The sequence below is a fragment of the Mesorhizobium sp. B263B2A genome (genome assembly GCF_020165775.1).
In the GTDB taxonomy this organism is placed as follows: domain Bacteria; phylum Pseudomonadota; class Alphaproteobacteria; order Rhizobiales; family Rhizobiaceae; genus Mesorhizobium; species Mesorhizobium opportunistum.
On sequence record NZ_JAIUIU010000026.1, the window covers coordinates 1 to 55,112 of the forward strand.

General features: G+C 63.5%; 57 protein-coding genes (1 of these 57 running past the window's edge). 38 read left to right on the forward strand and 19 right to left on the reverse strand.

Going from position 1 to position 55,112, the window contains the following annotated elements:
* The first annotated feature begins 72 nt into the window (after positions 1-72).
* The gene (locus tag LB568_RS28130; RefSeq protein ID WP_224731833.1) at positions 73-867 is read left to right on the forward strand and encodes an RlmE family RNA methyltransferase; all 795 of its coding nucleotides are present in this window, start codon (positions 73-75) and stop codon (positions 865-867) included.
* Between the two features lie 197 nt (positions 868-1,064).
* Here LB568_RS28130 and LB568_RS28135 read toward each other — a convergent pair whose 3' ends face one another.
* On the reverse strand, positions 1,065-2,486 hold the full coding sequence (locus tag LB568_RS28135; RefSeq protein WP_224731834.1) for an MFS transporter: 1,422 nt from the start codon (positions 2,484-2,486) through the stop codon (positions 1,065-1,067).
* Between the two features lie 269 nt (positions 2,487-2,755).
* Here LB568_RS28135 and LB568_RS28140 point away from each other — a divergent pair, with 269 nt between their 5' ends.
* The 5 genes from LB568_RS28140 (at position 2,756) to LB568_RS28160 (ending at position 6,126) form a co-directional block, all read left to right on the forward strand.
* Entirely contained in the window at positions 2,756-3,001 is a 246-nt protein-coding gene (locus tag LB568_RS28140) for a type II toxin-antitoxin system prevent-host-death family antitoxin (protein WP_013896039.1), read from the forward strand.
* Positions 2,998-3,453, forward strand: a complete 456-nt coding sequence (locus tag LB568_RS28145) for a PIN domain-containing protein (RefSeq protein ID WP_224731835.1) — start codon at positions 2,998-3,000, stop codon at positions 3,451-3,453. Before LB568_RS28140 ends, LB568_RS28145 begins: the two co-directional genes overlap by 4 nt.
* A gap of 134 nt (positions 3,454-3,587) precedes the next feature.
* Positions 3,588-5,090 (forward strand): IMP dehydrogenase, encoded by a 1,503-nt coding sequence (guaB, locus tag LB568_RS28150; RefSeq protein ID WP_013896037.1) that lies wholly within the window; start codon positions 3,588-3,590, stop codon positions 5,088-5,090.
* A 22-nt stretch (positions 5,091-5,112) separates the two neighbouring features.
* Positions 5,113-5,664, forward strand: coding sequence for a hypothetical protein (locus tag LB568_RS28155; RefSeq protein ID WP_224731836.1), 552 nt, complete (start codon positions 5,113-5,115; stop codon positions 5,662-5,664).
* Positions 5,665-5,706: 42 nt separating this feature from the next.
* Complete coding sequence (locus LB568_RS28160) at positions 5,707-6,126, forward strand: MAPEG family protein (RefSeq protein ID WP_224731837.1); 420 nt, start codon at positions 5,707-5,709, stop codon at positions 6,124-6,126.
* A gap of 64 nt (positions 6,127-6,190) precedes the next feature.
* On the opposite strand, the gene rnd is transcribed toward LB568_RS28160, so the two are convergent.
* From rnd to LB568_RS28175, 3 genes are all read right to left on the reverse strand, one after another.
* Positions 6,191-7,342, reverse strand: a complete 1,152-nt coding sequence (gene rnd, locus LB568_RS28165; protein WP_224731838.1) for a ribonuclease D — start codon at positions 7,340-7,342, stop codon at positions 6,191-6,193.
* Positions 7,343-7,417: 75 nt separating this feature from the next.
* Positions 7,418-8,662, reverse strand: coding sequence for an MFS transporter (locus tag LB568_RS28170; RefSeq protein WP_013896033.1), 1,245 nt, complete (start codon positions 8,660-8,662; stop codon positions 7,418-7,420).
* 95 nt (positions 8,663-8,757) lie between these two features.
* Positions 8,758-9,990 (reverse strand): MFS transporter, encoded by a 1,233-nt coding sequence (locus tag LB568_RS28175; RefSeq protein WP_224731839.1) that lies wholly within the window; start codon positions 9,988-9,990, stop codon positions 8,758-8,760.
* Positions 9,991-10,108: 118 nt separating this feature from the next.
* On the opposite strand from LB568_RS28175, the gene LB568_RS28180 reads away from it, so the two are divergent.
* Positions 10,109-10,867 carry a DeoR/GlpR family DNA-binding transcription regulator gene (locus LB568_RS28180; protein WP_013896031.1) on the forward strand — a complete coding sequence of 253 codons (759 nt, stop codon included), beginning with the start codon at positions 10,109-10,111 and terminating at the stop codon, positions 10,865-10,867.
* Between the two features lie 203 nt (positions 10,868-11,070).
* Positions 11,071-12,864: an aspartate--tRNA ligase gene (aspS, locus tag LB568_RS28185; protein WP_224731840.1), complete on the forward strand. Its 1,794-nt coding sequence runs from the start codon at positions 11,071-11,073 to the stop codon at positions 12,862-12,864.
* A 234-nt stretch (positions 12,865-13,098) separates the two neighbouring features.
* Here the strand turns inward: aspS and LB568_RS28190 are convergent, their stop codons facing one another.
* Positions 13,099-14,289, reverse strand: coding sequence for a hypothetical protein (locus LB568_RS28190; RefSeq protein WP_224731841.1), 1,191 nt, complete (start codon positions 14,287-14,289; stop codon positions 13,099-13,101).
* A gap of 338 nt (positions 14,290-14,627) precedes the next feature.
* Here LB568_RS28190 and parC point away from each other — a divergent pair, with 338 nt between their 5' ends.
* A complete protein-coding gene (gene parC / locus LB568_RS28195; protein WP_224731842.1) occupies positions 14,628-16,880 on the forward strand; it encodes a DNA topoisomerase IV subunit A in 2,253 nt (750 codons plus the stop codon).
* Positions 16,881-17,129: 249 nt separating this feature from the next.
* Positions 17,130-18,344 carry an AI-2E family transporter gene (locus LB568_RS28200; RefSeq protein ID WP_083833293.1) on the forward strand — a complete coding sequence of 405 codons (1,215 nt, stop codon included), beginning with the start codon at positions 17,130-17,132 and terminating at the stop codon, positions 18,342-18,344.
* 35 nt (positions 18,345-18,379) lie between these two features.
* On the opposite strand, the gene LB568_RS28205 is transcribed toward LB568_RS28200, so the two are convergent.
* The 3 genes from LB568_RS28205 to LB568_RS28215 all read right to left on the reverse strand — a co-directional run bounded on the left by LB568_RS28205 (position 18,380) and on the right by LB568_RS28215 (position 20,776).
* The gene (locus tag LB568_RS28205) at positions 18,380-19,276 is read right to left on the reverse strand and encodes a DMT family transporter (RefSeq protein WP_224731843.1); all 897 of its coding nucleotides are present in this window, start codon (positions 19,274-19,276) and stop codon (positions 18,380-18,382) included.
* Between the two features lie 126 nt (positions 19,277-19,402).
* Entirely contained in the window at positions 19,403-20,167 is a 765-nt protein-coding gene (locus tag LB568_RS28210; protein WP_013896025.1) for an arginyltransferase, read from the reverse strand.
* Positions 20,168-20,305: 138 nt separating this feature from the next.
* On the reverse strand, positions 20,306-20,776 hold the full coding sequence (locus tag LB568_RS28215) for an RDD family protein (RefSeq protein WP_140571419.1): 471 nt from the start codon (positions 20,774-20,776) through the stop codon (positions 20,306-20,308).
* A 210-nt stretch (positions 20,777-20,986) separates the two neighbouring features.
* On the opposite strand from LB568_RS28215, the gene sthA reads away from it, so the two are divergent.
* The gene (gene sthA, locus LB568_RS28220; RefSeq protein ID WP_224731844.1) at positions 20,987-22,375 is read left to right on the forward strand and encodes a Si-specific NAD(P)(+) transhydrogenase; all 1,389 of its coding nucleotides are present in this window, start codon (positions 20,987-20,989) and stop codon (positions 22,373-22,375) included.
* A gap of 79 nt (positions 22,376-22,454) precedes the next feature.
* Here sthA and LB568_RS28225 read toward each other — a convergent pair whose 3' ends face one another.
* On the reverse strand, positions 22,455-23,150 hold the full coding sequence (locus LB568_RS28225; RefSeq protein WP_140571415.1) for an alpha/beta hydrolase: 696 nt from the start codon (positions 23,148-23,150) through the stop codon (positions 22,455-22,457).
* A 202-nt stretch (positions 23,151-23,352) separates the two neighbouring features.
* Between LB568_RS28225 and LB568_RS28230 the strand changes: the two genes are divergently transcribed.
* A complete protein-coding gene (locus tag LB568_RS28230) occupies positions 23,353-24,531 on the forward strand; it encodes an OpgC family protein (protein WP_224731845.1) in 1,179 nt (392 codons plus the stop codon).
* A gap of 15 nt (positions 24,532-24,546) precedes the next feature.
* Here the strand turns inward: LB568_RS28230 and LB568_RS28235 are convergent, their stop codons facing one another.
* The gene (locus LB568_RS28235; protein ID WP_224731846.1) at positions 24,547-25,623 is read right to left on the reverse strand and encodes a substrate-binding domain-containing protein; all 1,077 of its coding nucleotides are present in this window, start codon (positions 25,621-25,623) and stop codon (positions 24,547-24,549) included.
* A gap of 372 nt (positions 25,624-25,995) precedes the next feature.
* Here LB568_RS28235 and LB568_RS28240 point away from each other — a divergent pair, with 372 nt between their 5' ends.
* A complete protein-coding gene (locus tag LB568_RS28240) occupies positions 25,996-26,145 on the forward strand; it encodes a hypothetical protein (protein ID WP_013896018.1) in 150 nt (49 codons plus the stop codon).
* Between the two features lie 12 nt (positions 26,146-26,157).
* Here LB568_RS28240 and LB568_RS28245 read toward each other — a convergent pair whose 3' ends face one another.
* The gene (locus tag LB568_RS28245) at positions 26,158-26,523 is read right to left on the reverse strand and encodes a DUF423 domain-containing protein (RefSeq protein WP_224731847.1); all 366 of its coding nucleotides are present in this window, start codon (positions 26,521-26,523) and stop codon (positions 26,158-26,160) included.
* On the reverse strand, positions 26,510-27,817 hold the full coding sequence (locus LB568_RS28250; RefSeq protein ID WP_224731848.1) for a multidrug efflux MFS transporter: 1,308 nt from the start codon (positions 27,815-27,817) through the stop codon (positions 26,510-26,512). Before LB568_RS28250 ends, LB568_RS28245 begins: the two co-directional genes overlap by 14 nt.
* 116 nt (positions 27,818-27,933) lie before the next feature.
* Between LB568_RS28250 and LB568_RS28255 the strand changes: the two genes are divergently transcribed.
* Together LB568_RS28255 and LB568_RS28260 are read left to right on the forward strand one after the other, a co-directional pair.
* Positions 27,934-28,599, forward strand: coding sequence for a GntR family transcriptional regulator (locus tag LB568_RS28255; protein WP_224731849.1), 666 nt, complete (start codon positions 27,934-27,936; stop codon positions 28,597-28,599).
* Positions 28,600-28,703: 104 nt separating this feature from the next.
* Positions 28,704-28,964, forward strand: coding sequence for a DUF982 domain-containing protein (locus LB568_RS28260; protein WP_013896014.1), 261 nt, complete (start codon positions 28,704-28,706; stop codon positions 28,962-28,964).
* Between the two features lie 68 nt (positions 28,965-29,032).
* On the opposite strand, the gene LB568_RS28265 is transcribed toward LB568_RS28260, so the two are convergent.
* On the reverse strand, positions 29,033-29,179 hold the full coding sequence (locus tag LB568_RS28265) for a hypothetical protein (protein ID WP_013896013.1): 147 nt from the start codon (positions 29,177-29,179) through the stop codon (positions 29,033-29,035).
* Between the two features lie 200 nt (positions 29,180-29,379).
* On the opposite strand from LB568_RS28265, the gene LB568_RS28270 reads away from it, so the two are divergent.
* Both LB568_RS28270 and LB568_RS28275 read left to right on the forward strand, forming a co-directional pair.
* A complete protein-coding gene (locus LB568_RS28270) occupies positions 29,380-30,351 on the forward strand; it encodes a glycosyl transferase family 90 (protein WP_140571408.1) in 972 nt (323 codons plus the stop codon).
* Positions 30,352-30,508: 157 nt separating this feature from the next.
* Positions 30,509-31,480 carry a glycosyl transferase family 90 gene (locus LB568_RS28275; RefSeq protein ID WP_140571406.1) on the forward strand — a complete coding sequence of 324 codons (972 nt, stop codon included), beginning with the start codon at positions 30,509-30,511 and terminating at the stop codon, positions 31,478-31,480.
* A gap of 13 nt (positions 31,481-31,493) precedes the next feature.
* On the opposite strand, the gene LB568_RS28280 is transcribed toward LB568_RS28275, so the two are convergent.
* Entirely contained in the window at positions 31,494-32,537 is a 1,044-nt protein-coding gene (locus tag LB568_RS28280; RefSeq protein WP_140571404.1) for an aldo/keto reductase, read from the reverse strand.
* 281 nt (positions 32,538-32,818) lie between these two features.
* On the opposite strand from LB568_RS28280, the gene ppk2 reads away from it, so the two are divergent.
* On the forward strand, positions 32,819-33,739 hold the full coding sequence (ppk2, locus tag LB568_RS28285) for a polyphosphate kinase 2 (RefSeq protein ID WP_013896009.1): 921 nt from the start codon (positions 32,819-32,821) through the stop codon (positions 33,737-33,739).
* Positions 33,740-33,930: 191 nt separating this feature from the next.
* Here the strand turns inward: ppk2 and LB568_RS28290 are convergent, their stop codons facing one another.
* From LB568_RS28290 to LB568_RS28300, 3 genes are all read right to left on the reverse strand, one after another.
* The gene (locus LB568_RS28290) at positions 33,931-34,578 is read right to left on the reverse strand and encodes a dihydrofolate reductase family protein (protein WP_224731850.1); all 648 of its coding nucleotides are present in this window, start codon (positions 34,576-34,578) and stop codon (positions 33,931-33,933) included.
* Positions 34,579-34,806: 228 nt separating this feature from the next.
* Positions 34,807-35,838 (reverse strand): porphobilinogen synthase, encoded by a 1,032-nt coding sequence (hemB, locus tag LB568_RS28295; protein WP_224731851.1) that lies wholly within the window; start codon positions 35,836-35,838, stop codon positions 34,807-34,809.
* An 86-nt stretch (positions 35,839-35,924) separates the two neighbouring features.
* Positions 35,925-36,782 carry a DUF2066 domain-containing protein gene (locus LB568_RS28300; protein WP_224731852.1) on the reverse strand — a complete coding sequence of 286 codons (858 nt, stop codon included), beginning with the start codon at positions 36,780-36,782 and terminating at the stop codon, positions 35,925-35,927.
* Between the two features lie 238 nt (positions 36,783-37,020).
* On the opposite strand from LB568_RS28300, the gene LB568_RS28305 reads away from it, so the two are divergent.
* The 5 genes from LB568_RS28305 to LB568_RS28325 all read left to right on the forward strand — a co-directional run bounded on the left by LB568_RS28305 (position 37,021) and on the right by LB568_RS28325 (position 41,531).
* Positions 37,021-37,473, forward strand: coding sequence for a methyltransferase family protein (locus LB568_RS28305; RefSeq protein ID WP_224731853.1), 453 nt, complete (start codon positions 37,021-37,023; stop codon positions 37,471-37,473).
* 107 nt (positions 37,474-37,580) lie between these two features.
* Positions 37,581-38,624 (forward strand): enoyl-CoA hydratase/isomerase family protein, encoded by a 1,044-nt coding sequence (locus LB568_RS28310; RefSeq protein ID WP_224731854.1) that lies wholly within the window; start codon positions 37,581-37,583, stop codon positions 38,622-38,624.
* Positions 38,621-39,043 (forward strand): DUF6163 family protein, encoded by a 423-nt coding sequence (locus LB568_RS28315; RefSeq protein ID WP_013896003.1) that lies wholly within the window; start codon positions 38,621-38,623, stop codon positions 39,041-39,043. Before LB568_RS28310 ends, LB568_RS28315 begins: the two co-directional genes overlap by 4 nt.
* 238 nt (positions 39,044-39,281) lie before the next feature.
* A complete protein-coding gene (ldtR, locus tag LB568_RS28320; RefSeq protein ID WP_013896002.1) occupies positions 39,282-39,797 on the forward strand; it encodes a transcriptional regulator LdtR in 516 nt (171 codons plus the stop codon).
* Positions 39,798-40,277: 480 nt separating this feature from the next.
* On the forward strand, positions 40,278-41,531 hold the full coding sequence (locus tag LB568_RS28325; RefSeq protein WP_013895999.1) for a L,D-transpeptidase family protein: 1,254 nt from the start codon (positions 40,278-40,280) through the stop codon (positions 41,529-41,531).
* Here the strand turns inward: LB568_RS28325 and LB568_RS28330 are convergent.
* Complete coding sequence (locus tag LB568_RS28330) at positions 41,515-41,760, reverse strand: hypothetical protein (protein ID WP_224731855.1); 246 nt, start codon at positions 41,758-41,760, stop codon at positions 41,515-41,517. The genes LB568_RS28325 and LB568_RS28330 overlap by 17 nt on opposite strands.
* Between LB568_RS28330 and LB568_RS28335 the strand changes: the two genes are divergently transcribed.
* The 11 genes from LB568_RS28335 (at position 41,741) to LB568_RS28385 (ending at position 50,934) form a co-directional block, all read left to right on the forward strand.
* Positions 41,741-43,384, forward strand: a complete 1,644-nt coding sequence (locus tag LB568_RS28335; RefSeq protein WP_224731856.1) for a Na+/H+ antiporter — start codon at positions 41,741-41,743, stop codon at positions 43,382-43,384. The two genes, LB568_RS28330 and LB568_RS28335, sit on opposite strands and share 20 nt — an antisense overlap.
* A gap of 175 nt (positions 43,385-43,559) precedes the next feature.
* On the forward strand, positions 43,560-44,873 hold the full coding sequence (gene glyA / locus LB568_RS28340) for a serine hydroxymethyltransferase (RefSeq protein ID WP_224731857.1): 1,314 nt from the start codon (positions 43,560-43,562) through the stop codon (positions 44,871-44,873).
* Between the two features lie 141 nt (positions 44,874-45,014).
* Positions 45,015-45,593, forward strand: a complete 579-nt coding sequence (locus LB568_RS28345) for a hypothetical protein (RefSeq protein ID WP_224731858.1) — start codon at positions 45,015-45,017, stop codon at positions 45,591-45,593.
* A gap of 157 nt (positions 45,594-45,750) precedes the next feature.
* The gene (gene nrdR / locus LB568_RS28350; RefSeq protein ID WP_013895995.1) at positions 45,751-46,230 is read left to right on the forward strand and encodes a transcriptional regulator NrdR; all 480 of its coding nucleotides are present in this window, start codon (positions 45,751-45,753) and stop codon (positions 46,228-46,230) included.
* 2 nt (positions 46,231-46,232) lie between these two features.
* Positions 46,233-47,363 (forward strand): bifunctional diaminohydroxyphosphoribosylaminopyrimidine deaminase/5-amino-6-(5-phosphoribosylamino)uracil reductase RibD, encoded by a 1,131-nt coding sequence (gene ribD / locus LB568_RS28355; protein ID WP_224731859.1) that lies wholly within the window; start codon positions 46,233-46,235, stop codon positions 47,361-47,363.
* A gap of 67 nt (positions 47,364-47,430) precedes the next feature.
* Positions 47,431-48,048: a riboflavin synthase gene (locus LB568_RS28360; RefSeq protein WP_224731860.1), complete on the forward strand. Its 618-nt coding sequence runs from the start codon at positions 47,431-47,433 to the stop codon at positions 48,046-48,048.
* 69 nt (positions 48,049-48,117) lie between these two features.
* Positions 48,118-48,378 carry a CopG family ribbon-helix-helix protein gene (locus LB568_RS28365; RefSeq protein WP_013895992.1) on the forward strand — a complete coding sequence of 87 codons (261 nt, stop codon included), beginning with the start codon at positions 48,118-48,120 and terminating at the stop codon, positions 48,376-48,378.
* Positions 48,378-48,653: a type II toxin-antitoxin system RelE/ParE family toxin gene (locus LB568_RS28370; protein ID WP_224731861.1), complete on the forward strand. Its 276-nt coding sequence runs from the start codon at positions 48,378-48,380 to the stop codon at positions 48,651-48,653. The genes LB568_RS28365 and LB568_RS28370 overlap by 1 nt, the downstream gene beginning before the upstream one ends.
* 81 nt (positions 48,654-48,734) lie before the next feature.
* On the forward strand, positions 48,735-49,229 hold the full coding sequence (ribH, locus tag LB568_RS28375; RefSeq protein ID WP_140571386.1) for a 6,7-dimethyl-8-ribityllumazine synthase: 495 nt from the start codon (positions 48,735-48,737) through the stop codon (positions 49,227-49,229).
* Complete coding sequence (gene nusB / locus LB568_RS28380) at positions 49,226-49,726, forward strand: transcription antitermination factor NusB (protein WP_013895989.1); 501 nt, start codon at positions 49,226-49,228, stop codon at positions 49,724-49,726. The genes ribH and nusB overlap by 4 nt, the downstream gene beginning before the upstream one ends.
* On the forward strand, positions 49,723-50,934 hold the full coding sequence (locus LB568_RS28385; protein WP_224731862.1) for an MFS transporter: 1,212 nt from the start codon (positions 49,723-49,725) through the stop codon (positions 50,932-50,934). The genes nusB and LB568_RS28385 overlap by 4 nt, the downstream gene beginning before the upstream one ends.
* Before the next feature lie 9 nt (positions 50,935-50,943).
* Here the strand turns inward: LB568_RS28385 and LB568_RS28390 are convergent, their stop codons facing one another.
* The gene (locus LB568_RS28390) at positions 50,944-51,516 is read right to left on the reverse strand and encodes an NADPH-dependent FMN reductase (protein ID WP_013895987.1); all 573 of its coding nucleotides are present in this window, start codon (positions 51,514-51,516) and stop codon (positions 50,944-50,946) included.
* A gap of 207 nt (positions 51,517-51,723) precedes the next feature.
* On the opposite strand from LB568_RS28390, the gene LB568_RS28395 reads away from it, so the two are divergent.
* From LB568_RS28395 to LB568_RS28410, 4 genes are all read left to right on the forward strand, one after another.
* Positions 51,724-52,635 carry an ABC transporter substrate-binding protein gene (locus tag LB568_RS28395; RefSeq protein WP_013895986.1) on the forward strand — a complete coding sequence of 304 codons (912 nt, stop codon included), beginning with the start codon at positions 51,724-51,726 and terminating at the stop codon, positions 52,633-52,635.
* A gap of 312 nt (positions 52,636-52,947) precedes the next feature.
* On the forward strand, positions 52,948-54,111 hold the full coding sequence (locus LB568_RS28400; RefSeq protein WP_013895985.1) for an ABC transporter permease: 1,164 nt from the start codon (positions 52,948-52,950) through the stop codon (positions 54,109-54,111).
* The gene (locus tag LB568_RS28405) at positions 54,108-55,046 is read left to right on the forward strand and encodes an ABC transporter ATP-binding protein (RefSeq protein WP_013895984.1); all 939 of its coding nucleotides are present in this window, start codon (positions 54,108-54,110) and stop codon (positions 55,044-55,046) included. The genes LB568_RS28400 and LB568_RS28405 overlap by 4 nt, the downstream gene beginning before the upstream one ends.
* Positions 55,043-55,112, forward strand: the 5' end (the start) of a protein-coding gene (locus tag LB568_RS28410) for an ABC transporter permease (RefSeq protein WP_013895983.1). Its footprint extends 680 nt past the window's final position; the window shows 70 of its 750 coding nt (coding positions 1-70); it begins with the start codon at positions 55,043-55,045; the stop codon falls past the right edge of the window. Before LB568_RS28405 ends, LB568_RS28410 begins: the two co-directional genes overlap by 4 nt.

Sequence of the window (55,112 nt, forward strand, 5' to 3'; positions counted from 1 at the left end):
GGGGGGGGTCCGCGGCGACGGAGTGGGGGAAGCCCTCCGCGAAACGCACATGCTCAAGCAAGAAATCAACCAATGACCAAGAAACCGGAAAAACCAGGTTCCGCCAGCATTCGCGTGCTGAAGACGCGAATCAAGAAGAAGAGCGGCCTGAAGGAATCGTCGCGCCGCTGGCTGCAGCGCCACATCAACGATCCCTATGTCCAGCGGTCGAAGGCCGACGGCTACCGCTCGCGCGCGGCCTACAAGCTGATCGAGATCGACGACAAGCATCACTTGCTCAAGCCCGGCATGAAGGTGATCGACCTTGGCGCCGCGCCCGGCGGCTGGTGCCAGGTGGCGGCCGCGCGGACGAAATCGACGGCAGAAAACCCGCATGTCATCGGCATCGACTATCTGGAAATGGATGCCGTGCCCGGCGCGCCGGTGCTGCTGATGGATTTTCTCGATCCGGCAGCCCCGCAGAAGCTGGCCGAGGCGCTGGGTGGTGACCCCGATGTCGTGCTGTCCGACATGGCCGCACCCACCACCGGCCACAAGCGGACCGACCATATCCGCACCATGCATCTGTGCGAGGTGGCCGCCGATTTCGCGCTATCGGTGCTGAAGCCGGGCGGACATTTCCTCGCCAAGACGTTTCAGGGCGGCGCGGAGAACGAACTGCTCTCGATGCTCAAGAAGAACTTCCGGTCGGTGCACCACGTCAAGCCACCCGCCTCGCGCGATGAGTCGGTAGAGCTTTATCTCTTGGCGAAGGATTTCAAGGGGCGAGAGGCCGGTCCGCCATCAGGCGGATCGGAACGTCCAGTGGACGTTCCGAAGGACTCGAGCGCCCGGAGCCATAGCGAAGGGCCGGGGGACGCCGAGTAGCGTCTTCCCTTCTCCCCTTGCGGGAGAAGGTGGCCTCGCGAAGCGAGGTCGGATGAGGGGTGGTCCAGCTTGGCGATATGCTTGCAAAGCCACGACTGCGCCTCTCACCAACGCTTCACTCCGCTGGAACACCCTCATCCGTCTCGGCGCTATCGCGCCGATCCACCTTCTCCCGCAAGGGGAGAAGGCAGAGGGAGCTACTCTCCCGGCGATCTCACCGGTTCCAGCGTCTTGGGCGTGGTCAGCCGGCCATGGCCGGAGACGGCGTTGCCGGCATCGGGCGTCAGGCGCATGAACGACAGCGACGCGGCGGCCGAAATCGCGGCGACGACGAAAAAGGCGAGGTGGAAATCGGCCAGCATCAGCGGTCCGCCATGGATGCTCGTCGACACTTCCAGGATGCCGCCCGCAACCGCCACGCCGAGCGCGATCGACAATTGCTGGAAGACGGCGGCGATCGGCGTCGCCTTGCTGGTATCCTCGGCCGAAACCTCCGCATAGGCGAGGGCGTTGACGCCGGTGAAGAACATCGAGCGGATGAAGCCGCCGACCAACAGCATGGCCAGCATCAGCAGATAGGGTGTGTCGGGGGTGAACAGGCCGTTGATGGCGATCGACCCCGCCGCCACCAGCGAGCCGACGATCAGCACGCGGCGGAAGCCGGCAACGCGAAAGATCAGCGCGGTGACGAATTTCATGCCGATGGCGCCGATCGCCGAGACGAAGGTGATCATGCCGGACTGGAACGGCGTCAGCCCGAAGCCGATCTGGAACATCAGCGGCAGCAGGAACGGCACCGCACCGATGCCGATGCGAAACAGCGAACCGCCAAGCACCGACGAGCGGAACACCTGGTTGCGGAACAGGTCGAGCGCCAGCAAGGGGTTTTTCGCGCGGCGCGCATGCATCAGGTAGAGCGCGCCCGACAACAGGCCGACAGTGACGGTGATGAAACCTGTCGCCGGCGGCAGATAGGGCAGGCTGACCACCGAGAGGCCGAACACGACGCCGGATGCCGCCAGCCCGCTCAGCACGAAACCGATGAAATCGAGCGGCGGCGTCTCCATCGATTCGGTTTCCGGCAGGAAGCGGGTGGCGAGCCAGATGCCGATCAGGCCGATCGGCACGTTGATCAGGAAGATCCAGTGCCAGGTGAAGTAGGTGGTGATGAAGCCGCCGACCGGCGGTCCGACCAGCGGACCGACCAATGCGGGAACGGTCAGCCACGACATGGCGGCGACGAGATCGCTCTTGGGTGTGGCGCGTACCAGCACCAGGCGCCCGACCGGCGTCATCATGGCGCCGCCAATGCCTTGCAAGAACCGCGAGACCACGAAGGCCGGCAGCGAACCGGAGAGAGCGCAGGCGATCGAGCCGGCGATGAACACCGCTATCGCGGCGCGAAAGACGTTCTTGGCGCCGAAGCGGTCGGCCATCCAGCCGCTGATCGGAATGAAGATCGCCAGCGACACCAGATAGGCCGTCAGCGCCAGCTTGAGTGCGATCGGGCTGGTGTGGATGTCGATGGCGATCGCCGGCAGCGATGTCGCGATCACGGTCGAATCCATGTTTTCCATGAAAAGAGCGACCGCCAGTATGAGCGGGATGGTGCGGTTCACGAGCGTGGCCGTTTCAGATTTCTTTCCGGCCCACTTCTTGTCTAGAAAGGGGGGCAAGCCGATACAAGGGGGCGGTTATCACGGCTGGACACCGATGTCGTGTTAATTTGCTGTCACTTTTGTGGGAACGGGCCGAGACGGCGACGGCTCTCCTGGCCTGCCCGAGAGACTGGCGGCCGCATTCCAGGGCGGTGGGCGGCGATGAGAAGCTTGCGGAAAACGGTGCGCCTCATTATTGTAGTGATAATAACTACTATATAGGCCGTATCATGGAAGAAGCCGTTTCGGCAGCCGATGCCAACCGCAAGTTCTCGCTCATCCTGCGCGGTGTTCGCGAAGGACAAAGCTACGTCGTGACCAGTCACGGACGCCCCGTGGCGCGGATCGTGCCCGCGGATCAACAAGAGGGGGTGGTCTCCCGCTCGCGCGCAGCGCTGCTGTCGCGCCTCGAACGCCAGCCTGCGACTGATGTTGGGCGCTGGACCCGCGATGAGCTTTACGAGGACGAGCGGTGAAGGTCGCGCTCGACACCAATGTCCTTGCCTATGCGGAAGGGGTCAACGGTGTAGAGAAGCGCGACACCGTTCTCGAGTTGATGCGCAAGGTCCCGCAAGAGGCCGCCATTATTCCCGTTCAGGTCCTTGGTGAATTGTACAATGTTCTCGTCCGCAAGGCCGCAAGACCGCCTGTCGAGGCCCGGGATGCCCTTCTGAGCTGGCGCGATGCGTTTGCGGTTGCCGCGACAACGCAGGACGTGATGATGATGGCGGCTGATCTGGCGACGGACCATCGCTTCAGCATTTGGGATGCGGTCATTCTCTCCGCCGCCTCGCAAGCCGGTTGCCGGCTGCTGCTTTCGGAAGATCTGCAGGACGGCTTCACATGGGGAGGGGTAACTGTCGTCAATCCTTTCGCATCGCCGCGCCATGCCTTGCTGAATGCTCTCGTGGGAGAGTCCGCCGAATAGACGCGCCGGGCGCAACGATCGGCTTTTCATCGGCGCCACGACGTGTTACCAGCCAGCGCCAATCCTGAAAGGGAATAACGAGTCGGCGCTGTCCATTCCGGTCCAGCGCCTTTCATGCATTCTAAGGACTGGCCATGGCAAAAATCATCGAAACGTCCACCGGCGCACTGGCGCTGACCTTTGACGACGTGCTTCTGCAGCCGGGTCATTCCGAGGTCATGCCTGGCGAAACCGATGTCCGCACCCGCATTGCCGGCGATATCGACCTCAATGTCCCGATCCTGTCGGCCGCGATGGACACCGTCACCGAGGCGCGTCTCGCCATCGCCATGGCCCAGGCCGGCGGCATCGGCGTCATCCATCGCAATTTCTCGCCGGCCGAGCAGGCCGAGCAGGTGCGGCAGGTGAAGAAATTCGAATCCGGCATGGTGGTCAACCCGGTCACCATCGGGCCCGATGCTACCCTTGCCGATGCGCTGTCGCTGATGCGCACCTATTCGATCTCGGGCATTCCGGTGGTCGAGAATGGCGGCACCGGCGGTCACAAGACGGGGCGGCTGGTCGGCATACTGACCAACCGCGACGTGCGCTTTGCCTCCGATCCGGCGCAGAAGGTCTACGAGTTGATGACCCGTGAGAACCTGATCACGGTCAAGGAGAATGTCGATCAGGACGAGGCCAAGCGGCTTCTGCACCAGCACCGGATCGAAAAGCTCGTCGTCGTCGACAAGTCGGGCAATTGCGTCGGGTTGATCACCGTCAAGGACATCGAGAAGTCGCAGCTCAACCCGCATGCCACCAAGGATGCGCAGGGGCGCCTGCGCGCCGCCGCCGCCACCAGCGTCGGCGACGATGGCTTCGAGCGCGCCGAACGCCTCATCGAGGCCGGCGTCGACCTCCTGGTGATCGACACCGCGCATGGCCACTCGCAGCGCGTGCTGGACGCCGTCACGCGGGCGAAGAAGCTCTCCAACTCGGTGCGCATCCTGGCCGGCAACGTCGCCACCGCGGAAGGCACGCAGGCGCTGATCGATGCCGGCGCCGACGCTGTCAAGGTCGGCATCGGCCCGGGCTCGATCTGCACCACCCGTATCGTGGCCGGCGTCGGCGTGCCGCAGCTCTCGGCCATCATGTCGGCGGTCGAGACGGCGCATAAATCGGGCGTTTCGGTGATCGCCGATGGCGGCATCAAATATTCGGGCGATCTTGCCAAGGCGCTCGCCGCCGGCGCCAGTGCCGCCATGATCGGTTCGCTGCTGGCCGGGACGGACGAGAGCCCGGGCGAGGTCTATCTGCACCAGGGCCGTTCCTTCAAGGCCTATCGCGGCATGGGTTCGGTCGGCGCCATGGCGCGCGGATCGGCCGATCGCTACTTCCAGGCCGAGGTGCGCGACACGCTGAAACTGGTGCCGGAAGGCATCGAAGGGCAGGTTCCCTACAAAGGACCTGTGTCTGGCGTGCTGCACCAGCTTGCAGGCGGGCTGAAAGCCGCTATGGGTTATGTAGGCGGCCGCGACCTTGCCGATTTCCGCGACCGCGCCACCTTTGTGCGCATATCCAACGCCGGACTTCGTGAAAGCCACGCCCATGACGTCACGATTACCCGCGAAAGCCCGAACTATCCCGGAGGAGTCTGACTCTTCCGGAACCTGGCGCAGCTTGACGGTGACGGTCCTGCGGCTGTCGCGTCATGCCGCGGCACTCTGTTTCCTGTCGGGCGCGGTTTTTATCGCCATGACCGGGTTGGAATTCTTCTATTTCCGTCAGCTGAGCGGCGGTTTGCCTTCGCTCGACATGCGCTTTTTCGGCTTCACGCCCGACGAAGGCATGGCCTGGCTGACGGCGCTCGGCCGGCGCGGTGGCGAGATCATTCTCGTCTGGCACTATCTGACCTTCGATCTGCTGTTTCCGGCGCTGCTGTCGCTGACGCTGGTCAGCCTGATCCTGGCTATCGGCCGGCGCCTGAAGAATTTCCGCGTGCTGCCGCCGCAGGTGCAGTCGATCTTCGCGCTGGTCCTGGTGCTGCCCTATACGCTTGCCGACTATGCCCAGAACATCGCCGTGGCGCGTCTCCTGTCCGATTTCCTGTCGGCCAACCCGGATTCGCTGTCTTTCGCCTCGGCTCTGATCGTCACCAAATTCGCGTTTCTCGCCATCCCGGTGATCGTCATTGCCGCTTTCTGGCTGGCGAGCCAGAAACATCAGGCTTGATGCCGGACCGGAAGCGCGCATTTACCGGGCAGGGGGCGTGTCATGAACCAGACGACGATCTTCTGGCCTGTCCTGGCCCACGTGCTGCTGATCTACATCGTCTACTGTGTCCTCGGCCGCCGCAGATATGGCGCGGTTAAGTCGGGTGAGGCCAAGGTCGGTCAATACAAGATACGCTCGACCGAGCCGGCGTCCAGCGCCACGGTCGCCGCCAATCTCAGCAACCAGTTCGAACTGCCGGTGCTGTTCTACGTGCTGTGCCTGACGCTGCATGCCACCAACGGCGTCAAATATCTGACGCTCGCGCTGATGTGGATCTTCGTCGCCTCGCGCTATGTCCACGCCTTGGTTCACCTGACCAGCAACAATCTGCTGCTGCGCAACCGCTCTTTCGTCATAGGTGCCGTGGTTGTCCTGCTGGGCTGGATCTGGTTCGCACTGCACCTGCTTGGGGTGGTTTGAACAGTCTGACCCTCCCCCTTGTGATGGAGGTCGCTCCGCAAAGCGGGGCGGGGGTACGCTATTCCTACAAATCGAAGACCGCGATCTTGCGCTTGTCGAACTTGATGCCGATCTCACCGCGCACCAGCTTCAGCGCCGCCTCGCCGAACACGGCGCGCCGCCAACCTTGCAGGGCCGGCACGTCGGCCTCCTCACCTTCGGCCGCGATGCGGTCGATATCGTCGCTGGAGGCCAGCACTTTCGAGGCCACGCCCTGCTGTTCGGCGATGATCCTGAGCAGCACTTTCAACAGTTCCGCGGCAGCGCTCGAGCCCTCGGGCGGCTGGAAACTCTTCGGCAGCTTCGGCATCTGCTCCTTGGGCAAGGCCAGCGCCGTGTTGACGGCGCCGAGCAGCGCCGTCGCCGTCGAGGACCGCTCCCAGCCCTTCGGCGTCGTGCGCAGCTTGGCAAGGGCCGCAGCATCGCGCGGCGCCTGCTGCGCCACCTCGTAGATCGCGTCGTCCTTGAGCACCCGGCCGCGCGGCACGTCGCGCTCGCGCGCCTCGCGCTCGCGCCATGCCGCCACGGCCTGCACGATCGCCAGTTCCTGCGGCTTGCGCAGCCGCATCTTCAGCCGCTTCCAGGCGTCCTCGGGATGCGGATCGTAGGTCTCGCGCGAGGTCAGCACGTCCATTTCCTCGTTCAGCCAGTGGGCGCGGTTTTCCCGCGCCAGTTCGGCGTTGAGGTGCTGATAGACCTCGATCAGATGGGTGACGTCGGCCAGCGCATAATCGAGCTGCTTGTCGGAAAGCGGCCGGTGGCGCCAGTCGGTGAAACGCGACGACTTGTCGAGCCGCGCGCCGGTGATGCGCTGCACCAGCTGATCATAGGAAACGCTGTCGCCGAAGCCGCAGACCATCGCCGCGACCTGTGTATCGAAGACGGGATGCGGAACCAGGTCGCCGAGATGGACGATGATTTCGATGTCCTGCCTGGCGGCGTGGAAGACCTTGACCACCGCCTCGTTGGCCATCAGCTTGAAGAACGGCCTCAGGTCGATGTCCGATGACAAGGGATCGATCAGCGCCGTCACGCCCGGCGCGGCCATCTGGATCAGGCACAGGATTGGCCAGAAGGTCGTCTCGCGAATGAATTCGGTGTCGACGGTGACGAAATCCGACTTTTCGAAAGCGGCGAGAGCGGTCTCGAGTTCTTTCTGGGTGGTGATGACGTGCATCAAATCGCTTTTGGCAGGAGTAGGGTCTTCCTAGATTTCAGCCGGGAAGGCTTTCGTCAAGCCGTGGCACCCTCGTCACGGCTTTTCCGGGCCGTCCGGATCGCCGTTTCTTCTGGCCAGCCGTGCGAAAACGGTGGAAGTGCGCAACAATGCGGTGAAACGGCTGCGCTTGCCCGCTGGCACGCCGGACCGTGCCTGCATGCGGTAGAGGATGACGGCGATGAAGATCGCGTAGACCATGGCGCTGAACACGAACAGCGCGCTTGGCCCGAAATATTGCATTGCGGTCGAGGCGGCGAAAGGGCCGCCGATGGCGCCGAAGGAGTAGAACAGCATCAGGGCCGCGTTGATCAGCACGAACTCGCCAGTGTCGGCGCGGTCGTTGGAATGCGCCGCCGACAGCGAATAGAGCGGCATGGCGAAACAGCCGAAGATGAAGATGATGACGAAGTTGAGCGCAGGGTTGCTGCCGGCAATGAACACCAGCGCCAAGGCCGAAAGCATCGCGCAGCAGGTGGTCATCAACAGCACCCGGCGCCGGTCCCAGCGGTCGGAGAGATACCCCAGCGGATACTGGATGATGGCGCCGCCGAAGATGCCGACGCTGACGAAGGTGACGACATCGGCGACCGACATGCCGATCTGCTCGGCATAAACAGGTGAGAGCGTGCGAAACGCGCTGTTGGTGACGCCCACGGCGATGCAGCCGAAGCAGCCCAGCGGTGAAATCCGCCAGACGCGCGCCAGGTCGAGCTTGACCCCCTCCGGTGGCGTCGGGTTGGATCGGTCGCCGAGGGAAACCGGCACCAGCGACAGCGTGATCATGATCGACATGATGGCGAAGATGGTGAAGCCGCCGGCGCCGAAGACCGGGATCAGGAACTGGGCGCCGGTCACCGAACCGGTATCGACCATCCGGTAGATCGCCAGTACGCGGGCGCGGTCGTGGTTGCTGACGCCGGAATTGAGCCAGCTTTCCACGATCGTGAACAGCCCGGCGAAGCAGAAGCCGCCGGCAAAGCGCACCGCGCACCACATCACCGGATCGAGGACCAGCACTAGCAGCAAGGTGCCGACCGAGGCGATCGCCGCTAGCGCCGAAAACGCCCTGATATGGCCGACCGCCTTCATGATGCGGGTGATGGCCAGGCAGCCGAGCAGGAAACCGGCGAAATAGAAGGTGCCCATCAGGCCGATGTCGGAGGCGGAAAACCCTTCCTGCGCACCGCGCAGCGCGATCAGCGTGCTCTGCAGCCCATTGCCGCCGAGCAGGATGCCTGCGGCGAGAAGAAGCGGGATCAAGGGGCGGATGGAAGACATGTAAAAGGACGATCACGTATCGGTGATCCCTTCTTGAACCATTGCCCTGGTCAATGCCAGCGGCAATTCCAGGTCGCCAACAGGGCGCGTGCTCCTCAGGCCTCGCCGGTCCGCGCCGGTATTTTCCGCCGCGCCAGGCCGGAGGCCTCGTTGGACGTCGCCGCTGGCTTCTCCGAGGGCGCCCGTCGGCCAAGCGCGCCGGCGGTTAGCAGGCTGAGCGCAATGAACGGAATGCCGATGCCGAAGGCCGAGCGGATGCCCCAATGGTCCGAGACGAAGCCGAGCAGCGGCGGCCCGAGCAGGAAGGCGACGAAGGAGATCTGCGACAGCGCCGCGACATTGATTGCCGCCGGCCGGTCCGTCCGCTGCGCGGCCGCAGAGATCGCCAGTGGGAAGAGCGCGCTCGTGCCGATGCCTAGAAGAGCAAAACCCAGCATGGACAACAGCGGCGAAGGCGACAGGAAGACCATGAAGACGCCGGCCGCCATGCAGGCCAGCAGCACCCGTGCCACGCCGCTCGGCGAGTGCCGATCGACGAAGCTGTCGGCGAAGAAGCGCGTGGTCGCCTGCGAAAACGCAAACAGCGCCACGGTGAAACCGGCAACGAACGGGCCGGCATCGAACACGGTGCGCATGTAGATCGCCGACCAGTCGATGCTGGCGCCCTCCATCAGCATCGCAGAAAGCGTCACCGCCACCAGGACAAGGATCGGCAGCGTTGGCCGCGCGAAGGTGGGCGCCTTGTCGCCGGTGCTGGCGAAACGGGCCGGTGCCGGCTGGTAACCGCCGAGAAACAGCGCCATGGATATCGCGACCATGGGCACGACAATAGCCAGGTGCAGTTGCGGCGACACACCGAGATGCCCAAGTGCTGCACCGAACAGGCCAGCGCCGAAGAAGCCCATGCTCCAGAACGAATGCGCCCTGTTCATGATCCGGCGTTTCAGCAGGAATTCCGTTCTGTCGGCTTCGACATTGAGCATGATCTCGACGCTGCCGATCATCAGGCCGACCGGAAAGAGCATCAGGAACAGCGCCAGCGGACCCGTCGCATGTACGGCGATGGCATAGGCAAGCGCCACCAGCGGGATCAAGGCAAGCAGCGCGCGGCGGAAGCCGACGCGCTCGAGCAGCGGCGTCGCAAGGGTCAGCGCCGTCAAGGTGCCGATCGGCGTTCCGATCAGGCTGAGGCCGAGCGTGCCGTCCTCGATGCCCATGGCGTGCTTGATGTCGGGCAGCCGCGGAAAGATGTTGCCCATGGCAAACGAATAGATCGCGAAGCCGGCATAGACCCGGTGTTGAGGGGAGAGGCTGAGGCCAAGGGTCATCGCTATGCCTTCAAGGAAAGAGGAGCCGCGGCTGGTCTGCTCGACTGCCCGATGCGTCGACTTCTTGCATAAGCATGCAGAACATGCAAGAACGTGCACAAAAATATAGGAATGTGCAATGCTGACCGATGAACGGCACCAACTCATTCGCGACCGGCTTGCATCGGAGGGCCGGGTATTGGCTGGCGAACTGGCGACTCGCTTCGGTGTATCGGACGATACGGTCCGGCGCGACCTGAGGGAGCTGGCAAAGGCCGGGCAATGCCGCCGCGTCTATGGCGGCGCGGTCGCGCCCGCACCATTCGCCGCGGCGTCCATCAACCTGCGCGGCAGCCATGCCGTCGAGGAGAAGATGCGGCTGGCGCGGACGGCGGTGGCTCTGCTCTCCAGCGGGCAGAGCCTGTTCATCGATGGCGGAACCACCAATGCCGCGATCGCCAAGGCCATTCCGCGTGACCTCGAACTCACCATAGCAACCAATTCGCTCGGCGTCGCCTCGGCCCTGTCCGATCACGCTCTGGTCGAATTGATCGTGCTGGGCGGAAGGTTCGACCGCGAACTCGGAACCTGCGTCGGAGGCGACACGCTGGCCGCCGTCGCGCAGCTTGGCGCCGATCTGTTTTTCCTCGGCTCCTGCGGTCTCGATGCCACAAGAGGCGTGACCGCTTTCGATTCGGCGGAAGCCGAGGTGAAGCGGGCCATGGCCAGGAACAGCGGCGGCATCGTCATCGCCGTTACCAACGACAAGCTGGCCACTGCATCGCCCTATCGTGTCGCCGGCCCCGAAGCGATCCGCCATCTGGTCGTCGACAAGACCGCGCCGGCCAGTATCCTTGCGGAATTCGAACGTCAGGGCGCTGAAATCCACTTCGCTTGAAGCCGTCGCCCGCGCATCCGCCAACGGGGTGCCCTGATTTCGAGTTTTCGCCCGGGCTTCGACCCGGGCTTCGACAAGGGATGTCGAAACAGGCGGCTGCGCTCGCTTGCCTTGACAAATCCGGCCTCCCATGCGCTTTTCGCGCAAATTTTGAGGCCGGGCTTGATGCTTCGGCCTGCAACCCAGCACCCCGGACTTTACCAATGACCATGCACCGTTACCGCAGCCACACCTGTGCCCAGTTGAGAAAGAGCGACGTCGGCTCTTCCGTTCGCCTGTCGGGCTGGGTGCATCGCGTGCGCGACCATGGCGGCCTGCTGTTCATCGACCTGCGCGACCATTATGGCCTGACCCAGATCGTCGCCGATCCCGATTCGCCCGCCTTCAAGGTCGCCGAGACCGTGCGTGGCGAATGGGTGATCCGTGTCGACGGCGAGGTCAAGGCACGCTTGCCAGAAACCACGAACGCCAACCTGCCGACCGGCGAGATCGAGATTTTCGCCCGCGAGATCGAGGTGCTGTCGGCGGCCAAGGAACTGCCGCTGCCGGTGTTCGGCGAGCCGGACTATCCCGAGGACATCCGCCTGAAGTATCGCTTCCTCGACCTGCGCCGCGACACGCTGCACAAGAACATCGTGGCGCGGACGAAAATCATCGCCGAGATGCGCAAGCGCATGACCGATGTCGGCTTCACCGAATTCTCGACGCCGATCCTGACCGCGTCCTCGCCGGAAGGCGCGCGTGACTTCCTGGTGCCGTCGCGCATCCATCCCGGCAGCTTCTACGCGCTGCCGCAGGCGCCGCAGCAGTACAAGCAGCTGATCATGGTATCGGGCTTCGACCGCTATTTCCAGATCGCGCCCTGCTTCCGCGACGAGGATCCGCGCGCCGACCGTCTGCCCGGCGAATTCTACCAGCTCGACCTCGAGATGAGCTTCGTCGAGCAGGACGACGTGCTGTCGACCATGGAGCCGGTGATGCGCGGGGTCTTCGAGACCTTCGCCAACGGCAAGCCGGTGACGCAGACATTCCAGCGCATCCCCTATGATGTCGCCATGCGCAAATATGGCTCCGACAAGCCCGACCTGCGCAACCCGATCGAGATGCAGGCCGTCTCCGACCATTTTCGCGAGTCCGGCTTCAAGGTGTTCGCCAATATCCTGGCCAACGACCCGAAGGCCGAGGTCTGGGGCATTCCGGCCAAGACCGGCGGCAGCCGCGCCTTCTGCGACCGCATGAACTCCTGGGCGCAAGGCGAGGGCCAGCCGGGGCTGGGTTACATCTTCTGGCGCAAGGAGGGCGAAAAGCTCGAAGGCGCCGGTCCGCTCGCCAAGAACATCGGCGAGGAACGAACCGAGGCGATCCGCCAGCAGCTCGGCCTTGCCGATGGCGATGCCGCCTTCTTCGTCGCCGGTGATCCGAAGAAATTCGTCTCCTTCGCCGGTGCCGCACGCACCCGCGCCGGCGAGGAACTGAACCTTGTCGACCGCGAGCGCTTCGAACTGTGCTGGATCGTCGACTTCCCGTTCTTCGAATGGAACGAGGAGGAGAAGAAGATCGACTTCGCCCACAATCCGTTCTCGATGCCGCAGGGCGGCATCGATGCGTTGAACGGCGAGGATCTGCTCGGCATCAAGGCGTTCCAGTACGACATGGTCTGCAACGGTTTCGAGATCGCCTCGGGCGGTATCCGCAACCATCTGCCCGAAACCATGGTCAAGGCGTTCGAGACCGTTGGGCTCGACCGTGCCACGGTCGAGGAGCGCTTTGGTGGCCTCTACCGCGCCTTCCAGTACGGCGCGCCGCCGCATGGCGGCATGGCTGCCGGCGTGGACCGCGTCGTCATGCTGCTGGTCGGAGCGAAGAACCTGCGCGAGATTACCATGTTCCCGATGAACCAGCAGGCCTACGACCTGCTGATGAACGCGCCTTCGGAAGCGAGCCCGCAGCAGCTTCGCGAACTGGCGCTGCGCGTCGCGCCGACCAAGAAGGACTGACGGCAGCGTTGCAACTGCCATTTCTCCCCGTCTCTATACGGGGAGAAATGTCCGGCAGGACAATGAGGGGCAGCGCGGATGCCGGTGATTGGCGAACGGCCGTAGCAACTGACGCCTTCTGACAGGCGATCGGTTCGGCATTGAATTGCAATTTGCAGGTGTCGGCGCTGCCCCTCATCCGCCTGCTGGCACCTTCTCCCCGTATAGTGACGGGGAGAAGGGAGCTAACTTCGATCAGTCTTCGTTCGCCTTGACGCTGACACCCAGCGTCTTCGGCAGGTCGAGCGGGTTGGACATGGCGCCCGCCATGATCAGCGCGAACGGCACCGATGCCGGCGGCTCGGCCGAGATTTCGAGGCTCTTCGGGTCGTCGAGATATTTGCCGATCGCCGCCGTCACCTGCGCCGTCAGTTCCGGATTGTTGAGCTGCGCCATGCCGAACGGCACGATCGCCTTGGCCTGGTTGGCGATGTCCTTGGCCGACATGCCCTGCTGCTTGCCGACATATTCCAGCACCTTGTTGGTCAGCGAATCGTCGTCGAAGCGGATCGAGGCGCTGTTGAACGAAAGCTGCTGCAACAGGCCGAGCATGGCCATGCCCTGCGCGGAATTGTCGGCGCCTTCGGGCTGCGCCGCCATCTTCTTCTGCATCTCCTGCAGCGACTTGACGAAGTCCATCGTGTAGCCACCGAGGTCGAAGGTCATGCCGAGCGTTCCGGCATTCTCGACGGAAATGTCATATTTCGACAGTTCGATCTTGCCATCCGAGGGCTGCCAGGTGCCGGCCATTTCGAGGTTGCCCGAGATATTCTGGTAGCCGAGAGCGTTGATGACTTCCTTCGACTTGGGATCGTCGACCAGCGTCAGGTCCGCATTGAACTTTTCCGTGGTGCCGGTGAATTCCATCGCCTTGCCGTCGGCCGGCGGCGTGATCTCTATGGCAAGGCCGTCCATCGAGAAGGCGGTCTTGTCGGCGACCTTGACGGTCATGTTTTCGAGTTCGGCGGATTTGTACATCATCAGCGAGCCCAGCGGGCCGGTGGAGCCATCGGCCGGAACGGTCATGTCGTGGATCACGAAGGGGCTGAGATTGAGGGTGACGCCATCCTTGCTGTGTTCGAAGGCCGACGTCGACACGGTGGCGATGTCATAGCCGCCATTGGCTTCGGTGACGCCCTCGAGCTTGACGTCGCCGATCGGCAGGGCTTCCTTTTCCGCGGCCGGTTTGATCGCGACGCCCTGCAGCACCATGCTGGTGTTGTCGCCGGTCACGCCGGTCCAGGAGATGTCGACGCCCTGCGCGGAAAGCGCCGCCTTCAGCCGGTCGGCGACCGCGGCGTCCTGTGCCAGGGCCGCATTCAGTGGCAGCGTGAGCAAGAAGGTCGAAAGAGCGAATTTCCGGAGAATTGAGCGGTTGATTGTCATCACAAGGTCCCTGAGAGTGTTCTGAAATTGTTTTTCAATTCTTTGCGCCATCACCATTCCGTGACGAACTGGACGGGAAAAAGGCGTATCCCCGGCACATTGGTCAAAAATCGCGGCGAAAGGCAAACCCGATCCGAACGTCATTGTCTAAAGCGGTGAATTTGGCATGAAGAGCGGGTCACGCAGCGCCGTCGCGCTTGGCAATAGATGGGGCGTGTAACAGATTGATGTTGGCCGGCAAGCCGGACCTTTCGGCTTCATGTTGCACAAAGGACGCAAGTCGATTGGCCCGGCACGCGCCACTTGCCGCGAATCACCCGCTCGGCTAGTTCCAGCCCATGGGAAAAAGGCTTTTGCCGCCTGACAATGGCGGTGGCGATCATATCGAACCGGTCGACCTGAAGAAGGCGCTGGAAGAGCGCTATCTCGCCTATGCGCTGTCGACCATCATGCACCGGGCGCTGCCCGACGTGCGCGACGGACTGAAACCGGTCCATCGCCGCATCATGCACGCCATGCGCCTGCTGCGGCTCAACCCCGACCAGGGCTTCGCCAAATGCGCCCGCATCGTCGGCGAGGTGATGGGCAAGTTCCACCCGCATGGCGACCAGTCGATCTATGACGCGCTGGTGCGGCTGGCGCAGGATTTTTCGATGCGCTATCCGCTGGTCGACGGGCAAGGCAATTTCGGCAACATCGACGGCGATAACGCCGCCGCCATGCGTTACACCGAAGCGCGCATGACCGACGTCGCGACCGAGCTGTTGGCCGGCATCACCGAGGATGCTGTCGACTACCGGCCGACCTACAATGAAGAGGACGAGGAGCCGGTCGTGCTGCCCGGCGCCTTCCCGAACCTCCTGGCCAATGGCTCGTCGGGCATTGCCGTCGGCATGGCGACGTCGATCCCCCCGCACAACGCGGCCGAACTTTGCGACGCCGCACTTCACCTGATCGAGCACCGGGACGCGCCGGTGGCGAAGCTGATGGATTTCGTCCAGGGTCCGGATTTCCCGACCGGCGGCATCATCGTCGACAGCCGCGCCTCCATTCTCGAAGCCTACGAGACCGGCCGCGGCGGCTTTCGTGTCCGCTCCAAATGGAGCCAGGAAGACCAGGGCAGGGGCACCTGGAGCATCGTCGTCACCGAAATCCCTTATGGCGTGCAGAAGGCGCGGCTGATCGAGAAGATCGCCGAGTTGCTGATGGCCCGCAAACTGCCGCTGCTCGAAGACATCAGGGACGAAAGTGCCGAAGACATCCGCGTCGTGCTGGTGCCCAAGAGCCGATCGGTCGATCCCGGCATCCTGATGGAATCGCTGTTCAAGCTGACCGAGCTCGAAAGCCGCTTCCCGCTCAACATGAATGTGCTTTCGCGCGGCAAGGTGCCCAATGTGCTGTCGCTCAAGGGCGTCCTGCAGGAATGGCTCGACCATCGCCGCGATGTGCTCGTCCGCCGCTCCAAGCATCGCCTGGGCGAGATCGAAAGACGGCTGGAGATCCTCGCCGGCTATCTGATCGCCTATCTCAACATCGACGAGGTGATCAAGATCATCCGCGAGGAGGATGAGCCCAAGCAGGTGATGATGGCCCGCTGGTCGCTCACCGACACCCAGGCCGAAGCCATCCTCAACATGCGCCTGCGCGCCCTACGCAAGCTGGAAGAGTTCGAGATCCGCAAGGAATTCGACGGCCTCACCACCGAGAAGAAACAGATCGAGGCATTGCTTGCGTCCGACGCCAAGCAATGGTCGACCATCAAGTGGGAAGTCACCAGCATCCGGGACAAGTTCGGCCCGGAGACAGAGCTCGGCAAGCGCCGCACCCAGTTCGCCGATGCACCCGAGCACGACCTGACCGACATCGCCCATGCCATGATCGAGCGCGAGCCGGTCACCGTGGTGGTTTCGGAAAAGGGCTGGCTGCGGGCGATGAAGGGCCATCTGGCCGATCTCTCGACGTTGACCTTCAAGGAGGGCGACAGCCTCAAGCTCGCCTTCCACGCCCAGACCACCGACAAGGTGCTGGTGTTCACCACCGGCGGCAAGTTCTACACGATCGGCGCTGACCGGTTGCCGGGCGGGCGCGGCCATGGCGAACCGATCCGCATCATCGTCGACATGGACAATGACCAGGATATCGTCACCGCCTTCGTCCACGATCCCAAGCGCAAGCTGTTGCTGGCCTCCTATGACGCCAACGGCTTCATCGTGCCGGAGGAGGAAGTCGTCGCCAACACCCGCAAGGGCAAGCAGGTGATGAACGTCAAGGCGCCGGACGAAGCCAAGCGCTGCGTCCCGCTCACCGGCGATCATCTCGCCATCGTCGGCGAGAACCGCAAGATGCTGGTGTTCGCGCTTTCCGACATCCCGGAAATGGGTCGCGGCAAAGGCGTGCGGCTGCAGAAATACAAGGATGGCGGCCTGCTCGACCTAAAGCCGTTTACGCTGGAGACCGGCCTGTCCTGGCAGGATTCGGCCGACCGCACGTTTACCCGGTCGCGCGAGGAACTGGCCGAATGGATCGGCGCCCGCGCGTCGGCCGGACGGATGGTGCCGAAGGGATTTCCGAGGACGGGGAATTTTGGGTAGCGGCTGATCTCCCCCCTCGAGAGGGAGATGTCGCCGAAGGCGACAGAGGGGGTCGGTTCGACCGGACGCAACCTCCTGCTTTTAACAGAAGAGGCTAACGCCTTACGGGCGGCGACCCCCTCTGGCCTGCCGGCCATCTCCCCCTCGAGGGGGGAGATCGCTCACTCCCCAACTCATTTGGAGTATCGTCACGATTGCTGCACTATATCAGTGCATAAACGGGACGGTGGTTGGGGAGAGACGGGCGCTTTGAAGGAAGCAAAAATCCAGAAACCGGAACGGCAGCAGCGCCTGTTCGGCCTGTCGACGCCACTGCGGTCCGCGGTCATTCCGCCGCTGTCGGCGGCGCGCTGGCTGCTGGTGCTGATCGTCGCCGCCGGCGTCTATTTCTTCCACGGCTTCCTGTTTCCGGTGCTGGCGGCGCTCGTCATCGCCTTCGCAAGCTGGCCGCTCTACCGGCGCCTGCTGGCCAGCGTCGGCGGCAACCGCACCATTGCCGCCACCTTTGCCATCCTGTTCATCCTGGCCTTCCTGGTGATACCGATCGCGCTTGCCGGCACCTACGCCATCAACGAGGTGCGCGAGTGGGTCGGCTGGGCGATCGAGACCAATCGGCACGGTGCCACCACACCGCACTGGATTGCTACGCTGCCTGTCATCGGTGAGTGGCTGAACGAACAATGGACGGACAATTTTGGCCATCCCGGCGGAATCGGCGAGCTGATCCAGTTGATCAGCGGCGCCAATATCGGCAGCATCTATCGCGGCGTGCTCGCCGCCGGCGGCAGTGCTTTCGGACTGTTGCTGACGCTGCTGTTCATGATGATCGCGCTGTTCTTCGCCTATCGCGACGGCGAACACTTTGCCGGCCAGGTCGACCGGCTCGGTGAACGCATCCTGCCGACCCGCTGGGAGCGGATCTCGCGCGTCGTGCCGGCGACGATTTCTTCGACCGTGACCGGCATGACCGTTATCGCCATCGGCGAGGGGCTGGTGCTGGGCATCGCCTATTGGCTGGCCGGCGTGCCATCCCCGGTAACGCTCGGCGCGCTGACCGGCGTCATGGCGCTGATACCCGGCGGCGCACCGCTGTCCTTCACGCTGGTCTCGATCTACCTCGCCGCCAGCGGCTCGCCGATGGCCGGCCTGGCGCTGTTCCTGTGGGGGGCGGTCGAGCTGTTCATCGTCGACAAGACATTGCGCCCGAAGCTCGTCGGCGGCCCGATAAAGCTACCCTTCCTGCCGACCTTTTTCGGCCTCATCGGCGGCGTCAAGACCATGGGTTTCCTCGGCCTGTTCATCGGACCGGTGCTGATGGCGCTGCTGGTGGCGATCTGGCGCGAATGGCTGCGCGAGGTGGAGCTGGCCGACGAGACGGCCGCCGACTCGGCGGCCGAAATCGAGGCCGGTCCGCAGATCGAAGTCCTGCCGGAATCCAGTGCGGCGAAGAAAGCCAGCGCCTGATAAGGACCGGCTTTGCGCCGTAAGCCGAATTGTCGCTAGACCGGGTGGGGCACCGCGAAATCGACCCGGCGCTTGCGCCCTTCATGCAGCTGCCAGAGCGAGTGCGCGACCAGCGTGACGATCAGGATCGCGCCGCCGATCAGGCTGTTGCGGGTCGGTGCCTCGGCAAAGATCATCCACACCCAGACCGGCGCCAGCACGGTTTCGAGCAGGTAGAACATCGCCACTTCCGGTCCCGAAATGTATTTCGGCCCGGCGGCGAGGCAGAAGAACGAGATCGGCATGATGACGGCGCCGTTGAAGACGATCCACCATGGCGCGTTCACATGAAAGCCTTCGCCTGACACCATGAAGGCCGCCAGCGCGAGCGGCAGAAGGACGCCGACGAGCGAGGTGAATCCCATGTCCTTGCCGCTGGCGCGCGAGATGGTGATGGCCACCGCGATGAAGAAGGCCGAGCACAGCGCCATGAAATCACCGAACAGCTTGCCGGTGCCGACCGAGCCGCCGACGATGACCAGCACGCCGAGGATCATGATCGCCATCGCCGCGATGGTCACAAGCCGTGGCCTTTCCCTCAGGAATATCCAAGACAGCAAGCCCGCGAACACGGTGTTGAAGGCCAGGATGAACACCAGGTCGGCGGTCGAGGTGTGGTAGACGGCGGTGACGAAGGTGATCCCGGTCAGCCCGTAGCATATCGCCACGATCAGGCCGGACCAGCCGGGGATGAGCGGCGGGGCGTTTCGGCTGAGTGCCCGCCAGACCGACCAGATGATCATGGCCGCCACGAAAGTCGTGCCGGTCCGCAGCAGCATGATCGACCATGCGCCTCCGTCGGCGAGGCGGATCAACGGTATATCGACAGTCAGCGTGAGCCCGCCGAGGGCGGTTATCAAAAGACCTTTCTGGTGATCGTAATGAGAGGACATGCAGGAACTTTCGCAATGAAATGCAGGCTGGCGGCCGGCTGGTGCAATGGCGCACTCTCCAGCCAACCGGCTGAAAGACCAGCATCCCCTGCCTTGAAACAGTTTAAGGGCGGACCGTGGAAAAACTCAGCGTGAAACCGCTTCGTTGATGTAGCGTTCCCAGCCCTTGGGGCCGAGATGCTCCTGCGGCATGAAGCGCATCTTATAATTCATCTTGCGCGAGCCATTGACCCAGTAGCCGAGGTAGACATGGGGCAGGCCCATCGCCCTGGCTCGGGCGATGTGGTCGAGGATCATGAACGTGCCGAGCGAACGGCTTTCGAAATCGGGATTGAAGTAGGAATAGACCATCGACAGGCCGTCGGCCATCTTGTCGGTGAGCGCCACCGCGATCAGTTCGCCCTGGCCCTTGCCTGTGATGAAGGTGTCGGGGCCGCGCCGCCGGTACTCGATCACCTTGGTGTCGACATGGGTATCCTCGACCATCATGGCGTAGTCGAGCACCGTCATGTCGGACATGCCGCCACGGCGGTGGCGTGCATCGAGATAGCTGCGGAACAGCGAATATTGTTCAGTCGAGGGCTCGGCATTATGCATGGCGCCGACGAGGTCGGAATTATGCTGCAGCACGCGCTTCATGTTGCGGCTGGCAACGAATTCCTGGGCCAGGATGCGCACGGACACACAGGCGCGGCAGGTCTCGCAGGCCGGTCTGTAGGCGATGTTCTGCGAGCGCCGGAAGCCGCCTTGCGTGAGGAGATCATTCATCTCCGACGCCTTGTCGCCGACCAGATGCGTGAACACCTTGCGCTCGAACTGACCGTCGAGGTAGGGGCACGGCGACGGCGCGGTCAGGAAGAACTGCGGCGACTGGGTCGGGTGCTGCGTCATCGAGCCTTGGAAACACTCCTTCGAGTCGCTCTACCTTTGGCGCGGAAAGCGAAAAATTCAACAGGATTGTGAAGGTGTGGGCGAACAGACGCCTTCACATTTGTGCCGATATGGCGGTAGCGCTTCCAGAAAATGCCGTCAACGGCCGGTGCGGCTGACCACGGTGCCGAGCAGAAGGTCATGCAGCGTGCGCTTGCGGTCGGCAAACAGGGTCACCAGCAGGACGAGCGGCGACAGGATGACGTTGCCGGCCCAGAACAGCACGGAATGGACGACCGCGGTGAGCCCGTCGATCGGCCGGCCGTCGAGCCGGTCGAGGCGGATGCCCATCATCTTCATGCCCGTGGTGGCCTGGTCGGCGCTGCCCAGCGTGTTCCAGATGTAGAGGATGGCAACGGCCGGCACGAGGACGCCAAACAGCACCCAGCCAAGGCCGAGGGTCAAGAGCCCGAGGAAGAACACCAGTATGGCGAACGGAATGGTGAGCAGCGCGACGATGATATAGTCGAGCACGAAAGCCAGGATGCGCCTTGTGCGCACGCCTTCATAGGCCCTGACATCGTCGAGCCTGGTGTTGATGATTTCGCCGTCGAGAACGCGCGCGTTCATGTCATTTCCTCGTAACAGCGCCCGACATAGGGTGCGGGCCGCTCGACAATGAAATGGTGAAGTCCCGTGCCGGAATCAAGATCGGGCTTCATTGCGGGTGCGAGGACGGAACGGCGTCTGGCGCAAGCTGAACCGGTTGAATTTGCCGCGCGAATGGCATTAGCTTGCTGCGGCGCACCAAAGCGCCGAGGGGCAGGGGAACGGGGCACTATGGACTACGACATGCTGGTCATCGGCAGCGGCCCTTCAGGCCGCCGCGCCGCGGTGCAGTCCGCCAAGCTCGGCAAATCGGTGCTGGTGGTCGATCGGGGCCGGCGTCTTGGCGGCGTCTCGGTGCATACCGGCACCATCCCTTCCAAGACGCTGCGCGAAACGGTGCTCAACCTCTCGGGCTGGCGCGAACGCGGCTTTTATGGACGCGGCTACCGGGTCAAGCAGGATATCTCGGTCGGCGACCTGGTCGAGCGGCTCCACAAGACGCTCGACCATGAGGTCGAGGTGCTGCAGCACCAGTTCATGCGCAACACGGTCAAGAGCGCACGTGCCGCGGTAAAATTTCTCGGTCCAAACAAGGTCAGCCTGACGACCGACAATGGCGACTACAGCGAAGTCGGTTTCGCCAATGCGCTGATCGCCGTCGGCACCAGGCCGCACCGGCCGCGCGACGTGCCCTTCGACAAGACCCGCGTCTTCGACAGCGACGAGATGCTGGAGCTCGACCGCTTGCCGCGCACGCTCACGGTGATCGGCGCCGGCGTCATCGGTGTCGAATACGCCACGATTTTTTCCGCTCTCGACGTGCCGGTGACGCTGGTTGAGCCGCGCAGCTCCATCCTCGATTTCGTCGATCGCGAAATCGTCGACGATTTCATCCATCAGATGCGTGATCGCGGCATGACGATAAGGCTGGGCAGCGCGGTGAAGGAAATCCGCTCCAAGCCCGAAGCCGCCGAGGTGGAACTGGCCGATGGCCGCACCATCCGCTCCGAGGTCGTGCTCTACGCTGCCGGCCGCACCGGCAATGTCGGCAGCCTGGGGCTGGATGTGGTCGGCATCGATGCCGATGCCCGAGGCCGCATCAAGGTCGACCCGCAGACCTTTCAGACCAGCGTGCCCAACATTTATGCCGCTGGCGACGTCATCGGCTTTCCGAGCCTCGCCTCCACCTCGATGGAGCAGGGCAGGGTCGCCGCCTGCCATGCCTTCGGCGTGGCATTGCCGCCGCCGCCGGAGACATTCCCTTACGGCATCTATGCGGTGCCGGAAATCTCGACCGTCGGCCAGTCCGAGGAACAGGTGCGCGAGAGTGGCGCCGCCTACGAGGTCGGCGTGGCGCGCTTCCGCGAGACGTCGCGCGGCCACATCATGGGCGTCAACACCGGCTTCCTGAAACTGTTGTTCTCGATCGAAACGCGTCGCCTGCTCGGCGCGCACATCGTCGGCGAGGGCGCTACCGAACTCATCCACATCGGCCAGGCGGTGATAAATCTCGGCGGCACGGTCGACTTCTTCGTCACCAACACCTTCAACTACCCGACGCTTGCCGAGGCCTACAAGATCGCCGGACTTGATGCCTGGAACAGGATGGGGCGGGGATAGGCGCTAGCTCTCCACGCGGATTCCGCAGGCCCGCACGGCCGAGCGCAGATCGACACTCTGACCGTTCGGGACAGAGCCCTCAGCTTCGCTGTATCGCCGCCTGTCCCGCCAGCCATTGCCTGACGATCGCCGCGTCCGGCTCACCGATTTCGTGGCCCGAAGGAATGATCCGGGCGTCGATCTCGCTGCCGTGGCGGCTGAGCAGCGTCACCAGTGCAGGCGCGAAGGGACCGTAGGTCTCGTCGGCTGCTCCGGCGATGATCAGCGTTCGTGTCCCGATGAGGGTCGCCGCCGGCGCCTGGTCGAGTACAGGCATTTCGGGCTCAGGCATTTCGAGCACAGGCATCGGCCTCAGCAGCGCCGCCCCGCGCACGATGCCTGGATGCAGCAGCATCAGGCTTGAAACCAGATTGGCGCCGTTCGAATAGCCGAGGAATGTTGCCCGGGCGAGCTCAAGCCCATGGCGCTTGGCCGCTTCGCCGGCGAATGCCGCGAAAGCGGCGGTTTCGGCAATGATGCTCTGCTGTTCGAATCGCGTTGGGGTGATCCGCTCGAACCAGCGAAAACCGTCCTCCTGGGGGATCCGGCCACGCGCTGCGATCAGCATGGCGTCGGGCGCGATCTGTCTCGCCAGCGCCACCAGGGTCGTCTCGTCGACACCGGAACCATGGAGCAGGAACAGGCATTCACGGCGGCTCCCGCCGGCACCCAGGAGCCGGTAGGGAAAGGCCAGATCCATAAGCAACGAGCCGTTTTCGACGCTGTCGCCCATCATTCCGCATCCTCTTGATTATATGAGGTTTCGCTGAATTTGCCGGCTTCAAAACGCAATATTTTCATGCTCCGCGAAAGTTGATTGAACCGGGCGCATTCCAGCCCGTTTCTGCGCCGATACACTCCCGTGGGAGGAATCGAAGCGGTGCGCCCCGGGGGTCGCATTGCTGGACATGAACAACCAGCTTTGAGGCCTTTTGTCGATGACCACCCCCATTTCGCCGGAACGCGATACGCGTATCGATGTACTGCGCGCGCTCGCCTTGCTCACCATCTTCGTCGACCATGTGCCGGGCACGGCTTTCGAGGTCCTGACCTACAAGAATTTCGGTTTCTCGGACGCCGCCGAGGCGTTCGTGCTGATCTCCGGCATCTCGGTCGCGCTCGCCTACGGCACGAAATTCCGGCCGGGCGGCCGGCTTCTCGCAACCTTGAAGATGTGGCGGCGGGCGGGTGTGCTCTACGTCACCCACATCGTGACGACCATGGCGGTGATGGCCCTGTTCTGCGCCGTGGCGGTGTTTGCCAGGCGGCCGGACCTGCTGAGGCTGATCAACATCGAGCCGCTGATGAAGAACCCGCCGGAAGTGCTGGTCGGCATCGTCACGCTCGGCCATCAGCTCGGCTACAACAACATCCTGCCTGTCTATGCCGTGCTGCTTTTGATGGCGCCGGCCTTTGTCCTGTTCGTCAGCTACAGGCCCGTCGCCGCACTTGTCGTGTCCGGTGGGCTATGGCTCGTCGCCGGCATCTGGCAGATCGCCCCGCCCAACTATCCCGAGCCTGGCTTCTGGTTCCTGAACCCGCTGTCCTGGCAGTTCCTGTTCAACATCGGCCTGGCCGCCATGCTGCATGTCAGGCGTGGCGGTGTCATCCCGGTCAATCGCTGGCTGGTCGGCGCCGCCGCGGCCTATGTGCTGACGGCGCTGGTCTGGGTGCACAGTCCGCTGTGGGGGCAGATAACCTGGTTCAAGCTGCCCGTGGTGATCGGCGGCTTCGACAAGACCTTCCTGTCGCTGCCGCGGCTGTTGCACATCCTGGCGGTCAGCTATCTCGTCGTTGCCCTGCCGGCGCTCTCCGGCCTGTTCCGGACCAGCCCCGACCATCCGCTGGCGATACTGGGCAAGCGCTCGCTTCCGGTCTTCATCGCCGGCACGCTGATTGCCATGCTCGCCCAGGTGATGAGGCTGATCAATCCGGGCGGGCTCGTCTATGACAGCCTGCTGCTATCGGCCGGCATCGCCATGCAGTTCGCGCTCGCCTTCTATCTCGAATGGCTGTCGACCGTCGCAGGCTCGGGCAAAGCCCGCGCGACGCAAAAGGATGTCGCGCCGGTCCGCGCGCCTTTCGGCATCTCCGCCGTGGCGAGAGCCAATCGCTGAGCTTGGCCGCACGGCTCAGCCGCGTGGCGGAGCCGACGAGGCCCGCACGATCAGTTCGACAGGCAGAAGCTGCCGGCTGACCCTGCCGTCGCTCTCCAGGATCGCCTTGACGGCAAGGCGGCCGATCTCGGCGATGGGCTGGGCGATCGTGGTCAAGGGCGGCTCGGACGTCGCTGCTTCCGGAACGCCGTCGAAGCCGATGACGGAAACGTCGCCGGGCACGGCCAGCCCGCGCGCGCTCAGCCATTCGAGCGCCACCAGGGCTGTCCTGTCGGACATCGCCAGGATGGCGGTGGGCGGCTCGCTGGAAGCGAAGATGGCTTCAAGCCCCGCTTTCGTGGTGGCCGCATCGTTGGCGGTCTCGTAGACGGGCACTTTGGATATGTCGACGCCAACCCGCGAAAGCTCCTGGAGATAACCGGTGAGGCGGTCGCGCGTCCCCGCATAGGTCGCGGCGCGAACCTGCTCGGGCGACACAAGACCTGTCCTGTCGTCGGCGAAAGGCAGCGCCAGGACGGCAAAGCGGCGATGTCCGAGATCGGTGAGATGGCGCGCCGCCAGGCCGGCGCCGGCGATGTTGTCGACGCCGATCGCCGCGACCGATCCGTCCTGCGAATCCAGATCGAGCGCCACGAACGGCAGTTTGCGCTCGCGTGCCAGTTCCACCAGGCGCGAGCCGCCTTCGATGCAGAAGACGATGAAGCCGTCGACCAGCGCGCTCTGGATGTTCCAGGCAAGCTGTTCGTTGTTGGCGGCCGAGACCAGGGAAATCCCGGCCCCGGTTGCGTCGCAGGCCTGCGAGATGCCCGCCATCATGACGCGCGCGAAGGGATCGTCGAAGAAGTAGGAGAGGGGCTCGGCGGTGGCCACGCCGATGGCATTGACCTTGCCGGCCCGCAGCAGCCGGCCCTTCGGATCCGGCCCGCCATAGCCCATCGCCTCTGCAGCCGCCTTGACCCGTTCACGGACTTCCTCGCGCACGATCTCGGGGCGGCTGAAGACATTGGACGCGGTGCCATGCGAGACACCTGCGGCCTTGGCGATGTCGGCCAGCCGGACGGGTCGTCGATTGCCTGCGGTGAGTGACGCCATTTTGCGCGTGCCTCCTGACATGCATTTAGCACGTTCCGGGCTTGCATCTAGCACTTTCGTTGGATCGATTCAAATTCTGCTTGACCAACGGTGGCCGGGGGTCTATCTTTGAATCGATCCAAACCGGCAGATTCAGGCTGCCGAAATGACCGAAGGGGGAGGTGCGCCATGCATCCCGTCAACTATCTGTTTCAAGACATCTATCGCAACGACTGGAGCATTGTGTCAGCTGCCAACAGATCCAGGCGTCGAAATCATGCCGGCCCATGGATTCGGGACCTTCGCTTTCTGGTGGAACGCAAGCGGAGCTGATCGGCGCAGCCTTTTTGTGCTCACCGATTGGATCGATTCAATTCAAGAGAGAGAAAAACCATGCATCCCGTCAAGCATCTGTTCGAAGACATCTATCGCAACTATTGGGGCATCGCGCCGGCCGCCGAGCGGCCCGAGGCGCCGCGCCGGACAAGGCTAGCCTCGCGCGGTCGCGACCTTTGGGTCCGATCCGAACGTCACCGGGACTGACCGTTCGGCATCTCAGGATCTTGGGCGCACCAAGGCGGAGGCGGCAATCGCCAGCCAGCCTGCGATGAGCAGGGAGCCGCTGATCGGCGCCGACATCGGAAACAGTCTCGATCCGAGAAAGTCGCGGGCGAGCAGATCGCCCGCGAAAAGCACGAGCCCGACAAGCAGGGCCAAGCTGGCCATCCGCAGCAAGCGGTTCGCACCGGCAAGGCCGACGGCGAGAAACACCGGTGCGTGCATCAGGAGGAACGATGCGGCCGTGCCGGTAAAGGCGCCGCCACGGTGCGCGGCCGCCGCCGACAGTGCCACACCTGCCGCACCGACGAGACCGCCGGCAAGCACGAGGATGCGGCTGGCGCTGGATTCAGCGAGACTCATGATAGCGCGGCCCTTCGATTGCTGACTTGGGCGAATCCCTCAGGGGCTCGCCGGCCTCCAGCAGCATATGCCGTGTCCGCCGCGACTGGACAATCCAGTTGTAGACGGCGCCGCCAGCCATCAGCACCGATGTGCCGAGAAACACCGCCGGCATGCCGAAGTGGCCGCCGACGAAGCCGCCGGTCAAGGGTCCGGCGACCTGCCCGACATATTGCGCCGAAATCGCCAGGCCAAGCACATTGCCGCCGACACCGTCGGGGACGTTGTGGCGGATGACGCTGGTGATGCAGGGCAGCAGGCCGCCAAGCGCCAGGCCCATCAGGAAGCGCAGTCCTATCAACTGCCAGCTGTCGGTGACGAAAGCCTGCGGAATGAGCAGCAGGGCCGAGACAGCGAGCGCGCCCACGACGACGTTCCAGTGGCCGACGCGGTCGGCGAGCTTGCCGAGCCAGGAGGCCGACAGGATGGTGCCTAGCGCCGCCGCCGACATCACCACGCCGGCGACCAGCGTCACCCGGCTCTGATCCTCGATGAGCTGCTGCACATAGACGGTGATGATCGGCTCGATCGACATGGTGGCGAACGCAAGCAGCATTCCGGTTGTCAGCATGGCCACGACCGGACGCTTGTCCGGGATCTGCGACCAGCCGCTCTTCGGCTTTGCCGCCGAAGCCGCTTTGGCTGCCTTCGGGCGGGGGGTCTCCTTGATCAGGAAGGTCGTGGCCAGGAAGGCAAGGAAGATGACGCCGCCGGACAACAGGAAGGTGGCGCGGATGCCGATGACCGGCGGCAGGGCGCCGCCGAGCAGGGGGCCGACCAGCGAGCCCGCTGTGATCCCCGCCGACAGGACGCCGAGCGCCCAGCCAGAGCGGTCCTTGGGCGTCTGCATGGCCACCAATATGGTCGAACCCGAGGAATAGCCGCCGGCAAAGCCGATCAGCAGGCGCAGCAGCACCAACTGCCAGACCGTTTCGACCATGCCTGTCAGCGACATGCAGATCGCCATGCCGAAACTGGCGCGCACCAGCATCACCTTGCGGCCGTAGCGGTCGCCCAGGCGTCCCCATAGCGGCGCAACCATGGCCGCGGCGAAGAAGGTGGCGCCATAGGCGATGCCGGACCACTGCACGATGGCCGCATGTCCCTGCGCGCCGAGCTGTTCGACATAGAGCGGCAGGAAAGGCAGCAGCAGGGTCATGGCGATGAGCGTGCTGAACGAGCCAGCGAAGCAGACGGCGAGATTGCGCCGCCAGTGGATGTTGTAGCCGCTTTGTCGGGTGTCTTCCTGCGTCATGTCCTGCCTGCTCGATACCAGCACTTGTTGCGGATACCGTTTTGGGATACCAAACTGGTATACGTCATGAACTTCAACCCCGCTGCTGTCAATGCGGCTTCGGAAAGGCGAGCGCGATGTCGCAGATGCAGAATGTCGAACGGCGGTTGCGCGAGATGATCCTTGGGCTCGAGGTCGGACCGGGGGAGCGGCTGACGGAGCGTTGGATCGAAGGCCGCTTCGGCGCCTCGCGCACGCCGGTCAGGGCAGCGCTTCTGCGGCTGGAGACCGAGGGGCTGGTCAGCAGGGACGGGCGCGGCTGGACGGTGTCGCCCATCAACCTTGCCGAGCTCGAGCAGATCGCGGTCTATCGCGAAGCGGTCGAGGTCGCGGCTCTGCGGCTGACATGCACGCACGTCGACGGGAATGCCATCGATGTCATCGAGGCGATGCTCGATTCCTGCGACGAAAGCACGCCGCGCGAGGAGTGGCATCGCGTTGGCATGGACTTTCACATCGAGCTGGCGCGCCTGTCGGGCAATGAATTCCTGTTCCGCGCCGTTCGCGATGCCATGACGCGGCTGTCGCGCGCCCGCTGGCTGGAGGTTCGCGACGAAGCCGCCCTTGGCCGTGCCTGGGCCGAGCATCGCGCTATCCTGGAGGCAGCACGCCTTGGCGATGCCGATGAAGCGGCCCGCCGGCTTTCAGCCCACATCGTTGGCAGCCGTGACCGGCTGGTGACGTCGCTCGCCAACGATCGACGCGGGCTTCGCGCCAGGGGTTTTGCCGTGGTCGCTGCCTAGCGCGGTCTGCACAAGGCGGGGGCGATCGCTGTGAAAAGGCTGCGTCCCGATACAAAGCGCACTTTCGGCCTCGCTTCATGGATGCCGATGGCGTAAGAGCGGCGATGGAAAACAACCGATTTGAAACACCCGTGACCGTCAAGTCCGTCACGGCGGGAAGCACTCAGCTCTTGCGTTCGGCCCGCGAGGCTTCCGATTACCTCCTCAACAGCTGGCCCGGCAAGCGCAGCCCCAAGCACCGTGCGGCGCTGCAGGCCTGTCATGACGCGCTGGCCGGCGACAAGCCGGCCATGAATGCCAGGCGTGCCTTCATCGCGGCGGCGCGTGAAGTCGACGTTTTCGTCAGCGACAAGGCGCCCGCTTGACGCAATCCAATCGGATTGAGACGAGCCATTGGACTGAGACGAGGCCCGCATTCGCGGGCCTCTTGCCGTCATTCCTCTGTTTCGGCGTCGGTCTCGGTCTCCGGCTTGGACCGTTCCCGCGCGGCGACCTTGGCGGCCTGCTTTTCGGCCTTCTTGGCTGCCTTTTGCCGGTCGCGTTCCTTGCGTTCCTGATCGTAGTTTGGTGCTCGCGCCATATCGGCTCCTTTTTGACCTGCCTTGCGGCTCAAACCTTGCCTAGGAGCATTAGCCGCCAAACACAACAGCCGAGGCAAAAGTACCGCGGCGTTCGCTTCCGCGGTTGGGGAGGGCTTGCCAGATGCGCGGCACAATGGTGTAGGAAGCGTCGGGGCGCCAACGAATTGAGAGCTGCCTGTTTGTTTTGATCAAGTGAACCATGGCCACAATTGCGCGGACGACGGCGAGAGTGTTCTATTATGCGCGAAACGTCGCGCGCGACGTCATTCCCCAAGCCCTGTTTCGACGCAGGCTGGCCGCTCGTCTCGAAACGGCCAGGCTTTCCGGCGAGCCGGCGCGCCGGCGGCTGAATTACTACAACAAGCTGCAGGATGGTTTCACGCCAAGCGCAAAGGCCGTGCGCATCAGCGAGCTGCCCTTCACTCCGACCATGTATTATTACGACCTGAAGGAGTTTGCCCGCTACTTCGATCCCGGCTTGCTGATCGACGTCCAGTTCGGAGACGTCATGAAGGTGCCGAAGGTGCCTTCGATCGTCAAGGATCGGCCGATCCGTGACGACGACAGCAACGCGGTCATCATGAAGCTCGACAAGTTTCGCCATTTCCAGATGCCGACCGATACGATCCCGTTTGCCGATAAGCTGCCGGCGGTGGTCTGGCGCGGCGATCTCAACAATCCGATCAGGACACGGTTTCTGGAAGCGGCGCGCGACCTGCCGTTCTGCGACGCCGGCTCGCACAAGGCCAACGCGCCGGCGGAGTATGCCAAGCCCTTTCTCACCATCCGCCAGCACCAACGCTATCGCTACATCGTTTCGCTCGAAGGCAACGACGTGGCGACCAACCTCAAATGGATATTGAACTCGAAGTCACTCTGCCTGATGCCGCCTCCGACATACGAGACATGGTTCGCGGAGCGGCAGCTCGAGGCCAATGTTCACTACGTGCCGCTCGCAGCGGACTTCTCCGACCTTGCTGAACATGTGGCTTTTTTCGAGCGGCACCCGGCGAAGGCCGAGCGCATCGTCGCGGCCGCGAACGCCTATTGCCGGACGTTCGACAATGAGCAGACCGAACAGGCGATCTCCCTGCTGGTGCTCTACAAATATTTCGTGCTCAGCGGCCAGATCAAGCCGGATGCCGATGTCTGGCACTACATAACGGGATAGTTGCCGGCGACATAGCCGGTCCCTGTGGCCAAGCGCGCTGTCACCATTTGGATGCGCCGCCCATTTTTGCGAAATCTCTGACACGACCACGCGGGAGCGCGCGAGGAACTATTTCGGCTGTCGTGCGTTTGCTGGCGCTTGTTTTGATCAGAGAACGATGGCCACCATACAGCGAACGACCCAAAAGGTTTTCTACTATGCGCGGAATGTCATACGCGATGTCGCACCACAGGCAATCTTCCGACGACGGCTGGCAGGTCGCCTCGAGCAGGCCAGGCTCTCCGATGAGGCCGTCCGCCAACGATTGAACGACTACAACAAACTGCACGACACGTTCTCGCCCAGCCCCGATGCCGTCCGTATCGACAGCCTGCCGTCGACACGCAGCATGTATTACTACGACCTGAAGGAATTTGCCCGTTACTTCGATGCCGGACTGCGCCTCGACCTGGAGTTTGGCGACGTCATCGAGGTGCCCAAGGTGCCGTCATTCGTCAAGGATCGCCCGATCCAGGCCGACAACGACAATGCGGTGCTCATGAAGTTCAACAAGTTCCGCCACTTCTACATGCCTGTCGACACGGTTGCCTTCGCCGACAAACTGCCGGCCGTGGTCTGGCGTGGCGATCTCAACAATCCGCTCAGGACAAGGTTTCTGGATGCCGTGCGCGACCTGCCGTTCTGCGATGCGGGCTCGCACAAGCCGAACGCGCCGGCAAAGTACAGCAAGCCCTTTCTCAGCATCGGCCAGCACCTGCGCTATCGCTACATCGTCTCGCTGGAGGGCAATGACGTGGCGACCAATCTGAAGTGGATCATGAATTCGAACTCGCTCTGCCTGATGCCGCCGCCGACCTACGAAACGTGGTTTAGGGAGAGCCAGCTCGAGGCCAATGTCCACTATGTGCCGCTCGATCCGGATTTCGCCGATCTGGCCGAAAAAGTAAGCTATTTCGAACGCCACCCGGCTGCGGCGGAGCGCATCGTCCTCGCGGCCAATGCGCATTGCCGCAAGTTCTCCAACCAGCGAGACGAGCAGGCGATCTCCCTGCTCGTGCTCTACAAATATTTCGTGCTCAGCGGCCAGATCGAACCCTATCCCGAACTCTGGCGGTTCATCGGGGGCTAGATCCTGATGTCCGTCAGATGGCGCTGCGATCGAGAACGGTGTCGGCGGGGCCGAAGCGATCCTTTGCCGTCAGTTGCTGGTGCCAGTAGGGATAGAGCAAAGGCGGCCGGCTGACCGCGTCGAGGCGCTGGCGTTCGTCGGCACTGAGTTCCAGGGCGGCGGCTGCGAGATTGTCCTTGAGCTGGGCATCGTTGCGGGCGCCGATCACCAGGGAGGAGACGGCGGGGCGGCCGAGCAGCCAGGCAAGCGCCACCTGCGCCGCGGAAACGCCCCGGGCCTTGCCGATTTCGACCAGCACGTCGACGATCCGCCAAAGCCGGTCCTCGTCCCGGATCGGCGGCTCGGACCAGCCGGCGAGCTGCCGGGCGGTGGGGCTGTCGCGGCGGTATTTGCCGGACAGCAATCCGCCGGCAAGCGGGCTCCACACCAGCACGCCGAGCCCCTGGTCGACAGAGATCGGCAGCAATTCATACTCTGCCTCGCGCGCCTCCAGCGTGTAGTGGATCTGCTGAGTGACAAAGCGCGGCTGGTGATGGCTGTCGCTGACGGCGAGCCCCTTCATCACCTGCCAGCCGGAGTAGTTGGAGCAGCCGACATAGCGGATCTTGCCCTGGCCGACCAAGGTGTCGAGCGCGGCGATGGTTTCCTCAAGTGGGGTCAGGCCGTCCCATTCGTGCAGGAAATAGATGTCGATGACATCGGTCTTGAGCCGCTTCAGGCTCCTCTCGCATTCGCGGATCAGGTGATAGCGCGACAGGCCTTCGTCGTTGGGCCCTTTGCCGATCCGCATCCTCGCCTTGGAGGCGATCAGCACGTCGTTCTTGCGCTTGCCGCCGAGTGCTTCGCCAATGATCTCTTCCGAGATGCCGTTCGAATAGACATTGGCGGTGTCGAGAAGATTGATGCCGGCATCGATGCACATGTCGATCATCCGTTTGGCTTCGGCGAGATCGCTGTTGCCGACAGCGGCGAACGGGCCGGCGCCGCCGAAGGTCATGGTGCCCATGGTCAGTGTCGAAACCTTCAGGCCGGAACGGCCGAGAGTACGGTATTCCATGTCAATCCTCGCGATTGTGTTGAATTGGGGCGGCGCGAAAGGGCAGCCCGGAATGCGACCGGGGATTTGTAGGACAATTCGCCCGGTTTGTCGCCATGCCGGGACGACGATCGATCATATTTCGCGGAATTTGCAGCGCCGGCGATCGTGCTCGGGCTGCAATAAAACCGTCACTGCCGGCCTATATTGAATTCGGCTAAGGTGTTCCGTTCCAGGCCGCGGGCCAGCAGGGTTGGGGCGCCGGGACATAAACCGACAGGCTTGCACGCGGAGCAACTGATATGACCGAGCTAAGACAGAATTCCCCTGCAAAAGACTGGCTCGAAGCCGAGCTCGCCGACACGCTCGACGAAGACTATGAGCTCGAAATGTCGGAACCGGCGCTGTCGATGGAGATCGCCAAGATCTACAAGAACTCGCATCCGCCTTCGATCGACCGCATGCAATATTTCCGCGACCTGATCACCTTGCAGTCGGAGCTGATCAAGCTGCAGTCATGGGTCGCCTATCACAGGAAGAAGCTGGTGGTGATTTTCGAGGGCCGCGACTCCGCCGGCAAGGGCGGTGTCATCAAGCGCATCACCCAGCGGCTCAATCCGCGCATCTGCCGCGTCGTGGCACTGCCGGCGCCGACCGAGCGCGAGAAATCGCAATGGTATTTCCAGCGCTACGTCCCGCATCTGCCAGCCGGTGGCGAGATCGTGCTGTTCGACCGCTCCTGGTACAACCGTTCCGGCGTCGAACGGGTGATGGGTTTTGCCGGACCGGAGCAGGTCGAGGAGTTCTTCCACGACGTGCCGGAGTTCGAGCGCATGCTGGTGCGCTCGGGCATCACCGTGGTCAAATACTGGTTCTCGATCACCGACGAGGAACAGCAGATGCGCTTCCTGATGCGCATCCACGATCCGATGAAGCAGTGGAAGCTGTCACCGATGGACCTGCAGTCGCGCGTGCGCTGGGAACAGTACACCAAGGCCAAGGAAGAAACCTTCGCCCGCACCAACATTCCCGAGGCGCCGTGGTTCATCGTCGAAGGCAACGACAAGAAGCGCGCGCGGCTGAACTGCATCGATCATCTGCTGAAGCAACTGCCGTATGAAGAGGTGCCGCACGAGGAGATCACGCTGCCCGAGCGCGTCTTCAACCCGGAATATGAGCGCCAAGTCCTGCCGCGCGAACTCTACGTGCCGGAGAAGTATTGAGGGTTCTTCCTTCTCCCCGTCACTATACGGGGAGAAGGTGCCGGCAGGCGGATGAGGGGCGGCGCCAACCTTGATCAATTGGCCGGTAGCGCAATCTTCCATCGCCAGCGCCGCCCCTCATTGCCCTGCCGGGCATTTCTCCCCGTATAGTGACGGGGAGAAAGGGGCCTGCCGCCAAGGGTTTCGCCAAACTACGCGCGATCGATGATCACATGCGTGGCAAGCGCTGTCGCCACCTGCTCCGTGCACCGATAGCCAAGCTTCACCATATCCAGGCCCGCGAAGAGGTTCTCGCCTGTGCCCAGCAGCACCGGTGAGATCGCCAGGTGCATGGTGTCGATAAGCTTCTCCTGGAGATATTGCCGGATGGTCGAGACACCGCCGCCGACCCGCACATCCTTGCCGCCAGCCGCCGACCTTGCCTGCTCGAGCGCCGAATGGATTCCGTCGGTGACGAAGTGGAAAGTGGTGCCGCCCTCCATCGTGATCGGCGCTCGCTTAAAGTGTGTCAGCACGAAAACCGGCACATGGTAGGGCGGGTTGTCGCCCCACCAGCCCTTCCAGGTCTCATCGGGCCATTCGCCGCGGATCGGTCCGAACATGTTTCGCCCGAGGATCCACGCGCCGACATTCTCGAAGCTGCGCGCCGCGAACGCCTCGTTGATATCGGTGGCGCCGCCGTCTTGTCCCAGCACCATCTTGCGGAAGGTGCGGGTGTCGACAAACCACTTGTGCAGGGATTCCCCACCGACGCCGAGCGGATTTTGCAGATCCTGGTCGGGACCGGCGCCATAGCTGTCGAGCGATAGGGTGAAAGCGTTGACACGCAGCTTGGACATGAAAACCTCCTCGATAACCAGTTGTATTTTGCAAGTGGTCGCTTTGTAGCAAACCGATTGCGAATTGCAAGTGGTATTCTACGGCGAAGAAACACGTACCCGGACTTCTCCGCCATGTAGCGGGAAGTCCTTGCCTGTAAGTTCCTTATGGAAGTCGCGGATGCCGTTCATGGACGACCATGTCTTATGGACGACCACGTCGCTGACTGGCCGGGGGAGGGCGAGAACCTACCCCTTCAGCATCGTCGCCACTTCAGGCGCGAAATAGGTCAGGATGCCGTCGCAGCCGGCGCGCTTGAAGGCAAGCAGGCTCTCCAGCATCGCTTTCTCGCCGTCGATCCAGCCATTGGCGCCCGCCGCCTTGATCATCGAATATTCGCCCGACACCTGGTAGGCGAAGGTCGGCATCTGGAATTCGTCCTTCAGCCTGCGGATGATGTCGAGATAGGGCAGGCCGGGCTTGACCATCAGCATGTCGGCGCCCTCGGCGATGTCCTGCTCGGCCTCGCGCACGGCTTCGTCCGAGTTGGCATGGTCGATATAGTAGGTCTTCTTGTCGCCCTTGAGCAGGCCGGCGGTGCCGACCGCCTCGCGGTAGGGGCCGTAGAAGGCCGAGGCGAATTTGGTCGCGTAGGACATGATCGCCACGTCCTGAAAGCCGTTGGCGTCGAGCGCATCGCGGATGGCGCCGATACGGCCGTCCATCATGTCGGACGGCGCGATGATGTCGGCGCCGGCCGCCGCCTGGATGACGGCCGCCGCCGCGACCTGTTCGACCGTCTCGTCGTTGACGATGATGCCGTCGCGCAGAATGCCGTCATGGCCGTGGCTGGTGAACGGGTCGAGCGCGGCGTCGGTGATGATGCCGATCTCGGGCACCGCGTCCTTTATGGCACGGGTGGCGCGGTTAATGACATTGTCGGGGTCGAGGATGTGCGAGCCGGTCTGGTCGCGCAAGGCCAGATCGACATTGGGGAAGGTGGCGAGCGCGGGAATGCCGAGCCTGGCGGCGCGTTCAGCCTCCTTGATGGCAAGGTCGATCGACAGGCGGAAGACGCCGGGCATGGCGGCGATCGGCTCACGCACATTTTTGCCCTCGACGACGAAGATCGGCCAGATCAAGTCGTCGACCGTGAGCCGGTTCTCCTGCACGAGCCGGCGCGACCAGTCGGCCTTGCGCATGCGGCGCAGGCGGCGGCTGCCGGTGACATCGTCGACGCTGCGAGCGCCGGCTGGCTTTGTCGGGGTGAATCTGTTCATTGCCAAAACTCCGGATCAGCGGCTTTTACCACGAGCCCTCGGTGCTGACCAATGCGACACGTTTGTGCCAGGAGCCGCACGCTATGTCAGCCGGGTTGACCATTGCCGGATAGTATTTGTGCGGCGCCACGGATCGCGGCGCGGAACGCCTCGTCGAAGCTGACGCCGCGGACCTGCCACTCATAGGTTTTGCCATCGACCGCAAGGGTTTTGCCATCGACCGCAAGCCACCAGTCGACGACCCAGCCCAATTCCCTGTCGCGCCAGCTGATGTGCCCGAAAAGCAGCGGTCGGCCGCCAAGGGTTCTTGCAACGCCGCCCAGCATTTCGGGCGAGGTGGCCATGGCCCTTACCTCCTCGAAAATGAAGCCGCCCTTGGTGAGCGTAGCCTTGTCTGGAATGACGATCGACATTGCCAGGGGCTGGGCAGCCGCCTCAAACGATTCCCGCATATAGGGGCTCTCGTCCCCGTCACTGGCGAGTACGAAGCCACGCCCAGCACGTTCCACGGCCAAGAGTATCGTCAGCGCCGGCCGTTCGCCAAGCCAGGGCCTGCTGCCCAGCGACGCCAGCACCTTGTCGATCACGTCAGGCTTGTAGAGACAGGTGAGATCATGCGGCCGGTCATGCGTGCCTTGCTCGTCGTGGATCGGAATGCCCTCCAACCGGTCATGGTAACGGAAAGCATCGACGAAGCTGCCGGCCTTGTCGCGCAGATCCGCTATCTCTGGCTTGTCGAGCAACCGCTGGTCGCCCGAAACCCTGACCAGAACCCGGTCCAGGCAATCCCGGAAGCCTATCTGGCGGTTCTCCTCGCCTTGGCCGGTGACGATGGTCTGCGACTGGTAGAGATCGTCCAGCGTGGTTGCCAGGACAGGATGGGCGGCCAGGCATCGCCCGATCAGCCCGATTGCCACCAGCGCAAGGCGTAAAAATCGAGCCATGAACAACGTCCGCCGTCCAGCATTTGCCGGTCGATTTCTAGCATCGACCACGGACGCGAGCCAAGAGGCTGCACCGGCCGTGTGGCGTTGACGCGTCCTTGCAGCACGCTAGGTCGGCATGGGGCAGCGGAAGGAGCAAGCCATGGTCTTCGTCTAGTCCATCTATGCCGCCTGGCTCGCGCTGATCGTCTACCTGACCGTTTCGGCGTTCGGTGTGAAACGGGATACCGAGGAGCACATGCCGCAGCGACTGGCACTGTTGGCCGCCATGATCGTCGCTTTCCTGCTCCCGCGTGTGCCGATGTTCCGGTTCGTCAACTTCGCACCCGTGAACGCCGTGTTGAGCAGCATCGGTGTCATCGTGGCCGTTGCCGGGATGGCCTTCCTGGTCTGGGCGCGGCAAACCCTTGGCAGCAATTGGAGCCAGATCGTCTCCGCCAAGCAAGGCCATGAACTGGTGACGTCAGGCCCTTACCGCTATGTCAGCCACCCCATGTACACAGGTGGCCTTGTTGCATGCATCGGCTCGGCGATCGTGGTGGGCGGTGGTTTCATCTTTCTGCTGATCCTGCTGGGCGTGATCTTCCTGTGGCGTGTCGGCGCGGAAGACAGGCTTCTGGCACGGCAATTTCCCGACGAATTCCCGGACTATGCGCGTCGCACGAAGGCGTTGATCCCGTTCGTGTGGTAGCAATTCCAACCGATCATGCTTCCTGTCCCGGCACACGACAATTGACGTTCGCCCGGTCGCCGCTTAGCACTTCAATCCCGCAGGCGCGGGGGAGGGATTCTCTGGCGATGGATTTTGGTGGAGGCGACGAAATTCGCTTCGAACGGTCGGGCAGGGCTGGTGTCGTCACGTTGACGCGGCCGCAGGCGCTCAATGCCGTCACCCATCGCATGGTCAAGGCGCTGGGCAAGGCCCTGCGTTCCTGGGAGCGCGACGACGGCGTCGACGTCGTGGTCCTCAAGGCCGAGGGCAGGGCGTTTTCGGCCGGAGGCGACATCCTGGATATCTACGAAGCCGGCCGGGCCGGAGAGCCGCCGGTCGCGTTTTTCGCCGACGAGTACCGGCTCAACGCCTACATAGCGCGCTTCAAGAAACCTTACGTGGCACTCATCGACGGCATCGTCATGGGCGGCGGCGTCGGCATTTCGTTCCACGGTTCGCATCGGGTGATGACCGAGAATGCCCAGTTCGCCATGCCGGAGGTCGGCATCGGCTTTTTCCCGGATGTCGGCGCCAGCCATCTGCTGCCCGATCTTGGCGGCTCGTTCGGCATGTATCTGGCGCTGACCGGCAACCGCATCCGCTATGGTGACGCGCTATGGTCGGGGCTGGCCACCCACACCATCAAGGCCGAGGACCAGGCGAGCTTCCTCGATCGGCTGGTACTGACCGGCGATCCGGAATCGGTGCTGCGCGGTTTCTTCGTCCAGGCCAGGCGAGAGACCGACAGGCCGATCCTGGAAGCGATATCGCGTCATTTCGCCCAACCATCGCTGCAGGATGTCGTCGACAGCCTGGAACGCGCGGCGGGCACGGACGAATTCGCGGCAAAAACGCTGGCGACGATCCGCATGCGCTCCCCGACCAGCCTTCGCGTCGCCTGGCGGCAGATCAACGCCGGGCTGACACTATCGATGGACGATTGCATGAAGATGGAGTTCCGCATTCTCAACCGCATGCTTGCCGGACACGATTTCTATGAAGGCATCCGCGCCGCCATCATCGACAAGGGGTCAAAGCCGCAATGGCGGCCGGCAAGTCTCGACGCGGTCAGCGAGGCCGATGTCGAGGCCTATTTCGCCCCACTCGGTGAACGGGAACTCCTGGCATGAGCGAGGTGACTTCGAGACGCGTGGTGCTTCAGCCCTCGACGGTCGAGGTCATCTTCGCCTGGTTCCAGCGCGTCATCGCCGGCTACTGCCTGCTGTTCGGCATCCTGTACTGGGTCAAGCTGATCGGCTTCTATCCAGGTTCGCTGTGGCGCTTCGACCTCATGCCGGTGCACTGGCAGGTCGCGGCGGTGATGCTCGCCGTGTTCTTCCCCTTTGCCGCGGCGGGGCTGTGGATGCTGGCCTCCTGGGGGCCGGTGATCTGGTTCATTTGCGCGGTCACAGAGACCGTCATGTATGCCGGCTTTCCCGAGCTTTTCGGCCATCGGCTGCTGATTGTCGTCTCGCATGCGGCGGTGGCGCTGCTCTACATCGTCTTTCGCGTCGTCATCTGGCTGCAGAAACGCCCGGTACGGCACTAAGCCATTGAGCGCATTGACGACTTCGTGACAGCCCGGAACCGGCCCCGCGACAAGCGCCTAAGCCTTTAGGTTAATTATCCTTACTCGGGTGACCGTTCGTTAAGCCTCTTCCGAAACCTATTACCGGTAAGCTCTTGTTAGCCCTAGCGTTTAAGTCGAATTTTATGAGTATTCGATAGTGTCGCGATCAAGGTGAAAAACAAAAAATCACCAGGGCGACAAACGAGAGGCAAAGACAATGATCAATTCGCGTCCGGCGGCGAAGACCGCCAACGTATCCGACGATCGCCGCGAGGCTATCCGTTCCCTGTACATGGAATCGCTGCAGCTTGTTGAGCGGCTGCACCGCCGCCTGCTTGATGTGATCAAGGACGAATTCGACCGCAACGGCCGTTCCGACATCAACGCCATCCAGGCGCTGCTGCTGTTCAACATCGGCAATTCCGAACTGACCGCCGGCGAACTGCGCTCGCGTGGCTACTATCTCGGCTCGAACGTGTCCTACAATCTGAAGAAGCTGGTCGATCTCGGCTTCATCAACCACCAGCGTTCGCGCATCGATCGCCGCTCGGTCCGCGTCTCGCTGACGCCGAAGGGCAACGAAGTGGCCGATGTGGTCGCCGGTCTCTATGAGCGCCATGTCGGCTCGATCGAGCAGGTCGGCGGCATCAACACCGACGAGTTCAAGCAGATGAACCGCGCCCTGCAGCGGCTCGACCGCTTCTGGAACGACACCATCGCCTATCGCATGTAAGGCGTCCGTCGCATCGGATTTGGCCCGCGCCAAAGAAGCGCGGCCGCAAGAGCGACCTTCAGTCAGGGCCGGTGCCGAAAGCACCGGTCCATTTTCTTATGATGGATGGCCATCCAGACGGTCAGCGCGCTACGGTCGAGGACGAGGCTGGCTTCTGACCGGATATCTGGGGATTGGGTATCTGGATTGTCACCGGTGCCGAAAAGCACCGGTTCTTTCTTTTCGCGATGTCGCCCGAAGCAAATTGCGGGCCAAGGCCACGTTGCCGCCATAATCGCGGTGGAAGCGAGGATGCGGGTGATGCTGCCGGCCAGCGCTTGCGCTCACTTGAACCCGCATCGCGACAGCGCCTTTGACGCCTATGCGATGCAGGTCATGGTTGGCTAATTCTTAACATTGCCAACCCTAGACTGCGGGCTCAATCGCCCGTTGAGAGCAAACCGAGCGAGATCGAACACAGCAAGAATGTCTGGAACGTCCATGAGAACCAGCCGCCGTTTTTTCCTTTCTGGAGCCTCCGCGCTCGCCGCCGCCATGGTGGCCGGCCGCGCGAGTGCGCAGGATGTGATCGGGGATATCCTGAAATCCTCGGCTCGCGGCAATTGGGATGACCAGTTCGACGCCCGCGCCAGCGAAGGCGGCAAGGTCGCCTCGACGCTGCCGATCTTCAGCCCGCAGACCGTTGCATTCACCGAACAGGCGGTGGCGCAATACCAGAACATTGTCGGTCAGGGCGGCTGGGTAGATGTTCCCGCCACCAAGAAACTGGAACTCGGCGTCGATGACCCGGACGTCGTGCCGCTGCGCAAGCGCCTGATGATTGCGGGCGACCTGTCACAGAGCGCCGGCATTTCGACCGCCTTCGATTCCTATGTCGACTCCGCGGTCAAGCGCTTCCAGTTGCGCCACGGTCTTCCGGCAGACGGCTCGATGGGCAAATACACCTATGCCGCGATGAATGTTTCGGCGCAAATCCGGCTCGGTCAGTTGCAGACCAATCTGCAGCGGCTGAAGGAGAAGGCCGGCACGCTCGGCAGCCGCTATGTGCTGGTCGACATTCCGGCGGCGCAGATCGAAGCGGTCGAGAACGACCGCGTCGTGCTTCGCCACACGGCCATCGTCGGCAAGATCGATCGCCAGACACCGATCGTCAATTCCAAGATCAACGAGATCATCGTCAATCCGTACTGGAACGCGCCGGTCTCGATCGTGCGCAAGGACATCATTCCGCTGATGCGGAAAGATCCCGACTATCTGAAGAACAGCCATATCCGCCTGTTCGCGCCGGATGGCAGCGAAGTCGATCCGATGAATGTCGACTGGTCGACCGACGATGCCGCCAAGTACCGTTTTCGCCAGGATCCCGGTTCCGAAAACGCCATGGCGTCGGTGAAGATCAATTTCCCGAGCCCGGATGGCGTCTATATGCACGATACGCCGCAGCAGAGCCTGTTCGGCAAGATGATGCGTTTCGATTCCTCGGGCTGCGTGCGCGTCCAGAACGTGCGCGACCTCGTCACCTGGATCCTGCGCGACACGCCCGGCTGGGACCGCCAGCATTTCGAGGCGGCGATCAAGACGGGACAGAACACGCCGATCCAGGTCACCAACCCGGTCCCGGTGCACTTCCTCTATCTGTCGGCCTGGTCGACCGGCCCCGGGGTCGTCCAGTTCCGCGACGACGTCTATGCGCTCGACGGCAACAGCGAGCTGCAGATCACGTCTTCGCTTTAAGCGCCTGATAATTTTGACGAAAAGCCGCCATCGAGGGCGGCTTTTCTGTTTGCGGGCGCAGCCGCTGATTTACCAGCCGCACCACCGCTTGCGCGCGATTGACGGCGCCGAGTTTGGGGGCCGGCCTTTGATCATCGCGGTGCCGGCGCGGCTTGTCTGGACGCGAGCGCCACGATTGCGCATGGTCCCCCGACAGCCGGAATCGCGCCATGCAAACCGCCGTCTTCATCCTCATCGTGCTCGTCTTCGTCGCCATTTCCGGCGCACTGGTGCGCCTGGTGCGGGTACCGCTGCCGGTGCTGCAGATCGCCATAGGCGCCGCGCTTGCCTGGCCGGTGCGTGGCATCCATGTCGAAATCGACCCGGAACTGTTCCTGCTGGTGTTCATTCCGCCGCTGCTGTTCAGCGACGCCTTTGGCGCGCCCAAGCGCGAACTCATCGCCTTGCGCCGGCCGATACTCGATCTCGCCATCGGCCTCGTCTTCTTCACCATTGTCGGCTTCGGTTATGCCTTGCACTGGCTGGTGCCGAGCATTCCGTTGGTCGTGGCCTTCGCGCTAGCCGCGGTGCTGTCGCCAACCGATGCGGTGGCTGTCTCCTCGATCGTCGACAGGAACGTGGTGCCGGCGCGGCTGATGCACATCCTGGAGGGCGAGTCGCTGCTCAACGACGCGTCGGGCTTGGTGATGTTCCGCTTCGCCGTCGCGGCGGCATTGACCGGCAGTTTCTCCTTCGCCGCCGCCTCGCTAAGTTTCCTCTATGCCGTGGCGGTCGGCATCCTGGCCGGGGTGGCTGCACTGTTCGTCGCCGCCAAGATGCTGCAACTCTTGAACCGCATTGGCGGCGTGCCGGCCGAGGCGCAGGTGCTGATCACCATCCTGCTGCCCTTCGTCGCCTATCTCGCGGCCGAGCATTTCGGGGCTTCGGGTATCCTGGCCGCGGTCACCGCGGGCCTTTTGACCGGGAGCACCGGGATATTCCGCTTCCTTGGCGTCTCGGCGCGCATGCAGACCATCTCGCTGTGGACGACGTTTTCTTTCGTCTTCAACGGCGCGCTGTTCATCGTGCTCGGCCTGCAGCTTCCCGAAATCATCCGCAAGGTGCCGGCGGAACTCACCGGCCACTATCCCGTCGTCCAGCCAGTACTGACCGTGCTGGCGCTGACGCTGTGCCTGATCGCGCTTCGCTTCGTCTGGATCTGGATCGGCGACATCACGGCGGGTATCGCGGCGCGGCTCGGCAAGCGCGAGGCGGAGCCATTCGGCCTGCGCGTGCGGTTGGCCGGATCGGTGGCGGGCGTGCGCGGGGCGATCACGCTGGCCGGCATCTTGTCGCTGCCGCTGGCCTTGCAGGACGGCTCGCCATTCCCCGCGCGCGACCTTGTCATCTTCCTCGCCGCCGGCGTCATCATCTGCTCGCTGGTGATCGCTAGCCTTGCCCTGCCGGTGATCGCGCGCGGGCTGGTCGAGCCGGGCGAAGACGCCGGCGCGGCGGAGGAGCGCTTGGCGCGTGTCAATGCGGCGAACGCTGCAATTGCCCACATCGAGAGCATGGCGAGCGGCAGCGACGACGACGGCGAGGTGCCCGGCGCCAGACTTGTCGCCGCCGAAAACATCGTCGCCGGCTACCGACGCCGCATCGCTGCTTCCGACGCTGCCGATGAGGCCCGAGCCGAGGCGCGCGAGGCCGGGCGGGTGGAGCTCGAAATGCGACTTGCCGGCATCGAGGCCGAGCGCTCGGCCGTACGCAACATGGTCCGCAGTGGCCAGATCAACGACCATACCTCGCGGGCGTTGTTTACCGAGATCACGCTCACCGAAGCCTTGCTCAGGGGGCGGCAGGAGCGGAAATAGCCGGTTCCGGTCCGCCTCTGCCGCAAACCGGCCAGCAAATTTCGCGCTGCAAACGTGGCGGGTCGGAAACAACTGTGTTAATGGCGCGGCAATGCAGGTTGCCCAAAGGCGTGCAACGATTTTGGGCCGACGATGTGCATAAACAAATTGCCCCGAACCAGAGGATTTTCAGGCCATGGCAATAGCAGCGGCAGCGTCGAACAAATTCGAATCCTTCTTCGAAACCACGCTGGAAGACGCCGATCCGGAGATTTTCGGCGCCATCCGCAACGAACTCGGTCGCCAGCGCCATGAGATCGAACTGATTGCCTCGGAGAACATCGTTTCCCGCGCGGTGCTCGAGGCGCAGGGCTCGATCATGACCAACAAATACGCCGAGGGCTATCCGGGCAAGCGCTACTATGGCGGCTGCCAGTTCGTCGACGTTGCCGAGGAACTGGCCATCGAACGGGCGAAAAAGCTGTTCGGCTGCAACTTCGCCAACGTCCAGCCGAATTCCGGCAGCCAGATGAACCAGGCGGTGTTCCTGGCGCTGCTGCAGCCCGGCGACACCTTCATGGGCCTCGACCTCAATTCCGGCGGCCATCTCACCCACGGCTCGCCGGTCAACATGAGCGGCAAGTGGTTCAAGGTCGTGTCCTATGGCGTGCGCAAGGAAGACCATCTGCTCGACATGGACGCGATCGAAAAGACCGCGCACGAGACCAAGCCGAAGCTGATCCTGGCCGGCGGCACCGCCTATTCGCGCATCTGGGACTGGAAGCGGTTCCGCGAGATCGCCGATGCGGTCGGCGCCTATCTGATGGTCGACATGGCGCACATCGCGGGCCTCGTCGCCGGCGGCGTGCATCCCTCGCCTTTGCCGCACGCGCATGTGGTGACGACCACCACGCACAAGTCGCTGCGCGGCCCGCGCGGCGGCATGCTCCTGTGCAATGACGAGGACATCGCCAAGAAGATGAACTCGGCGGTGTTCCCCGGCCTGCAGGGCGGACCGCTGATGCATGTCATCGCCGCCAAGGCGGTCGCCTTCGGGGAAGCGCTGAAGCCGAGCTTCAAGATCTATGCCGAGAGCGTCGCCGCCAACGCCAAGGCTCTGGCCTCCAGCCTTCAGGAAACGGGCCTCGACATCGTGTCCGGCGGCACCGACAACCATCTGATGCTGGTCGACCTGCGCCCCAAGAACGCCACCGGCAAGCGCGCCGAGGCAGCGCTTGGCCGCGCCAACATCACCTGCAACAAGAACGGCATCCCCTTCGACCCGGAAAAGCCGTTCGTCACCTCGGGCGTGCGGCTCGGCACGCCGGCCGGCACCACGCGTGGCTTCGGCCAGGCCGAATTCCGCGAGATCGGGAAGCTGATCGCCGAGGTGCTGGACGGGCTCAAGGTCGCCAATTCCGACGAGGGCAACGCCGCGGTCGAGGCGGCCGTCAAGGCCAAGGTGGTGTCGCTGACCGATCGTTTTCCGCTCTATCCTTATCTTGGTTGAGCATCCTTATCTCGATTGACCAGCCTCTTATCTCGATTGACAAGGCCCTTATCTCGATTGACCGGACGCGAAGCGTCATCTTTTATCCGCCGGCAGCGCGTCACCCCTGATCGGGTGGCGCATGGAACTGGAGAATTGATGATGCGCGATTTTCGTCTTGCCTCACTCGGCGCTCTGGGCTGGCTGGCTGCTTGCGGGTCCGCCTTGGCGCAGACCCAGCCGGCCCCCGACATGCCTGCCACCAGCACGTTCGGTGTATGGACAACCATGGTCGATACGCTCGACACCGGCCAGGATGCGCGCAAGACCTGCGCGGCTTCGACGGCGTTCTACGATGCGGGTGGCAATTCGGGCACGCTGACCTTGTCGATCTCGAACGGCGATGCGCTGCCGCCGGATGCCTATCCGGCAGTCATGATCACCATCGACAACAGGAGCCTGCAGACCGGCAAGAAGATCGCGGCGATTTTTGGCGATCCTGGCGTCAAGGTTTCGACGACCGTCTATTCCAACGACGCGGTCAACGGCCGTCCGACCTGGACGGTCGACAATCAGCCCAAGACCAGTCTCGCGCTGCTGCGTGCCATGCGCCAGGCCACCTCGCTCGACGTGACTTTCGGCAAGCAGGCTATCGCCAGCATCCCGATGGACGGCTTTACCAAGGCCTATCGCAGCCTTGGTGCATCCTGCGGCTTCCCGACCAAAGACGTCGCGCCGTGACGCGGACAACCGGATCGGCATAGGCGCCGCTGGCAATCTTCCTCGTGCCTCGCTATCTCTGATGCGGCGGGCCGTCGAAGACACGGAATTGCTTCAATCCCGGCCGGAAAGGCTCTAAGCCTTTCGCCTCACCAGATTCGCGAACCCAAGGCTCTCCATGCGCTGTCCCTATTGCCAGTCCGAAGATACGCAGGTGAAGGATTCGCGCCCCGCAGAGGACGGCGCGGCGATCCGCAGACGGCGTGTCTGCCCCGATTGCGGCGGCCGGTTCACCACATTCGAGCGCGTGCAGCTGCGCGACCTCGTCGTGGTCAAGAAGTCGGGGCGAAAAGTGCCGTTCGACCGCGACAAGCTGCTGCGCTCGGTCGAGATCGCGGTGCGCAAGCGCAATGTCGATCCCGAGCGCATCGACCGCGCGGTGACCGGCATCGTGCGCCAGCTCGAGAGCTCCGGCGAGACGGAAGTGGCCTCGGGCGAGGTCGGCCGCCTGGTCATGGAGGCGCTGAAGTCGCTCGACGATGTCGCCTATGTGCGGTTCGCCTCGGTCTACCGCAATTTCCGCGAGGCCAAGGATTTCCACGAGTTGCTGGGCGAACTGAAGGGCGACGAAGACAAGAGTGAAGAGGAAGCCGGCTGAGCATGGCAGGATCGCGACAGGGCGAGGCCGCACAAGCGGCCCTTGATCACCGTTTCATGGCCGCTGCGCTACGGCTGTCGCGCAGGAATGCCGGCAGAACCTCGACCAACCCTTCCGTCGGCACGCTGATCGTGCGCGATGACGGTGCTGGGCCGATGATCGTCGGCACAGGCGTCACGGCAGTCGGCGGCCGGCCGCATGCCGAGACCGAGGCGCTGGCCGAAGCGGGCGAACTCGCGCGCGGTGCCACGGCTTACGTCACCCTGGAACCCTGCGCCCATCACGGCCGCACGCCGCCTTGCGCCAATGCGCTGGTCAATGCCGGCGTCGCGCGCGTCGTCGGTGCCGCCAGCGATCCTGATCCGCGCGTCTCCGGCAAGGGCTATGCTATTCTGCGAGCCGCCGGTGTCGAGGTGATCGAAAAGGTGCTGGCGGCGCAAGCCGCCGAGCAGATGGCCGGCTATCTCATCAGATCGCTGAAAAAACGTCCGGAAGTGATTCTGAAGCTTGCGCTTTCCAGTGACGGCAAGATCGGCAGGGAGGGCGCCGGCCAGGTCGCGATCACCGGCGAGATGGCCCGCCGCGAAGTCTATCTGATGCGGGCCGAGGCTGACGCCATCCTGGTCGGCATCGGCACGGCGCTGGAGGATGACCCAGCGCTGACGGTCCGCTTGCCCGGGCTGGAGAACCGTTCGCCGGCGCGCATCGTGCTCGACCGGCAGATCAGGCTGCCGGAGGCTTCGAAACTGGTTTCGGGCGTGGATCGCGTGCCGCTTTACGTTGCGGCTTGCCTGGAGGCCGATCCGCAGCGCAGAGCGGCCCTCGAGCGCGCCGGCGTGCGCTTCATCGGCACCGAAACCCATGAAGGCGGCGTCGCACTGCCGGAGCTGCTCGAGGATCTGGCGGCGCTCGGCATGGCAAGCGTGCTGGTCGAGGGCGGCGCCAGGGTGGCGAGCGCCTTCCTGGCCGACGGGCTGGTCGACCGCATCGTGCTGTTCCAGGGACCGGAAGCGATAGGTGAGGGTGGCATTGCATCGCCCATCGACGCTGACCATATCCCGGCAGGCTTTCGCAAGCTGCGCGAGATGCGCTTCGGCGAAGACGGTTATGCCGAGTGGATTAGAGATCTCTAGACCATGATCCCGAAAAGTGGGACCCGGTTTTCGGATAATGTCATGGTCAAACAGGAAGACAACATCGATGTTTACCGGAATTGTCACCGATATTGGCACCGTCGCGGCGATCAAGTCGCTGAGCGAAGGCGTCGGCTTGCGCATCGACACCGCCTATGATCCCACGACCATCGCCATCGGCGCGTCGATCTCCTGCGGCGGCGTTTGCTTGACGGTCACGGCTTTGCCCGACAGCGGCTCGAACGCGCGCTGGTTCGAGGTCGAGGCGTGGGAGGAAGCCTTGCGGCTGACCACCGCCTCTGGCTGGAAATCCGGCACCAAGGTCAATCTCGAACGGGCGCTGAAGATCGGCGACGAACTTGGTGGCCACATCGTTTCGGGCCATGTCGACGGCACCGCCGAGATCGTCGAGCGCAAGGATGAGGGCGACGCGGTGCGCTTTACGCTGGAAGCGCCGCGCCATCTGGCGAAATTCATCGCGCCGAAAGGCTCCGTCGCGCTCGATGGCACCTCGCTTACCGTCAACAAGGTCGAGGGGACCCGCTTCGACGTGCTGCTGATCCACCATTCGCTGACCGTGACCACCTGGGGCGAGCGCAAGGTCGGCGACCGCGTCAATCTCGAGATCGACACCATGGCCCGCTATGCCGCGCGGCTGGCGGAGGCGGCGAAAGAGGGACTTTGAGTGCTGCCTGCTTGAACCTCGACTTAGTCAGTATTAATCGCTATGATTAAGTCTGATTGTGAGGCTCAGATGGACACAAAAGTAATCACCGCTCACGTTCCGCTGCCGCTAGCAGAAAAGGTGGATCAGCTAGCTGCTCGCCTCGATCGCCCGCGCGGCTGGATCGTCAAACAAGCTCTTTCCGCGTGGGTGGATTTGGAGGAGGAGCGCCGACGTCTCACGCTTGAAGCACTGGCCGATGTGGATGCAGGACGGGTCATCGATCACCAGGCCGTGCAGGCGTGGGCTGAGAGTCTTGGCACCGACAAGCCACTACCGGTGCCTCGTTGATGGAGCTGAAATGGACCAATAAGGCTTTGTCCGACTTGGTCCGGCTCCACGATTTTCTCGCGCCAGCAAATGGCCCGGCGGCCGTACGCGCCGTGCAGGCGTTTGCTGCCGCGCCGGCACGGTTAGTCGAGTATCCGCGCATCGGTGAGAGACTAGAAGAGTTCGAGCCACGAGAAGTGCGCCGCATTTTGGTAGGCAGCTACGAAATTCGTTACGAAATACAGAACGCGACAATTTCTGTGTTGCGCCTGTGGCATACGCGAGAGGATCGATAGGCCCGGCGGCCCTCCGCCAATCTTCCGCTTGCGATCAACCCGGCTTCGGCCTAAGTCACCGGCAACCCCCCGGAGACTTTTATGGCTGGTACCTCCCAACACGGCAAAGCCTTCATTCGCCCGAAGGCGAAGGCGCACTTGCTTATCATCGAAGCGCGCTTCCACGACGGCCTTGCCGACGCGTTGCTTGATGGCGCGACAAGCGCGCTCGATGAAGCGGGCGCGACCTACGACGTCGTCACCGTTCCAGGTTCGCTGGAGATTCCCGCGGTCATCACCTTCGCGCTGGACGGCGCGGCGGAAGGCGGCACGAATTACGACGGCTTCGTCGCGCTCGGCACCGTCGTTCGCGGTGATACATATCATTTCGACATCGTCGCCAATGAATCCAGCCGCGCGCTCATGGACCTGTCCGTGCAGGACTCGGTCTGCATCGGCAACGGCATCCTGACCACCGAGAACGACGCGCAGGCGTGGACGCGGGCCAAGCGCTCGGAAGGCGACAAGGGCGGCTTTGCCGCGCGTGCGGCGCTGACCATGATCGCGCTCAAGGAAAAATTGGGAGCGCAATCGTGAGCGAGCCCGCTTCGCCCGGCCAGCCGGCGGTGCGCCACGCCAACAAGCGCGGGGCTGCCCGTCTTGCCGCCGTGCAGGCGCTCTATCAGATGGATGTCGCCGGCAGCGGCGTCTTCGAGATCACCGCCGAATATGAGGCGTTTCGCCTTGGCAAGGAAGTGGACGGCGCGCTCTACCGCGAGGCGGATGCCCAATGGTTCCGCGCCATCCTGACGGGCGTCGTAGAGGACCAGAAGACCATCGATCCGATCATCCGCCAATCGCTGACCGAGGACTGGCCGTTGTCGAGGCTGGATTCGACGCTGCGCGCCATTCTGCGCGCCGGCGTCTATGAACTGATGAAGCGGGAAGACGTGCCGGTGGCGGTGATCGTCTCGGAATATGTCGACATCGCCAAGGCCTTCTACGAGGAAGATGAGCCGAAGCTGGTCAATGCCGTGCTCGACCGCGTGTCACGCCGGGTGCGCGGCGAGGGACGCGGCAAGGACGCATCGTGACAGCCATCGCCGTCGAGGTGGGCAAGGGTGGGCGGCGCACAGCGCTGATCCTCGCCGCCTCGCAGGCGATCATCGGCTCGGCGGCACCCATTGCCATCTCCATGGGCGCGCTGGCCGGGCAATATCTGCTCGGTGCCGACAAATCGCTGGCGACGGCGCCGATCACCGGCTTCAACCTTGGCGTGGCGCTCGGCGCTCTGCCCGCCGCGGCCATCATCCGCAAGATGGGCCAGCGCGGCGGCTTTATGACCGGAACCGTCGTCACCGCGCTTGGCGGCCTGGTTGCCACCTTCGCGCTTTTCCATGGCAGTTTCTGGCTATTCGCGTTCGCGCTGCTGGTGATCGGCATCGGCGGTGCCTTCGTCCAGCAGTTCCGCTTCGCCGCCGCCGACAACGCACCACCGGAGTTCAAGGCGCGCGCCATCTCCTTCGTGCTGGCGGGCGGCATCATCACCGCCATCCTTGGGCCGCAGATCGTCATCTTCACCCGCGAACTGTTCGCGCCGGTGATGTTTGCCGGATCGTTCGCCGCCATCCTGCCGCTTGCCGCGGCCGGCGCCATCATCCTGTCCTTCCTGCAACTGCCGGCGAGGGCGCCCGGCAGGGTGGAAATCGTCGACAGCGACGCAAGACCGTTGGCGGAAATCGTGACCAAGCCGCGTTTCGTCGCGGCGCTGTTCTGTGCGGTCGGCAGCTATGCGCTGATGAGCTTCGTCATGACCGGCGCACCGCTGGCCATGGTCGGCTGCGGCCTGTCGGAGGATGATGCGACGCTGGGCATCTCCTGGCACGTCATGGCGATGTTCGCGCCGAGCTTCTTCACCGGCTCGCTGATCCATCGTTTCGGCGCCGAACGCATTGTCGCCATCGGCCTGCTGCTGCTGATCGGCTGTGGTGCCGTAGCTTTGTCGGGCCTGGCATTATGGCAGTTCTGGACGGCGCTCATCCTGCTTGGCCTCGGCTGGAACTTTGCCTTCATCGGCGCCACCGCGATGGTGGCGGCCAGCTACCGGACGTCGGAAAAGGGCAAGGTGCAGGGCTTCCACGACTTTGTCCTGTTCGGCTCCGTCGCCTGCGCTTCGCTGATGTCGGGCATGGTCTACAACGCCTGGGGCTGGACCATGCTGAATTGGATGATCTTCCCGGTTGCCGTGCTCTGTTTCGTGGCGCTGGGCGCGCTGAAGGTGACGAGCGCGCGTCCGGCTTGACGTTAAAACCTATGCGTCCGGCGGCAGAACCTGAAGCACCCGCGCTATGAACATGTGGAACTCGGCCATGTAGTTGCGCAGGAAGTCCTCGGTGGATTCGACCGTCACTTCGCCGTCGTCCGTTATCAGTCCCGGGGTGAACTGGATATAGGCCTCTGGGGCATTCATCTGGGGTGAGTTGCAGAAGCTCAGAACGCTGCGCAGGCTTTGCTGGGCGACAGCGGTTGCGATGGCGCCCGGCGATGTCCCGATGACGGCGGACGGTTTGCGCGCGAATGAATTCTTTCCATAGGGGCGGCTGGCCCAATCGATCGCGTTCTTCAATCCTCCAGGGATCGAGCGATTGTACTCCGGCGTGACGAACAGCACGGCCTGGACGGACGCGATCGCCTTCTTGAAATCCTGGGCGACCTGCGGGAAATCGGCGTCGTAGTCGTAGCTGTAAAGGGGCAGATCCCTGAAGGGGATTTCGGTCATTTCAAGTTCCGGAGGAGCCAGTTGAACGAGCGCCTTCGCGAGCTTGCGGTTGATGGATCCCCGGGCAAGACTGCCGATGAGGTAACCGACTTTGTGTATGGCCATGACACGCTCTCCGTGTTTGCCACCCCGCACCCTCACTGCATTATCCGCCAGATGGCGGCAGATCGCCAGCGTCGCCTCGAAATTGCCCTTCCCAACAAAAATATTGCGTCTGTGCCCATTGTTATGAAACCGTGTGCCCCGACTGGCCGTTGAAGCCATGCTCATATGCGGCGGCCGCACTACGGTTCACAGCAAGGGATTTTCACGATGTTTTCAGTCAAGGTTCTGGCCAGCGCGGCATTGGCGCTCGGCATCACAATGGCATCCGCCAGCGCCCAGGTGGTTGTCTCCTCGAAGATCGACACCGAGGGTGGCGTGCTCGGCAACATCATCCAGTTGGTCCTCAACGCCAACAACATCAAGACGACCGACCGCATCCAACTCGGCGGCACGCCGGTGGTGCGCAAGGCGATCACCGCCGGCGAGATCGACATCTATCCCGAATACACCGGCAATGCCGCCTTCTTCTTCGAGAAGGCCGACGACCCCGTGTGGAAGGATGCCGCCAAGGCCTATGAGACGGCAAAGAAGCTCGACTACGACGCCAACAAGATCGTCTGGCTGTCGCCGGCGCCCGCCAACAACACCTGGGCGATCGCATTGCGCAAGGAAGTGGCCGACACCAACAAGCTCGCCACGCTCTCCGACTTCGGCAAATATGTCGCGGGCGGCGGTCAGGTGGTGCTGGCGGCATCCGCCGAGTTCGTCAATTCGGCGGCAGCCTTGCCGGCCTTCCAGACCACCTATGGTTTCAAGCTGAAGCCTGAGCAGTTGATCACGCTCTCCGGCGGCGACACGGCGGCGACCATCGCCGCGGCCGCCAATCAGACCAGCGGCGCCAACGCCGCCATGGTCTACGGCACCGACGGCGGCATCGCGCCGTCCGGTCTTGTCGTGCTGGAGGACGACAAGGGCGTGCAGCCGGTCTACCAGCCGGCGCCGATCATCCGCGAATCCGTGCTCAAGCAACATCCCGAGATCGAGACGCTGCTGAAGCCGGTCTTCGCCAAGCTCGACCTCGTCACCCTGCAGGAACTGAACGGCCGCGTGCAGGTCGGTGGCGAGCCGGTCAAGGGCGTCGCCGAGGGCTTTTTGAAGAAGAACGGGTTTTTGAAGTAGTCAGCCAGAGATCGTGACGTTGGTGCGAGGCGCCCCCCTCTGGAAGCTGTTGATCTCCCCCCTTGCGGGGGAAATGTCCGGCAGGACAGAGGGGGGTGCTGTCCCGCCGACCTCTCAACCCGTTACAGCTGCGGGCTTCGACAGGATTGCTTCTGAACAAGCCAACGATCGAAAGTTGGCGATCCTTCACACCCCCCTCTGGCCTGCCGGCCATCTCCCCCGCAAGGGGGGAGATCGGATATCGCGTCGGCTTTCGCCAATCGCCAGCCAGCCGTGCGCAACATGGCAAGTCGCCACCCAAGTGGGGCGGCCATGACCCTCCGCTTCGACAAGCTCGGCGTGGTCATCGCCGCGATTGCGGCCTACGCGGCGTTCCTTGCCCCCTTCGCCACGTTCCGCGCCAACCGCATCGTCCCTGGCCAGCCGCGCTCGATTCTCGAGGCGCTGCCGGCAATCACCGGGCCGTTGCTTTTGGCGATCGTGGTCACGGCAGCGCTCATAGCACTGTTCAAGACGCCGCTCGTGCTGCGGCTTGCCGCCAGCGTGGTTGCGCTGGTCGCGCTCGCAGTGCTTGTCGGCGTCGCCGGCACATTTCTGACGCCGGCCGGCAACACGTTTGCCAGGGTGTCGCCGGCCTCTGGTTTCTGGATATTCATCTTCGCCTTCACGCTTTTGCTGGCGGACGTGCTGACGCGCCTGAACCTGTCGCCCTCGGCCCGTGTCGGCGTGCTGCTCGCCGCCGCCGCGGCCATTGGCCTGCTTTTGGTGTCGGGGGCCTGGAACGACCTTTCCATCCTCAAGGAATACGCCAACCGCGCCGACAGTTTCTGGGCCGAAGGCTCCAAGCATGTGACCCTGGCGCTCGGCTCCCTGCTTGCCGCGGTGGTCGTCGGCCTGCCGCTCGGCATCCTCTGCCATCGCGTCGAAAGGCTGCGGGCCGGCGTGCTCAACGTGCTCAACATCATCCAGACCATTCCCTCGATCGCGCTGTTCGGCCTGCTGATCGCGCCGCTCGGCTGGGTCGCTACGCATGTGCCGGGGGCTGCCGCGCTCGGCATCCGCGGCATCGGCACGGCACCTGCTTTCGTCGCCCTGTTCCTCTATTCGCTGCTGCCGGTGGTGGCCAACACCGTGGTCGGCCTCGCCGGGGTGCCGCGAGCCGCCAACGATGCGGCGCGCGGCATGGGCATGACCGAACGCCAGCGCCTGTTCGGCGTCGAGTTTCCACTGGCCTTTCCGGTGATCCTGACCGGCATCCGCATCGTGCTGGTGCAGAACATCGGCCTCGCCACCATCGCAGCACTGATCGGCGGCGGCGGCTTTGGCGTGTTCGTCTTCCAGGGCGTCGGCCAGACGGCGATGGACCTTGTGCTGCTCGGCGCGGTGCCAACCGTGGCGCTCGCCTTCGCCGCCGCCATCATCCTCGATGCGGTGATCGAAATGACTGCCACCAAGCGCAGGGTTGAAACGGCATGATCGAGATCGAAGGCATTACCAAGCGCTACGACGCGACAACGGTGGTCGACGACGTGTCGATGGTCATCGAGCCGCGCACCATCGCGGTCATTGTCGGCACCTCGGGCTCCGGCAAGACGACGCTGCTGCGCATGATCAACCGGCTGGTCGAACCGACCGCCGGCATCATCAAGCTCGACGGCGCCGACAATCGCTCGGTGCCCGGTTACGAACTGCGCCGCAGCATCGGTTATGCCATCCAGGGCCATGGCCTGTTTCCGCACCGAACCGTGGCGCAGAACATCGCCACCGTGCCGGTGCTGCTCGGTTGGGACAAGGCCCGTATCGATGCGCGCGTGGACGAGTTGATGACGCTCTACCAGCTCGATCCCCGGGAATTCGGGCCGCGCTACCCGCACGAATTGTCCGGCGGTCAGCAGCAGCGCGTCGGCGTTGCCCGCGCGCTCGCCGCCGAACCCAACGTGCTGCTGATGGACGAGCCGTTCGGCGCGCTCGACCCGATCATCCGCACCAAGGCGCAGGAAGACCTGCTGGCCATCCAGAAGCGCTTCGGCACCACCATCATCCTCGTCACCCACGACATGGAGGAAGCCGTGCATATGGGCGACAAGATCGCCGTGATGGATGCCGGCAAGCTCGTGCAATACGCCAAGCCCGCCGAGATCCTGGCAAACCCGGCCAGCAGCTTCGTCGAGACCCTGGTCGGCGCCAGCGAACGGCCATTCAGGCTGTTGTCGCTCGGGCGGGTGCGCGACGCTGTCGAGAAGGGCGCCGCCGATGGCGAGGCGATCCCCGGTGACGCCAGCCAGCGCGATGCGCTGGCTGAACTCCTCTGGTCGGGCCGGCCGGCGCTGCCGGTGAAAGGCGCCGACGGCAAGCCGCTCGGCCGCGTCACGGTGGACGGGCTGGTCAAGCGCGCGGCGAGGCCAGCATGAAGGCCTGGCTGCCTTTGCTGCTCAGGCTTGCGCTGGTGGTGCTGCTCGTTGCCTTCGTCACCAGCC

What these genes read in the sequence shown, in the direction of transcription:
- LB568_RS28170 (WP_013896033.1), bottom strand. Translation starts at nt 8,662, where the DNA reads ATGTCTTCCATCCGCCCCTTGATCCCGCTTCTTCTCGCCGCAGGCATC.
- LB568_RS28245 (WP_224731847.1), bottom strand. Translation starts at nt 26,523, where the DNA reads ATGAGTCTCGCTGAATCCAGCGCCAGCCGCATCCTCGTGCTTGCCGGC.
- LB568_RS28225 (WP_140571415.1), bottom strand. Translation starts at nt 23,150, where the DNA reads ATGATGGGCGACAGCGTCGAAAACGGCTCGTTGCTTATGGATCTGGCC.
- LB568_RS28180 (WP_013896031.1), top strand. Translation starts at nt 10,109, where the DNA reads ATGCTGACCGATGAACGGCACCAACTCATTCGCGACCGGCTTGCATCG.
- nrdR (WP_013895995.1), top strand. Translation starts at nt 45,751, where the DNA reads ATGCGCTGTCCCTATTGCCAGTCCGAAGATACGCAGGTGAAGGATTCG.
- LB568_RS28140 (WP_013896039.1), top strand. Translation starts at nt 2,756, where the DNA reads ATGGAAGAAGCCGTTTCGGCAGCCGATGCCAACCGCAAGTTCTCGCTC.
- sthA (WP_224731844.1), top strand. Translation starts at nt 20,987, where the DNA reads ATGGACTACGACATGCTGGTCATCGGCAGCGGCCCTTCAGGCCGCCGC.
- parC (WP_224731842.1), top strand. Translation starts at nt 14,628, where the DNA reads ATGGGAAAAAGGCTTTTGCCGCCTGACAATGGCGGTGGCGATCATATC.
- LB568_RS28335 (WP_224731856.1), top strand. Translation starts at nt 41,741, where the DNA reads ATGCAAACCGCCGTCTTCATCCTCATCGTGCTCGTCTTCGTCGCCATT.
- LB568_RS28300 (WP_224731852.1), bottom strand. Translation starts at nt 36,782, where the DNA reads ATGGCTCGATTTTTACGCCTTGCGCTGGTGGCAATCGGGCTGATCGGG.
- LB568_RS28210 (WP_013896025.1), bottom strand. Translation starts at nt 20,167, where the DNA reads ATGACGCAGCACCCGACCCAGTCGCCGCAGTTCTTCCTGACCGCGCCG.
- LB568_RS28230 (WP_224731845.1), top strand. Translation starts at nt 23,353, where the DNA reads ATGACCACCCCCATTTCGCCGGAACGCGATACGCGTATCGATGTACTG.
- LB568_RS28250 (WP_224731848.1), bottom strand. Translation starts at nt 27,817, where the DNA reads ATGACGCAGGAAGACACCCGACAAAGCGGCTACAACATCCACTGGCGG.
- LB568_RS28370 (WP_224731861.1), top strand. Translation starts at nt 48,378, where the DNA reads ATGGAGCTGAAATGGACCAATAAGGCTTTGTCCGACTTGGTCCGGCTC.
- LB568_RS28395 (WP_013895986.1), top strand. Translation starts at nt 51,724, where the DNA reads ATGTTTTCAGTCAAGGTTCTGGCCAGCGCGGCATTGGCGCTCGGCATC.
- ribD (WP_224731859.1), top strand. Translation starts at nt 46,233, where the DNA reads ATGGCAGGATCGCGACAGGGCGAGGCCGCACAAGCGGCCCTTGATCAC.
- LB568_RS28175 (WP_224731839.1), bottom strand. Translation starts at nt 9,990, where the DNA reads ATGACCCTTGGCCTCAGCCTCTCCCCTCAACACCGGGTCTATGCCGGC.
- LB568_RS28400 (WP_013895985.1), top strand. Translation starts at nt 52,948, where the DNA reads ATGACCCTCCGCTTCGACAAGCTCGGCGTGGTCATCGCCGCGATTGCG.
- LB568_RS28215 (WP_140571419.1), bottom strand. Translation starts at nt 20,776, where the DNA reads ATGAACGCGCGCGTTCTCGACGGCGAAATCATCAACACCAGGCTCGAC.
- LB568_RS28275 (WP_140571406.1), top strand. Translation starts at nt 30,509, where the DNA reads ATGGCCACCATACAGCGAACGACCCAAAAGGTTTTCTACTATGCGCGG.
- LB568_RS28255 (WP_224731849.1), top strand. Translation starts at nt 27,934, where the DNA reads ATGTCGCAGATGCAGAATGTCGAACGGCGGTTGCGCGAGATGATCCTT.
- LB568_RS28235 (WP_224731846.1), bottom strand. Translation starts at nt 25,623, where the DNA reads ATGGCGTCACTCACCGCAGGCAATCGACGACCCGTCCGGCTGGCCGAC.
- LB568_RS28310 (WP_224731854.1), top strand. Translation starts at nt 37,581, where the DNA reads ATGGATTTTGGTGGAGGCGACGAAATTCGCTTCGAACGGTCGGGCAGG.
- ribH (WP_140571386.1), top strand. Translation starts at nt 48,735, where the DNA reads ATGGCTGGTACCTCCCAACACGGCAAAGCCTTCATTCGCCCGAAGGCG.
- LB568_RS28205 (WP_224731843.1), bottom strand. Translation starts at nt 19,276, where the DNA reads ATGTCCTCTCATTACGATCACCAGAAAGGTCTTTTGATAACCGCCCTC.
- LB568_RS28315 (WP_013896003.1), top strand. Translation starts at nt 38,621, where the DNA reads ATGAGCGAGGTGACTTCGAGACGCGTGGTGCTTCAGCCCTCGACGGTC.
- LB568_RS28365 (WP_013895992.1), top strand. Translation starts at nt 48,118, where the DNA reads ATGGACACAAAAGTAATCACCGCTCACGTTCCGCTGCCGCTAGCAGAA.
- guaB (WP_013896037.1), top strand. Translation starts at nt 3,588, where the DNA reads ATGGCAAAAATCATCGAAACGTCCACCGGCGCACTGGCGCTGACCTTT.
- LB568_RS28190 (WP_224731841.1), bottom strand. Translation starts at nt 14,289, where the DNA reads ATGACAATCAACCGCTCAATTCTCCGGAAATTCGCTCTTTCGACCTTC.
- ppk2 (WP_013896009.1), top strand. Translation starts at nt 32,819, where the DNA reads ATGACCGAGCTAAGACAGAATTCCCCTGCAAAAGACTGGCTCGAAGCC.
- ldtR (WP_013896002.1), top strand. Translation starts at nt 39,282, where the DNA reads ATGATCAATTCGCGTCCGGCGGCGAAGACCGCCAACGTATCCGACGAT.
- LB568_RS28290 (WP_224731850.1), bottom strand. Translation starts at nt 34,578, where the DNA reads ATGTCCAAGCTGCGTGTCAACGCTTTCACCCTATCGCTCGACAGCTAT.
- LB568_RS28405 (WP_013895984.1), top strand. Translation starts at nt 54,108, where the DNA reads ATGATCGAGATCGAAGGCATTACCAAGCGCTACGACGCGACAACGGTG.
- rnd (WP_224731838.1), bottom strand. Translation starts at nt 7,342, where the DNA reads ATGCACGTCATCACCACCCAGAAAGAACTCGAGACCGCTCTCGCCGCT.
- LB568_RS28330 (WP_224731855.1), bottom strand. Translation starts at nt 41,760, where the DNA reads ATGAAGACGGCGGTTTGCATGGCGCGATTCCGGCTGTCGGGGGACCAT.
- LB568_RS28240 (WP_013896018.1), top strand. Translation starts at nt 25,996, where the DNA reads ATGCATCCCGTCAAGCATCTGTTCGAAGACATCTATCGCAACTATTGG.
- aspS (WP_224731840.1), top strand. Translation starts at nt 11,071, where the DNA reads ATGACCATGCACCGTTACCGCAGCCACACCTGTGCCCAGTTGAGAAAG.
- LB568_RS28305 (WP_224731853.1), top strand. Translation starts at nt 37,021, where the DNA reads ATGCCGCAGCGACTGGCACTGTTGGCCGCCATGATCGTCGCTTTCCTG.
- LB568_RS28270 (WP_140571408.1), top strand. Translation starts at nt 29,380, where the DNA reads ATGGCCACAATTGCGCGGACGACGGCGAGAGTGTTCTATTATGCGCGA.
- glyA (WP_224731857.1), top strand. Translation starts at nt 43,560, where the DNA reads ATGGCAATAGCAGCGGCAGCGTCGAACAAATTCGAATCCTTCTTCGAA.
- LB568_RS28280 (WP_140571404.1), bottom strand. Translation starts at nt 32,537, where the DNA reads ATGGAATACCGTACTCTCGGCCGTTCCGGCCTGAAGGTTTCGACACTG.
- LB568_RS28390 (WP_013895987.1), bottom strand. Translation starts at nt 51,516, where the DNA reads ATGGCCATACACAAAGTCGGTTACCTCATCGGCAGTCTTGCCCGGGGA.
- LB568_RS28130 (WP_224731833.1), top strand. Translation starts at nt 73, where the DNA reads ATGACCAAGAAACCGGAAAAACCAGGTTCCGCCAGCATTCGCGTGCTG.
- LB568_RS28160 (WP_224731837.1), top strand. Translation starts at nt 5,707, where the DNA reads ATGAACCAGACGACGATCTTCTGGCCTGTCCTGGCCCACGTGCTGCTG.
- LB568_RS28260 (WP_013896014.1), top strand. Translation starts at nt 28,704, where the DNA reads ATGGAAAACAACCGATTTGAAACACCCGTGACCGTCAAGTCCGTCACG.
- hemB (WP_224731851.1), bottom strand. Translation starts at nt 35,838, where the DNA reads ATGAACAGATTCACCCCGACAAAGCCAGCCGGCGCTCGCAGCGTCGAC.
- LB568_RS28265 (WP_013896013.1), bottom strand. Translation starts at nt 29,179, where the DNA reads ATGGCGCGAGCACCAAACTACGATCAGGAACGCAAGGAACGCGACCGG.
- LB568_RS28345 (WP_224731858.1), top strand. Translation starts at nt 45,015, where the DNA reads ATGCGCGATTTTCGTCTTGCCTCACTCGGCGCTCTGGGCTGGCTGGCT.
- LB568_RS28360 (WP_224731860.1), top strand. Translation starts at nt 47,431, where the DNA reads ATGTTTACCGGAATTGTCACCGATATTGGCACCGTCGCGGCGATCAAG.
- LB568_RS28325 (WP_013895999.1), top strand. Translation starts at nt 40,278, where the DNA reads ATGAGAACCAGCCGCCGTTTTTTCCTTTCTGGAGCCTCCGCGCTCGCC.